Below are 57,671 nucleotides of genomic sequence, written 5' to 3'. Positions count from 1 at the left end.
GTGGTATGAATGAATTTGTCGGCAAACCATTTTCTGTTGATGAGTTATTAGAAAAAATGAGTAAAATAATCGTAAGATCATAAACGTTTAACAATGGATAATTATAAAAGAATTAATCTGGAATTCCTGGAAAGTTTTACTGAAAAAAATAATGCCAAAATGACGAAATATATTAATATGTTTCTCGCTTTGGCTCCTGTGAGTATTGATACCATGAAATCGCAGCACGAATGTGGGGACTGGAATAATTTGAAAACCACTGCCCACTCATTAAAACCACAACTGGCCTATATGGGTATCGAATCGTTGAAGGAGCCCATCCTGCGTATTGAGGAATATGCCGGTGAATCGAAGAATCCGGAGGCGATAGCCATGCTGATACAACTCGTGGAAGCGGGCTGTAATGAGGCTTTCGAGGAATTAAGAAGTGTAATTGAAAAAATAGCTTAATATTGCATATCAAAAACCCAATTCAATAACGTATGAACAAAGAAGTAGTTTTTATAGTTGATGACGAGCCAATGCATGCTCAAATGATGGAAGACCACCTCAGGTCGAAATATCCAAATTTTGAAATTTATAAATTCAGCACCGGTGAAGAGTGTAACGACAATATGGATAAACATCCAACTATTGTTGTGTTAGATTATCACTTAGATGCTGTAAATAAAAGTGCAAAAGTGGTCTCGAAACATTAATTCATTTAAAAAGAAATATGATCATGTTGATGTAATTATGATTTCCGGACAAGATAAAATTGATGTTGCTGTTGAGTGTGTTCGCGAAGGTGCTTTCGATTATGTAGTAAAGGTCCTTCAGCATTTGTGCACCGAACAGGCTTTCGAAAAATTATTCAAACATCGTCAGGTAATTCACGAATTAGCAAAATACAAAAATTAAACCGCACCCTAACCTGGAGCATCATCGGCATCATCGCCCTCGCCGCCATTTTCTGGGCCACCGGTTTCATCGGATAAATAAAATTAATTCCAAACCAAATCCGCTCTAATCCAGCGGATTTTTTTATGTGTATATTTTAGTAACACAAAAAACACAAAACAAAACCCACAAAAAAAAAGAAAAGAAACAAAGAAAAAAAAATAAAAAGCCCCCGGCACTCCAAATCCATCTCTACAAAAAAGTAATCAGTCCGCCGCTAGGCGTCCAACCGCCCACACATCCAAAAAAATCAGTTTACATCAGCAAAAATCCGCGACCCGCTTGCCGGGTTCAGCGTTCCCTTCTAAAATCCGTCCAATATCCGTTAGATCCGTTCAATCTGTGTTCCTTTTTAACATTCGTCCAACCCATTCGTAAATCCGGTATGTAAGGGCGGATTCAATTCGCCCCTACATACCGGCTTTACTCACATTTATCTTTAAATATGAACTATATCCCATCAAAATCATTACAAATTGCACCCTACAAAAATCAGCGTCCCACTGCGGGCATCTGCCAAACACATCCAATAAAAAATCAGTTTAAATCCGCCAAATCGGCGACCCGCTTGCAGGCAGCGCCTGCCTGCCCGTAGGCAGGTTCCCAAAAAATCCCTCCCTATCCGTTCAACCCGTCAATCCGTGTTCCTTTTCACCTCAACCCCAAAATCACAATTCCGTTATTTAACCACAGAGTCCACGGGCAACAGCCCACAGAGTGCTCGGAGAATTTTGATTAAAAATTAAAATTACAATCTAAATATTACATTTAAATCCTTACATCAAATAAGCCTCCCCACAGCGCACCAATCCCATATCTACCAAAAGTAATCAGTCCGCCGCTAGCATCCGTCCACACACACCCAAAAAAATCAGTTTAAATCCGCCGAAATCACCACCCGCTTGCCGACCGCGTTCCGCCGTCCAATCCGTGTTCGCGTTCCTCGCAATTCGTAATCCGGGCGCCTCCCCCCGCCCCTTCTCCTTTTCTTTAAATTGAACTACCCACCTCATTCCCAAAAATCGCGTCCCCGCTAACCCGTCCATCCGTGCCCTCGGCGCCCGCGCCGAGCGTTCCCAATTCCGCGTCTCCCCAAAAAGTCCTCCCCCGTCAACCTTCTCTGCCCCCCCCCCCCCTCCTCCTTATTCTTCCGCACATTATTCCAAATAAAATACCTCCCATTCATCGTAATATAAACCCCATGCGGCAACGTTTGAACAAACGATAGCGCACAGCCCATATTAAACAACCCATCCGACGACCCGAATTTATATGGAATCATCGCACCCGTCAAAATAATCGTTTTCGCTATCTGCGCATCCGCAATCGCCTTCGCCGTTTCCACCATCGTATCCGTTCCGTGCGTGATAATAATACGCGGATTTTCACAATTACTGCAATTATCTACAATCCGCTGACGATCCAATTCAGTCATGTGCAAACTATCAATCATCATCAAGGTTTCAATTTGCACATTCAGCGTGCAACGACCCAAACGCAAAATTTCCGGCAAATGTGTTTCATTAAAATACAACTGACCGCGAATTTCATCATATTCCTTATCAAATGTGCCGCCTGTAACAAATATTTTTATCGACATAAAACATTATTCATTTTTTAAAAAATTAGCTGCGCCCCGAATAAAACTAATCAGAATCAGCGACCCGAAAAAACAAAATACCAATGCCCCGAAGGCCGGTAAATTGCCACTGTATTCCGAAAAATCTTTTCCCATTAATAAATATAACATCAAAAATAAAATACCCAGGTTGAGCAGATAAACCAGTATCGTAGTTTTAATATATTTCCATAATTCAGGCACCAGCAGGCAACTAAATGCATTCAGCAACATATAAAGCAATAAATTCATACCCACCACCGACCACACATACGTATAAGCCGCACCCGAAATAAACACCAGCAACATTATTAAAATCGCGCCACCGCATAATGCAGTGCCCAAGTACCAGGGATACCATTTTTGCGCCGTCAGCTTCCTTACATTTATCTTATCCAGCATATCGTTAACTTATCATAATCAGTAAAATAGCCGCAATCGATAACATAATACCAACCAGATTAACCCGCGTGAGTCGCTCCTTAAAAATCACCATTGCAACCAGACACGAAGCTACAACAATCGCGATATTATTTACAGGAAAAACCGTCGAACTGCTCCATCCCGGTAAGCTTAACACCGCAATCAGAAAATACATGGTGCCATAATTTGGTATGCCCAACAGCAATCCGTGACCAATACTTTTTGCAGAAAATGTTTCACGTCGCGTAATATATTTGTAGATTAAAATCAGCCAACCAATTGTTGCAGCCGTGCCGAAAACACAAATTAAAAATAAATTAAATTCAGTGTCCGATAAATATTTTTCCTGATTCCATTTTGTAAATGTGTCAATTAATCCGCTGCCGATTACAACCAATAATGGAAAAAAATAATAATTAAAATTGTGTTTGTGATGTTCCGTATCCTGCTTGTAAGCCGCGAGCACAACGGCAAGCATGGCAATTAAAATACCAATTATTTTTAATGGTGTAAATACTTCATCATATAAAAAATACGCAGCCATTACGGGAATTATTAGCGATAATTTACTCGCAATAGAAGCAACCGCAACACCACTAAATTGCACCGTTAATGCCGTGATATAAAATACCGAAATAAATAAAGCGCCCAACATACACGCATTTGGAAACCATGGTGTATTCATAATATAATTAGCCGAAGGAAATTCTTTTTGCACCAACGCACCCTCAATAACACAAACCGTATAATTAATCACAATCGCCTGCAAAATATTGACATGATTTTTCGCAATCAGCTTGAATGCAACAAATATCATTGTCGAAGTAAGAATACTCAGCAGCAGGTAAATCATGACTTATATTAATTCAGCAGGCAAGTTAACAGTTAGTTTTGTGAAAATATAAAAACAGCCATTTTTGGGGGAGAAAGGTTCAAACTGAGTCGGGGCAATACTTCCTGCACTTATTCGACTGCCGTTGCGGTAGTTACTTATCCCCCTGGCATCCACGTAAACAGGTTTACATGATCAATACTGCTAGCTTCAAATTGTTGAGTAGCCAAGGGTGCAGCTATACCCGAGCCCAATTGTATTTCCGATTCAAAATAATAAATCGCATCACATAATCCGGCATTTAAAAATGTTTGAATCGTTTTTGTTCCGCCTTCAATTAAAACACTATTAATATTTAATTGATATAAATGCGCAAGCACTTGTTGCGGAATATTTTCGTTTTCAATTTTAATATAACGAATATTATTTTCTGTTTTATCCTGCACAAAATTAAATACGATAGTTGATGTCGATTGATCTAATACATATGCATCTTCAGGTAAATTATTTTTTGTATCCAGCACAATACGTATCGGATTTTTCCTTTCCATAAACGTGTGGTTAATTGCGGATTATCGGTAATAATTGTTTTTCCGCCGACTAAAATACCCATATGTTCCGCGCGCATTTTATGCACAAGAATATCACTTTCGTTATTGGTAAAATGAACAGGTGTCCCATCATCCGCAGCAATAAATCCGTCTGCACTCTGCGCCCATTTTATAGTAACGTACGGACGTTTTTTTTCATGATAACAAAAGAAAAATTTATTTAGCTCGCGACATGCATTTTCCAAAACACCAACCGTAACCTGCACTCCATTTGCTTTTAATCGCTCCACACCTTTTCCTGCAACCAGCGGGTTCGGGTCCAATGTACCGATTACCACATTTTTTATTCCAGAAGTAAGAATTTTTTCGGTGCAGGGAGGTGTTTTTCCGAAATGGTTACATGGTTCGAGGGTAACGAAGAGGGTTGCTTGCGGAAGCAGATGCAAATCCTCAGCTTTCACATCCTGCAACGCATTCACCTCAGCATGCGCCCCACCAAACTCCCGATGCCAACCTTCCCCAATAATCCTCCCCTCAGCCACCACCACCGCCCCCACCATCGGATTCGGTGACACGTAGCCAGCCCCTCTCGATGCCAGGCCCAAACAGTATTGCATGTACTTTTCCAATTCACAAAGATAAAGGAACACAGATTAAACAGATTTAACGGGTTTAAACGGATTAAATCTGTCCTAATCTGTTTGATCCGTTCAATCCGTGTTCCCCTAAAACACACCATCCTAAAAAAAATCAGTTAACATCAGCAAAAATCAGCGACCCGCCTGCGGGTTCAGCGTTCCTTTTACCTTTTGTGCAAACCACTCGTAAATCCGATATGTAAGGGCGGATTCAATTCGCCCCTACATATCGGATTTACTCACATTTTTCGAAATTATTTAACTGTATCTTAATCAAAGAAATCCGTTCAAAATCCGTTCAAACCGTTAAATCTGCGCCTGCCTGCCGATAGGTAGGTTCCTTTTAATCACACCATCCAAAATCAGCGAGTATCATCAAATACACCTAAAAACAGTTTACATCACAAATCCGCGACCCCTGCGGCAGCGTTCCAAAAAATCCGCCCCACCGTCCCCGCCCCATTTATCGAAATAAAATTGGCTTATCAAATTCTAAAACACAACCCCCAAAAAATCAGCGAGTATCCATCAAATACACCCTAAAAAATCGGTGACATCAGCAAAACAGCGACCCGCTGCGTCAGCGTTCCCAAAAACCCACCAACCGTTAAACTCTTTATCACACCATCCCAAAAATCAGCGAGTATCCATCAAATACACCCTATAAAAAAATCAGTTAACATCAGCAAAAATCAGCGACCCGCTTGCGGGTTCAGCGTTCCCAAAAAAATCCGTCCAATATCCGTTAAATCCGTTAAATCTGTGTTCCCTTAAATTTGCACTGAAATGCTACGCGACCAAATAAAATCCCTAACCCAAAACCTAACCCCCCTTTACGGCAATCGCGAAGCCGCAAACATCGCCCAATACCTCGCCGAAGAACACTTCGGTAAACCCTTCGTCCGCACCAACCCCACCCTCGATGCCACGCAACAGCTCTGGTGGGAAGCCGCTTCTAAGCGCCTCTTATCCAACGAACCGGTGCAATACGTCCTCGGCAAAGCTTGGTTTTACGGCCAACAATTCACTGTAAACCCCGCCGTCCTCATCCCCCGCCCGGAGACCGAAGAACTCGTAGAAACCATCATCAAATCCAATCCCGGCCCAGGCACCCGCATCCTCGATATCGGTACCGGCAGCGGCTGTATTGCCATTACCCTGAGCCTCGAGCTACCACAGATTGAAATATTTGCAATCGACAACTCCCCATCAGCCCTCGAAGTAGCCGCTCACAACGCAGCTAGCCTCGGAGCAAAAGTCAGCACCCTATATGCCGATATTTTGCATTTTGAGACGTTTGCAGACACTTTACCCCTGTTTCACGTCATTGTATCCAATCCGCCCTACATTGACCCTGCAGACCGCCAAACCATGCATCCCAACGTATTACAATACGAACCACAATCTGCACTTTTTGCAGACCATTCTGATCCATTAGTCTTCTACAGCCGAATTGGCGCATTTGGCATGCAAAAATTGCAATCCGGCGGCCACCTCTACTTCGAAATCCCCGAAACCCGCGCCTCCGAAATCCAAACCCGCCTAACCACCCTCGGCTACCAACACCTCACCCTCCTCCCCGACCTCCAGGGCAAACCCCGCATCCTCATCGCCCAAAAACCCTAAAAAATAAACCGCAAAAAATTATTAATTCACAACGCGCCCACACCCACAACCCAACCCCATCAAGCCTTGCCAACAATTTAATGATTTCACTATACATTATTTTCCAAAATATTTGCCCAAATTCCATTTAAACATTTTATATTTGCATCTCTTTTGAAAAATGAACTTGTTCAAAAGAGCATCAATACGGAGTGGTAGTTCAGTTGGTTAGAATGCCTGCCTGTCACGCAGGAGGTCGCGGGTTCGAGTCCCGTCCGCTCCGCTAAGAATTCAGAAAACCCTTGCAAGAGTATTTTGCAAGGGTTTTTTGTTTTTAGGTTAAACATGGGTAAAACAAATCCTATATTTTACTACAATGTACACATTTTGCTAGAACCTTTTTTCATAATGGCGGAACTTAAATTTTATTAAAAAGAAGCAGAAAATTGCGAAGGTTGGAATTAAATACAAAAACCTTTACATTTGTTATAGCTTTTTGAGAAATGATCCAAATTATTTTCAATTAATATCCTAAATTTAAAGACACTCAATTATTAATATTCTACACCTAAAAACACGAAAATGAGAAAAAATTAACATTTATAATTTGTTTGCTTTTAGTTTTTAAAATTTCAAGTTTTGGACAAGCTGGCGGAATTGATCCAACATTTGGCACCGATGGAATTGTAACCACTGGATTTAGTCCAAGTAACGATGATGGCATCTCCTCAATAATCCTTCAACCAGACGGTAAAATAATTGCTGTAGTACAACATCCTCTGACGTTGAGGATAATTTTGCTATAGCACGATATAATGTTGATGGTAGTTTAGATATCACATTTAGTGATGATGGCAAGGTAACCACAGATTTAGGTAGTTATTATGAAAGTTGCGCTGCAGTTGCTTTGCAGGATGATGGTAAAATCATTGCAGTCGGATCAAGTGAAAATAGTTTTGCTATAGCTCGTTACAATAGTAATGGAACTTTGGACAATACATTTGGGGTTAGTGGTAAAGTTATTACAAACTTTGATGGTGGTTCCAGAGCAACTTCTGTTGCAATTCAGGATGATGGAAAAATTGTTGTTGCAGGCTCCGCGGATTATTATTTTGATTTCGCATTAGCGAGATACAATACCAATGGAACTCTAGATAATACATTTGGTGTGGATGGTAAAATAATTACGGATTTTACAGGCTATTCCGATGACTGCTGGGCGCTGGCGATTCAAGATGATGGTAAAATCATTTTAGCTGGGAGTATTATGAGTACTATTCCTTATGAGGACTTTGGTTTAGCACGTTATAATACTGATGGGAGTTTAGATAATTCCTTCGATTTAGATGGAAAGGTTATTACAGATTTAGGAAGTGAATTTGAAGGTGCATCTTCAATAACAATACAATATGACGGCAAAATTATTATTGCTGGTACTTCAGATGACAATATTGCAGTTTTAAGATATAATATTAACGGAAGTTTAGATAACACTTTTGATGGCGACGGAAAAGTTACTACTGATTTTGGCACTGATTCTGATTGGGGAACCGCGGTTAGCCTACAAATTGACGGAAAAATTGTTGTAGTAGGGGAAGAGGGATACCCAAGCGCAGATTTTGCGTTAGTACGCTATAATTTTGATGGAACATTAGATAATACCTTTGGAATAGGTGGGAAAGTAACTACTGACATTGCAGGCAATGATAATGGAGCGAGTGCAATTTTAATTCAACCGGATGGCAAAATATTGGTAGCGGGATATGGATATGATATTTCTAAAGACTTTGCAATTATTAGATATAATGGTGATTGTGAATTTATTAATACCTCAATTTCTCAGACAGGAAACACATTAACTGCCACTGAAACTGATGCGGAATACCAATGGGTAGATTGTGATAATGACTACGCACCAATATCAGGTCAGATAGATCAAGACTTTACTCCGATTATTGATGGTAATTATGCTGCAATCCTCACTAAGGGATTCTGCTCTGACACTACTGATTGTTATAGTATTAGCATAGTGGGCATTTTTGGAAATTCAAATCAAAACATTAATTTATATCCAAATCCATCGTTTGGTATTATTAATATTTACAATATAAATCAAGGATCTGTCGAAATTTATAATTTACAAGGGCAACTAATAACCATTTTTACTGTATCAGGATCTCCATCTACACTTAATTTATTACGATATCCAAAAGGCACGTATTTATTGAAAGTAATTGACGAATTTAATTGTCATGTAAGTAAAATTATCTTGAAATAATTTATGCATTTTTTATAGCTTTAAAATGTAATTTAAAATGTAATATCCTCTAATAGGACGAAATTAATTTAATAAAAACCGGCCTAAATTAATAAACTATATTAGTTGAAATTAGTTAAGAAAATTTATACATAGTTAGTGAGTCTATTTATACAAAATAATGAACTTATTCCAGCTAAATATTCTGGCTATATTTTGAATATCTTCAAATACGTCTGAATTACGGTTTAATTTGAAAAAAATGGAACCACAAATCTTTTTAATAATCTTCAACGGACAGTTTTTAGCGATAATTATTATAGTGTCATTGGTCGTGCATTAACAATTGCCTCACGATATGAAAAACTCTGTCAATCCATGACAGCAATCTTAAAACTTAAAGCCGGAATAATTCCTTTAGATGATGACGATAGTTTGAAGAAGTTCTCTGATGAGATTTCACGAACTACACTAAACAACCATATTAAAGCATTTGCCTTTGATAACGATTTATATCATATTCTGAAAGCAGCAAAAGATGCTAGAAACGAAATAGCTCATGAAATTTCAGTTGGTTGCGACATGTTATTTGATTCAAAACCAGAAGATTATTTAAACCAATTCATTGAACAGATTAGAAAACTTATAATTAATATTGCTAAAGGAGATCGCATAATTTCTATGCTATTAAGTGTTGCTACTTACGAAGAGGTACCAGGAAGTATGTTGTTAGAAAATTATCCAGAATCTGTTGCAAATTGGGTTGTAAACATGGATGATTAATCGGACGTTTGGGGCATTGGGTAGGCTACAATTCTTGAAAATGGTATCCTATAATTATTTCTTAATATTTTCTTTTACCCATTCTTAAACGTGTATCTAAAAATACTTTCATCGGTGTAATTTCTTTAATTATTTGTGTTATTGTAGGTCATCTAATCTCTTTTATCGTTTCATCACCACTGATATTTCTGACTTTTATTCGTAATGGTTTTTTATCGCTTGTTATTTTCCCATCCCAAAAGTTTTTTGATTTTACTCCGTTTGTAATTACATATCCAAGTTTATCAATTTTTAATTCGGTTGTGCTGTGCCATTGTCCTTTGGTGTTTTCACAGTCGAGGGCAATAAGTTCTATTAATTCTAAACCCTCTTCACTAATGTTAATAGGATTGAATTTTTTGCCTTTGGCAATGGATTGTAAATTTCCTTTTTGGTTGAACTCACCTATTTTTTGAATTAAACGGTCGCTAATGAATGTGTTTATTTCTGTTTCGTAACCGTCTTTTATTTTGGTGGTTCTAATATCGATGATGTCCTCAATTACCACATCATGCAATAGATTTTTAAGGTCTTTCAGCTCAACTTCTATTTCGGTACCATTGTTGTCTTTTATGAATTTCTCCAATGCCTTTTGGTCGTCAATATCTATGTAATACACGATTACTCTTTTAGCGTTGACTTCTAAGTTTTGCAGTTCCTGATTAATGATGGTGTTTATGATTGGAATGTCCAATACTTTTTCCTGTGTGTTGAGTAAATTGGGAACGTAAACAGGGACAATACCTTCTTTGCTTTTGGTAATAGCACCAAACCAAAAATTACTGATGCCTTTTACTCCCTTTTGTAAGCCTGGAATAAGTGTTGCCAGTTTATCCATCGTCTGCTGAGGATTTCGGAACAAATTAACTCCATCTTTAATTTCTACAATTTGAAAATTGGCTTTGCTTTCTTTCAATCTATCTCTAACAGTTTGAATGCTATTGATACCAATATCATTATGAATAAATTTTCTTCCCAAGTCGTTTGCAACTTTCGCTGTAACGCCACTTCCTCCAAAAAAATCTGCTACAATCATTCCTTCTTCACTACTTGCTTTCATAATTCTTTGCAAAAGAGCTTCGGGTTTCTGCGTTGCGTAATCTAATCGTTCTTTCGCCATAGGATTGACAATAGGAATGTCGAGCCATAGGTTTTGAATTAGTTGACCTTGATAAGTATCTGCATAGATTTTGCGATAAATGCGACCTGTGCCATTAACAGGCATTACCAATTCGTTGTTATCAAATAATTCCTGCATTCTTTGTTTCTTATACAACCAGCCGTTCTCTGGTGGCTCAACTCCATTAAAAACATATTTCAAATTTTGGCGGTATAAGGAATTTACAAGTGGTGATTTCATATACTACATACCTCATCAAAAACCACCCTCCCCTCAAGATAATTTTGAGTATTTTCATCTTCTAAAGAATACTCTGCATTGAATACATATTCTTCGCCTTTGCAATACCAAAAAATAGTGTCGTTTGTAATTCCGAATTGCTTAGAAGCATAAGAAGTAGCTAATTTTCTTCTCCAAATAATTTCATTAACAAAATTATCATCCCCAAAAACTTCGTCCATTAATATTTTAGCATAATGTGAAATGTGCCAATCCAAGTGAAGGTATATACTGGCTTTTTCACTCATTATGCTTTTGATTGCCATTAGATTTTCATACATCCAATTCAAGTAATCTTCCTTCTGCCAAATATCTCCATACATTTTTTCCTCAAATGCTTTGAGTTCATCAATATCCATTTCTTGCTCGGCTGCTGCAATTTTTTCTGCAAGTTTTGGGTTTCTGCGTAAGTAAACTTTTTTAGCATAATCGGCACCACTTGCAAACGGTGGGTCAATGTAAACCAAGTCCACCTTAATTCCTTTCTCTTTCAGGTAGGCACAAGCCGAAATACATTCACCACGAATTACCATATTTTCAGAAGGTTCGCCTACAGTTTCCAATGGTTCTACTTCGTAATAAGGCATACCTCTTTTTAGACGGTCGTAAACCTTATCATTTTCACGGTAACGCAATACTCTTTGTGTCCGTGTAATGTTATCTAATATCGCTTGCCCTTCAACTGTTTTCGGGTAATATGGTATATATTTTATTGGCATATTTAGTTTTTGTTATTTAGTTGATTTTTATAATATTCAAAAAACCATTTGTATTTCATTAATTCTGATATTTTTGATGGACTTCCCCAAAAATCATTAATTGTTACTGGAAATTTATCTGAAATTGTAATTTCTGCAACAACCTCTAATATATCATCTTCGAGAACATCTCCAACTGATTCCTTTGTCTTCGCAAGTTCATACCATATCTTTCGAAAAACTATCAACAATTGATTAATTGATATACCAATGGTTTCCAAATCTTCAATATACTCACTAGAAAATACATTCCCTTCCGAATCATATAAGACCTTGTGAGTTATTTGATGGTCATAAAAAAAACAGTTAATAAAATTATTATCTCGATGATGGTTACAATGGGATTTGCTATTGCATGAAGCAAGCAAATTGTGATATGCAATATCATGAGGATAAATACCTGGAATTACCAAGATGACTCCTCTATTAAAAAGAGATCTATGAACCACATTTTGAACAATTACAGGTTGCGTATATTTATTAAACTCAACTGTACTACAATGATGAGGCGCAATATGTTCTAATGATGTTGTATGGTCATTAGTGAGTTGTTTCATACAATAACAACATAAATAATTTTGCTCATGCAAAAGTATTTGCCGTATTGGGGGTTTGGGAAAAGAGTCATATGTAGCACCAATATATTCAGCCCCATCCCAACACTGGTTTAGGAAATTGTCAACTATCGCGGTTGAAGGACTCGGGTTAGGTAATTTGTTAATATATTGCATTATTTACCATATGCTTTTTTCTTTTCGTCAATTTCCTCTTGTATTAACTCTGGTATGTTTCCGCCAATATACGCCTTAAGTTTTGAATACATTTGATTTGCTTCTTCTGCTTTTCCTTTGCCAAGCAAGAACAAATAGGCATTAATATATTTTTCAATCGTAGAGGGACGTGGTGCTACTTCCATCACTTCGGATAAGTTTGTAGAATAATCTATTCCATAAATATTTTCTACATTTTCATTTAAATATATATTACCTTCATGCTCAAGTTTAATAATTGTATTTGTCTCATTTGCTTTGAAATTTGAAATTATTATAGGAGAGTGAGTTGTAATTATAAATTGAACTTTGGGGAAAGCCTTTCTGAACCTTTGCAAGACGTCTTGTTGTAAAGTAGGGTGTAAGTGAAGTTCTATTTCATCAATTAAAACTACACCTTCGCTTTCTTTTAATTCGTTTAAAATAAAAGAGCGATAAGCAATATCTATTACAATAGAAAATATCCGTTTATATCCCATAGGCAGCATATCAAAAGTGATAATTCTACCATCTTTAAAGCTGAATTCCAAAATATAATTCTTTTTATCGGGTCTATTTACTGAAACCCTATACAACTCAAATTCCTTATTAATAAAACTATATTCCTCCGACAAGGGTTTAGTAAATTCTATAAGTTTATTTTCTATGTACAAACGTTCTTTGCTAAATGAATTAATTCTTTTATCACTATTTAAATATTTTAAACGTTCATTTAACTCCTTAATAGTACCTTGAATATGATTTAATTTTGAATCATCATTTTCCTCAGCATCTAAAACCTACCTCTATGTATTTCTAATTGGGATTCAATTGATTTTATATCATCGTTAAGATCCTTCTCAAAATTTGAAACTTTATAAAATCTATTTAGCCATAATTCAATACAATTTGTTCTATCATCCCAACCGTAATAAGCCAAATCTCTTGGGACAATATCCTGACTAACTATTTTTCTCACCCGTGAGCCAAAGTTGATTTTTAGGTGAGGAAAAGAATCTGAAATAACTGCCAATACAGGAAGTTCCACCAATAAATTTTCATTATAAGCATTTAATACAGCATGCAACGCCTCTTTATAATAGTTGGTTGTATATCCACCGCTTTCGGTATTTTTTAACATTGCCCAATTCAAAGTCGAACTTCTAAAGGAAGCGATAAATGAATTTTTAATAGGATAGTTGTAAATTCTATTTACTGTGTCATAATTTGCATCCTCTTTTAAATAAGATCTCACATTAGCGTTATTTGATATTGCTAAACTCTTTGAATATCTTTTAGATTTAGCAAACATAAAGCTCAGCCCCCTACGAATACCAGATAATATACTAGATTTACCAGTCCCATTCTTCCCTATTAAAACTGTAGTTTCGCCTCCATATTTTAAGGTGTAGCTTTTAAAGCAACGAAAGTTATTAAAAGTAGTTTCAATTAGCTTCATATATTAATCGTTAAAAAACAAGTTAATTTTATTATTTAATTTAATAATGTTTGCTTCAAAGTTTTTGCTGTCTTCCAAATATAGGAAGTCGAAACGTTTGTAGCCGAATTTTTCATGGTTTAGCTTTAAAAACTCGGTTTCTACGTATTCTTTCTTTTTCTGAAAAACCTTGTCTTCTGCATACAAAGCACCTTTGGTTTCAATGAGCAAGGCTTTGTGAATTTTGTCTTTGGTGGTTCGTTTCACAATTAAAAAATCGGTGGTGTATTTCCCAATGTTTTTCCAATACTTACCTTCTTTGGCAAAGCAATTAATTACAAATTCAGTTAAGCCACGTTCACCATTGTAGTATATTTCCAACTCTTTAGTTTTGAAATTAGATAATCGCAAAGTTTCTTGGAGTGCTTGTATTTCAAAACCACTGCTGCCACTACCAAAGTTGTATGGTAAATAATGAAAGGAATTATTTTTTGCCTTTACAACTGATGAATATTCTTTACCTGATTTAAAACTGTCGTAAGAGATAACCATACTTGCCATTCCTTGGGCTTCCAACGCTTCTTTCATAAGGTTATAAGCCTTTTCAACTTCGGCCATATCAACCTCAACACTTTCATTTGTTTTATCTAATTCAAGAATTTTATTTGTGTCGGCTTCTTTCGGATAGAGTTTAGGATTTTTCTCTACATCGGTCAAGCGTTCGGCAATCAATAATTCTGCTTGTTTTGGAATTACTTCTGTGTCGGTTTGTAAATCTCCTTTTGATGCTAAACGCAACACGAATTTTTGATTGTATCAAATGCAAATCATACAACTCATTGAAAAAACGGTTCCCGTCTTTTTCAAATGAAACGGTTTCAAATATTTCGTTTAGTTCTGTATCATATTGGTGCAATTGCGTTTCAGAAATCAAACCAAAACTTTGACGGCTTATTTCAAAAAGCCATTGGTTAAAATTGGCAAATGCAATTCCAGTTTCGTTAATGATGTCAATTGTTCCAGTATCAATGTTTGAAATTTCACTTGTGCTTATCAAAGCCGAAGCCTTGTAATCTGCCATCTTTTTTAAGATGGCTTTTAACTTGGCTTTTGTGTTTGCCGTTTCTTCCTCATCAATACTTTGATAGGTAACTTTCATTTGATAAAATTCAACTTTCGGCAATTGCAAGTATTCCATACGGCTGTGGCGTTCCACCATTTCGGCTTTACCTATTCGTTTGGCGCTGTTCAGCTCATCAATGCTGCTATTTTGCTCTTGCTTCAACTGTTTGTTTAGCGTATCAGCATTATCTTTATTCAGCCAAATTAAAGCCGTTTCTTCTTTTCCTTTGTCTACTTGGCGTAAACACCTGCAAGAAGTTTGCAACACCATATTTTGAGGACTGTCGCCTTTTTGAGAAAGGATTACACCTGTTAAACTTGGGCAGTCCCAACCTTCTTTACCAACTTGCACTAAAAGAATATATCGCTTTTTAGAAATTGCCAAATCCAATGAACGAAACTCTAATTCATTCTCTTTTGGCAAAGAATATTTTTTATTTCCTCCGTGAAATTTCAAAATCTCGACAGGATTTATTTTTAATTCGCTTGTCAGGAACGGGTAAACTTCTTCTTCCAAAACTTCAATGTTGCTGCAATACATAGCAATCTTCGCAATTGCTCCATTTTCATAAACCGTTTTATTGTATTGTGCATCAAAGTCCTCAATTCCTTTTTTAATGATTTGAAAACGGTCAAGGTTTTGGCCGATTTTTACTGTTGGGGTTTTAAGGAATTTTTTAATCGCTGTAACCAATGGATAATAATAAACCGTGTTGGTTATTTGCGAAAATTTAAAAGCGTAATCACCTGCTTTGATGGTTTCAGCACCTTGTAAATAAGGTGTTCCCGAGAAACCTAAAACCGTTGTGATATTTCCTTTGCTGTGCCAATAATTTACGGCTTGCCGTAATTTAATATCATCGGTTGCAGCGTGGTGAACTTCATCTATTAGAATTGTAAGATTTGGAATTTGTCCGAATAATCTTTTTAAATCGTTGCTTGTGTCTTCTTCTTCTTCCAGTTCCAATTCAGTTTGTGCATTGAACTTGAAACTTTCCAAAATAACTTTCTCAGCATTTACTACAAACACTTGTCCGAACGGATTAGGCAAACAGGCGTTTACTTTTTGTGCATTTGGGTTTCTTGCTTTGTTACTTTTCTTGGCTGATTTCTGCTCGTCTAAAACATCAAACTTCAATAACTTTTTCAGTTTGCTTGCCGATGGTTCGGGCAACACCCAAGAAGGGTCGTAATTTTCAATTGTCTTTAAACTCGGAACGATAGAGGATTTTAAGCCAGAAGGAATAAGCACTAAAAAATTATGTGCAAATGCTTTGTTCTCTGGTTCGTTGTCGGCAAAATACAAGTCTAAATAAATGAAAGCCGCCATCAAAAAAGTTTTACCTGCACCCATAGGCAAACTCATTAAATAGTCGGCATAACTTACATTGTAGAAAATGCTTTTTATAATTGTGTCGTAATCTAATTCGGTTGGTTTGTCAACGATTAGTTTTTCCAGTTCAGGAAGTAAAGAGACGTTTCCGTTTTTGTTCTTGCAAAGTCATACAATGCAAAAGCGTCTTTGTTGGCGGTTAAAAAATCTCTTGCGGTTTGATTAATATTAAGTTTTGATAAGTCTGTTCCGTTGGTAAAAAGCCTTCTGAAAATAATTGCCAAAGTGGTTTATTCTGTCCTTGTATTTTCAAAAACAAATAAGTTTCAATCGCTTCAATTTGCGTATCACGCAACTGTCCTTTGTCGCGAATATACTTTATCAAATCACTAATGGCGCAGTCATCAGAATGCAACCATTTGTTTTTCTTTTCCTGTATGATATAATGAAGCATTACTTTTTCTTATATTTAATTTTTTGTTCAGCAATAACTAACGCTTTTAATGCAAGGTCATTATCCCCTATTTCCTTTACAAATTTTTCACTCCAATAGAGGAGTAATAATTTTTCGTAATCACAATTATAAACATTGGAAAGGCTAGCTAACAAGGGTCTGTTGAAATTCCTCTCCCCTCTTTCCATTTTACTTAGCAATCCAATATCAACTTTTGCTAATGCGGATACCTCACTTAATGAAAGATTAAGATTTTCACGAATTGAACGGAGTGTTTCTCCCAAATTAAGAGGATAGAAATTAGGCTTTGACATAAAGTGTCAAATTTAGTTGTTTCTTCTAACTATAAAGTCCTAATAAACAGCATTTTGCACAGTCTATTAACATTCGGACAAGGTAGGTAAGATCAGTTTTTCCTGTAGAGAAGATCTAGCACATTCCAAACTCTGTATCTATTTGCTTCAAATTCAACCTTTTTGAAATAAAAAGGCTCCTAAGTCTAATGTTCAGCGGACTTTTCAGTTTCCACCTTACCTGCCTTACCTTCCAATGCCTGTCGAACTTTTTCAAGCTGACCCTTAGCTCTATTCCACAAACCCGAAATACTAGCCTTGCCATTATAAACCATCTTTACAAATTCAAGTGCTTTTGCTGGCACCTTATCTTTACCATAACATTTTGTAAGTATAATGAGGAAGGTTTTTTTAAATTCGGAATTTTTTACAATAAATCGTTTTTGATCTTCTATACTAAATGTAATTTTCAAAATAGAAGGATCGCTTATAAGCCAAAAACTTTTCATCATTGCTTCTTGTCCATCCTTCATTCCCATATTCATTAATACTTGAAGTGCCTCTGATTTACTAATTTCAAAATGCTTTTTAAAGGCTTCGGTCTTTCCAAATTTTTCTATAAGCCATAAAATTGCCGGAGTGGAATATAATTGTCTAAGGTCTTCAATAGTAACTTTTTCTTTAAGAAAGGACATCCTGTTTAAAACTTCTAAAAGATAATTTGGTACATCAAAGTTGAATTTAGATTGGTCTCTTTCGTATTGGTTAATTTTACTTTTAAGTTTTTTATGCATTACTTCTGAAACTTCCTTTGAAGTGGTTAGAATTTTTTCTTTTAGTCCAGTTAGATTTTCTTTAAGTAAGTCAGTCAAAAGTAAAATATTTTCATCCCTTATTAAGAGTAAATCATCGGTAATTGGAAAGTAGTTGTTATTTAAATCAATCTCAAATTGATCCAGTGTTCCTTTAAGAGAAAAATAAGTATCAATATCTATTCCTTTTAAGGTTTCAACATTTTCGTTAAAGGCTCGAAACAATTTTTCCTTTACATCTTTGTCAATATGAAGGTAGTCCTCAAGAAACCAAGGAAATAGTCTTATACTTCTACAATAAATATTATTGCTTATAAGGAAAAATATACATATGCGAATTTTCCCAGATTTCATAAAGGTTGATTAAACTTGCGTTTATTGCTTCTTGCCTTTTAGGTTCCACAGAAGGCGAAACTAACTAATAGGCATTAATTATTTGCATGTTGGCTGTCAAATCAGTTAAAAAGGCGGATTTTATAGGAATACTTTTAAGATATTAAACTTCATTCAAGGCAACTTCGTATATTTTACGGTTGTTCTTAGTCCCCTTCTTAAAGCGATATTTATGTAAAAGTTTTCCGATATGTAATTTGGATGCATTTGTAATGGAAATTTTTGTTGTCTCTGAAATGTATAATAAAATATCAGTAGCATTCTTATACAATATTTCATCTCCCTCTTCCGGAATCTTAAAGTATTTAAGCAAGAGTTCTTCTTCAAATTGTGTTACCGTAAATTGCTGGTTATGCTCGTCCAGTTTATGTATTTCTTCCAAATCGAACCAGTGTTTATAATTATTATCTATAAGGTCTAGGCATTGGGCAAATACCTTTTGCAAATCAATCTTGTGCAAATAATTTATGCTCAAGGCCTCAAAGCATAAGAACCTTCTATTGCCTGTTATATCTGTCAGAAATTGCCCATTATTTACTGAGCCGACAAAAGATGAACGTCTTACAAGCGAACTATTGTTTCTGGCATAAGGAAGTCGCTGTCTTATGGTTCCTTTGGTGATCAGTTCTTTAATTTCGCCAATTTCTGATTTATTAAGGGTTTCCAGCTCATCAAGATTAATTACCATACATTCAGACATATGTACCAGAGTATCTTTATTAGATACGCTTATAGTTCCGGAAAAACGGAATTTTCTTAATGGCTCCGGTACAAGGTTTAGAAGCCAAGTTGTTTTTCCTAAACCCTGCTCTCCTGTAAAGATGATTACAGTATGATTTATCTCTTTTTCTTCAAGTAGGCATTTTACCATTGCTACAAGCCATTTCTTAAAAGCTAAATGCCAAAACTCCTGATTTGATGTTATTACAGTATCAGCAAGTTGTTTTATATAATCTGTTTCACCATCCCATTCCGGAAGATTAAAAAAATATTCTTCAAATGGGTTATGATATTCACTGAATTTGCTATTTAAAATTGACCGCAACAATAAAAGATTGCAATTTATTCCGGCAGAGTTTAATTCCAGAAAGAGATTATTCTCGTCCGTATCTGAGATTTCCTTAAAGGAAGAGTTACTAATTTCTTTAAACTCAATTGTATTCGTTACTGCATTATTTCTAAAATTATAGTTTTGGGCTAAAAATTCCTTTATAGCATTTATTCTTTTGGCTGTTCCTTTAAGTTTTGTGTTGACAGAGTATTGATCAATATTTTTGTAAGCACTTCTGAGGGTACTTTCAACTTCGTTTTTATCATAATTATAGTCATTTACAATAAATTGTTTGCATAATTCAAAAGGAATCCCTGCACGATTACAATTGCAAGCCAAGAGGAAAATGAAATTATTTCGACTGCCTTTTTCAAATATGACCTTGTTATTTGTATAACGTTTACACTGAAAATATTGATTTTCAAATTCCTGAATTTGTGCTATTACTTCCGTTTTTACATCAACTTCCGGTGCAAACAATTTCGCATACATGTTTATAAACGTGTTTTCATCAAATGATACAAAACAAAGTCGGGAGACATCTTTTCCGGATCTGTCCACAGGATGATCTATAAGCTTTTCAAAATAATCAGCACACTGAGTAAAAGCGGTTTCGTGGTCTTCAATAGTATTGTTTGAGCGAACTAGTATTTTCAGTCCATTCCCGCTGGGACTTATAAAACAAGCAAATACGTATTCGTTTGCTGTTACCTTTGCTTTTAATTCTTCAATTGTTATACCTTTAACCTTGTCGATATCGAGAATTAGCAATCTATTATATGAAGATAACTTGTCTTTTTTTCTGCCATTTGCAAATAGTCCGCAAGGTGTAAAGGCCGGAAGATTTTTTTTGAAAACACTTGTTAATGCTTCATTGTTTTTAAGTATTAAGGCTCTTAACTGTAAGATATCCTCCTTGTATTTTCCTGTCTTAATCTCATTCAAGACGGTTAACAAATCTGATGTAACAGAGGCTTTTCTTATGTTCTCAAAGTAAGAAATTGGGATTACTGTTTCCATCATTTCGTTTTAAAAGATTTGTTATAATATTTTTTGAGCATTTCCTCAACGTCAGCAAGAGAGTAATAAATTTTGTTACCGACTTGAGAGAATGAAATTTTGCCCTCGTCACGCCATGCTTGTGCTGTTCGTTTAGAGATTTTCATGAGTTTCAGAAAGTCAACGTTATCAATGATCTCATCTGACGAACCCTTGTTTGGTTTATGCAGGGTAGTTTGAATTGCATCCAGACGCCTTATTAAATCGTCGTATGCTTCCTTGGTAATTACTACTACATCCATATAGGTGAATTTTAAAGTAAAAAAATAGATTCGGATGTAAAGATTTAGGAATAAATAGGCGAGTAACACCTCCTATAGGGGTTACTTTCTTTCAAATTCAAGCTGGAGAGCTATTTCAGATCGGATTTAATTTTCTTGAGTAACCCTTCAATCTGATTTTTAACACGTATTAGATTGTATTGTTTTTCTTCGTTACGAGTTTCACCTTTAATCGAATAAATATTTCCAAGACCTTTTGTTCTTAAATTCTGCTCTGAATGACCTGTAAGATGATGCAAGAGCTTCGCAAGGCTTTTATTGTCATATGGTAGAATTATTCCGCTTTCCTTTAGATACGCAAAAAGTATTGCAGTTTGGTACAAGTCTAAGGTCGAAATACTTTCCTGTGGACTCTTCAAATTTATGTTTGGGTTTAATTCTATTAGCTTCAATTTATCAATTGCCTCTTTCACCATTTCCATTATCCCATTATAAAATTCATTTTCGGCCTGCTCCTTGAAATAGGTCTTGTTTTTAAATAAAAGGTCTTCAAATTGGGAAAGCCATTTTCGAGGGTCAGTTTTAATATTAGTCTGATATTCAAGAAAAGAAGGCCATTTTCTTTTTTGTAGGTTATAGACTGTTAAGATCAAACTTCTGGAGTATAACTCATGCGAAAAATCTCCATCTATAATAAATGAAGAGAAAGAGGGTAAAAATTCGAGCGTAATTTCGTAAGGTGCCAATTCAGTTTTATTTCCAATACGAGGTTCCTCGAATACAACTTGTTTTATTTTGGATATATTATTGAGCATAATTTTGAATATAGGTGGTTCACTTGCAAATTTAGTAAATCTTCGGTCTAATTCAGATGACAGTTGGAAGCAAATTCAAAGCAATTTAAAATGAAAAATATGACGTATACAATTCAATATCATTTAGGTATACTCGTAATTTATATAAATTAATTTGAATAAATTTAAGTTAATGCATTATTATGCGTCACTTAGCACTAATTTATATTAACACGGATTTGATTTGTATTGTAATTTTGTAACTATGGAATTGATAGAAAAAACAGACCCGTTAACAGGAGAGTTATTTATCTCAACAAGATCAAATCAGGTTTTCGCAACAGATGAAAACAGGGTAAGATATAATAACAAAAAAGCAAAGGAACTGCGGTTAAAGAAATCATTCGTGGACAAACCATTGCTTAAAAACATTAAAGTCCTAGACGAGCTGTTAGAGGGCAAAACAGAAATCGAAGTTCACAAGCAATTTCTGTTGGGAAAGGGATATTCCTTAGCTGTTTTTACTCATTATGAAGAAATAACTGGTAACCGCTGCCATGCACTTTATAATTACGTACTCATTAACAAGGAAAACGAAATAATTAAAATAATTAAAAAAAATGATAGATATAACTACTGTAAATGATCCATTTACTCTGAGAGGAAATTCCATCGGCTATGCCTAAGAGGTGAATAAATCTTACCTATGTATAATTGTGATCCTATTATTTTTAGCAGGAATAATAATCTTCTTTTATGTGAAGAATAAAGAAGAAACTGAAGATCGAAGAGGCTAAATCGATTTTCATTTTTCAATTTTATAGGCCGAGTATGGGCTAATTTCCGTATCATTGAAAATTGCAAAAGCTAATCAAGGGCTTATTTAATTTAAATTTTTATAACTTTAACATTACCGATAAACTCATTTTCAGAATATAGATTAATAATATATAAGCCTTTACTCAACGACTCTAATTCAAGCACTTCAATTTTGTCTTTTAGCAAAGTGTTTATTAATTGTTCTCCACATATGCTAAAGATTTTAACTTCGCAATTGAAACAATTTTCATATGATTTTAATTGTCACATTATCTGAAGTTATGGAAGGCATAATAATAAACTGAGTTTCGATAATTTCATTTATTAAATTAACCCCCTCATCAATAATATCATTGCAGTTATCATCTATTCCATTGTAAACTTCAATTTCATCAGAATTTATATCTGGATCCAAATCATTACAATCCGTAGAATCTGAAACATACCCATCTATCTCAGAGAAACAACTTAAAGTGTCAATTTCATAATTACCAAAGCCATCACTGTCTCCATCTATATATAATTTATAAACCATTAGATCTTCGTCAGCTAACCCATTGCAATTATCATCTAAATTATTACACTCTTCAGTATTAAATACAGAGTCTTTGCTTAGTCCTAGGATCCAATAATCTGAATAATATATGACATCACCTCCCATCGAGTTTTCATTTTTCTCGCCTGAGAGATTAGAATTGGAGCTTCCAACCGTATAAATATTGCTTCCACCTTCAATCACATATTCAATTTGATCTGTATTTTCACCACCAATCGTTTTATCCCATATAACATTACCAAATTGATCAATTTTAACAATCCAATAATCAGAATACCCTCTGGATGAATCACTTTTTATTCCAGAAATTCCTGAGTAAGAAGTTCCACCTATTAAATATACCATCTATATTTTGTGAAATACTCCTGGGTATATCGCTTTGATTGCCACCAAAGGAATTTTGCCATAATAAATCTCCCTCAGTATCGAATTTTAAAACCCAATAATCGCTTCCCCCAAAGCTTGGTGTGGTTTTATCATATGAGATGCCACCTTGAGTAGAACTTACAAGAATAAATCCCCCATCACATGTTGCTTCTATGTCTCCAAATTTGTCATCTTCAACTGTCCCAATTGTTTTAGTCCATAGGACATTTCCAAATGAATCTAATTTCACTAGCCAAAGATCATAATATAACAATGCCCCATAATGTGAATCAACCTTATCATCTGATATCGGAGAATTGCTAATCCCGGCTATGAAAAAGCTGCCATCATTATTTAATATGGCGCCGCCAGGAATATCGCTAAAATCGCCTCCAATAGTATTTTGCCAAACTACATTACCAATAGAATCAATTTTAACAATCCAATAATCTGAAGTTGAAGGATCACCTAAATTAGGTTCAACTTTATCACCAGATGAGTTTGATGTTGAATACCCAGTCAATAAATATCCACTATCGTTATCTGGGCAAATATCAAAGAGCATATCACCTTCAGACCCTCCAATTGTGTTTTGCCACAATATTTCTCCATCTTCATTAAGCAGCATTACCCAAAAATCAATATAATAGGGATCAATAACGGGCGCCTCCTCTTTATCGCCAGAAATTACAGAGTTGGAGTACCCGCCAATTAAAAACCCAGAAGGCACTTTAACGCCGCATGTAATGTGATCTAGTTGGTTTCCACCTATTGTTTTATTCCACAAAACATTTAAATTCGAATCAACTCTTACTATCCAAAAATCATCACTTTCTTCGTAACACCCCAATGTTTTATCATAACCAGCAGCAGAGTTAGAATAACCGCAAATCAAGAACCCATAATCATCACATGATATTAAATGTTGGGTATAATCATTTAACCCGCCTCCTATTGTGTTTTGATAAAGGATAGTCGGCACTTGAGCCTGAGCAATATTTTTACCACAAATAATAATAATTACAAATGTTATTCTAAATATCGTCATACAAATAGTTGGTTTAAGATTTATTTATTAATATTACCCATCCAAAAAACAAAGAAAATATAACTGAGTATATAAACTTTTTTTAAAATTACTATCTTTTTTTCACCGTTTAACAATCCCATTCATTTAATGATTTAAAAAATATATTGATTTTAGGTTCTGGTTTTCTTTAAAATTAATTAAATATATCCATCGCTTTATCCAACTCCTCATTAACCACTTTCGCATAAATCTGAGTAGTCTTTAAATTAGAATGCCCCATTATTTTTGAAGCATACTCCATCCTCATTCCCTTTCTCAATGCTCTAGTTGCAAATGTATGCCTTGAAGTGTGAAAATGCAACCTTTTTGTGATTTTGGCTTTAATTGCAATTTCTTTCAAATCTTTATTTGTATAAGCGGTTGCTGAGGAAATTGCTTTAAATAAATAATGTGGATCAGTATAATTAAGATCATTCCTAAAAATCGGAAAAATAAAATCGTCCGGTTTGGTTTCAGTGGTTTTATATTTTTCAAGAACCTTTAATCCGGTTGTTGGAACCTTCACGCTTAAAGGACTGCCTGTTTTCTGTATCTGTATTATAATATGTATACCATTGAAATTTTTCCATTGAAGTTGTAAAATATCTGATATTCTTATACCACCTGTATAGGCAGCGAAAACATACATATCTCTGTGAATATCCATTTTAGTTCCGGCCAGCAAAACAACCTTTTCAATCTTCGTCAATTCTTCATCCGTTAAATATTCAATTGTAGTTTTCTCGGTTTTCATTTTATATCGCAGGAATGGATTTTTTTCGAAAGGCATTATTTCTTCACTTACGGCTTCATTGATCAACCGGCGGATAATTTTATAATTACCGTGAATAGTATTTGTCGTGTTACTTAAAGTAGTGCGGATACATTTCGTAATTCTTAAGCCAAATTACCGTTATTTCCTCAAATAGTAGGTCATTGGTTCCAAGGTAGGTCTTGAGTTTTCCAATGACTGCCTTTGCTTTATCCAATGTTCCAGTTTTGGCTTTGTGGCGCAATTCTTCAATATACTTGTCAGCATATTTAAAAAGCTCTGTGAAACCTGCCCGATAACTGCTTTTTTTATTGATTTCGAATTGATCCCTTTTTCCTTGCCTTCCAGTTCCAAAGCATGGCCTTGCGCCTCTGCCAGTTTTTGAGCTATGTAGTTGTTCATTCGCGCAGAGTTTGGATGTGATTTCTTGACTCTGGACTTCTCAAAATCCCAGTCTTCAAGCTTGATATGGTAACCAAGAGAAAGGTAGGTAGGCTTTCTATCCTTGATTAAACGCATATAAATTGGCGCTTCACCGTTTTTGTTCAACTTTAATTTGTTGGGAAATACTTTGAATGTAGGCATGATTTATTTAATTTTCGCACTAAAATAAGGCATTTCGAAGTAAAATAGGTTAAACATAGGTAAAACATTTTCCACATTTTCATGCATCAAAAGGTAAATTTCGCAATTGATAAATTTCATAACTAACTGACAATAAAGCATATAGTATAAAATTGATGTAAACGGGTGTAGTATTTCGAGTCCCGTCCGCTCCGCAGAAACCTCTCAGATTGAGAGGTTTTTTTTATGTACTTTATTTTCAATAAACAGGTTAGAGTCCAGTCCGCCGATCGTGCTGACAAAATGAAATTTTCGTCAGCATCCGCAGAAACCTCTCAAATTGAGAGGTTTTTTTATGTACTTTATTTTCAATTAAGCGGGTTCGAGCCTGCTCCTGACGAAGCGCTGCGCGATTGTCAGGATGCTGACAAACTTGCTTGCAAGTTTCGTCAGCACTGTCACGCACGAGGTCGCGGGTTCGAGCCTGCCTGCCGAAATGATACTCAAATTGAATTTTCTTGGAGTTAAATGTGATGTAACTAGTATTTTCAACGTTACGATAAATGGAGGCAGGTCCCGTCCGCCGTTGCCAGAAATTAAAACCTAACTTTAAGAAGTTTTTTATTGTTTATCCTAAAATCAAATTATGTATTTTGTTTACATCCTTTATTCTGAAAAGTTGGTTGCTTTCTACAAGGGTCAAACTGACAACATGGCCAACTACAGCAACATTTCTTTTAATTATACCCGTTGAGGTATAAAGTAGCCTCCAAGAATCATTTTTACACCCTTTCGGGTATAATTATAAAAAATTTCTTATATTTACACCCGAAAGGGTATAAAAATGGAGAATTCAACCAACTCAATAGCCGAATTTTTAAAGGAAAAGCGTAAGCATTTAGACCTTACTCAGCTCGAACTGGCAGAGAAAGCAGGTGTTGGCTTACGCTTTATCCGAGAACTGGAACAAGGAAAATCGACACTACGTATGGATAAGGTCAATCAAGTACTGAAACTTTTTGGTTGTGAATTAGGTGCTATTCCAATAGACAGAAACAAACTACTCAATGAGAAAAGCTGAAATAAAAATGCACAACCTCACGGCAGGTTTTCTCACTCAAACTGAGGACGGATTTTCTTTTATCTACTCCGAAGATTACCTGAACGATAAAGCAGCAGAGGCTGTGAGCTTAACACTCCCATTGCAAAAGGAAGCATTCAGCGACAAAGTAATGTTCCCTTTTTTCGATGGGCTTATTCCTGAAGGTTGGCTGCTTGAAATTGCTGAAAAGAATTGGAAACTCAATTCTCGTGATAGAATGGGATTGTTGCTTGCCTGTTGCAAAGATTGCATCGGAGCCGTAAGCGTAATTGAAATAAAAGAATAACTGCAATGAGCAAAACAAGATGTTTATACTGCTACCAATTTTTGGAGAAAGTAGAAAAAGATTTTCATCCACTTTGCAGCAAGAAAATATTCGGAAGACCAGAACCACCTGAATTGCCTTATACCGAAATGCAAATGTTCGAACTGGCAGAAAAAGTTGTAAGCAACAGAATAACTTTAACAGGCGTTCAACCCAAATTATCACTTGACATTGAACCTGCGGACAAAGCAGCACAACCAAGACGATTTACTATGGTTGGATTATGGGGTGGCTACATCCTTAAACCACCAACAAAAAATTACCGGCATTTACCTGAGGTAGAAGACCTCACTATGCACCTTGCGGCATTGAGCAAAATAAAAACAGTTCCGCATTCACTCATTCGCTTGCAAAGCGGAAGTCTTGCTTACATCACTAAAAGAATTGACAGGTATAAGGAAGAAAAAATTCACATGGAAGATATGTGTCAATTAACCGAACGGTTAACTGAACACAAATATGATGGTTCGTATGAACAAATCGCTAAAGCAATTTTAAAATTCTCCGTGAACCCCGTTTTAGATGTAGTGAATTTTTATGAACAGGTTTTATTTTCGTTTCTCACAGGAAATGCGGATATGCATTTGAAAAACTTTTTCACTTATAAATCATCCTAAATTTGGCTATTCGCTTGCTCCCGCTTATGATATGGTTGCCTCTACATTGGTGAATTCCGGTGACAATGAAGATTTGGCACTTAATCTTAACGGTAAGAAAAGAAAATAAAACTTTCAGATTTTTTAGCAGCATTTAAGCGGGCAAATCTAGATGAAAAAGTAATGGCAAGTATCTTTAAAAGTTTGAAAAATCATTTGCTGATTGGAAGAAATTTATTGACATCAGTTTTCTTCCTACAGAAATGAAAGTAGAATATAAATCCATAATAGACACCAAATTTATACAGCTAAAGTTAAATATTAAATAACGCATTTAAAAATGTCTGAAAATAAAATATTTTTACCACTCACAGTTTTCACCATCAGTAATATATCAATAGTTTAAAAGTCTAAATAATCGTATAAATATTTTCCAATCGGCCCGACGATACAATATGCGCTACTTCGCAGCGCAAAACTCACACGATTTATAGAACAGCCTTATTTACAAATAAATAATAACTTGGTGGAGAAATAAAAAATCAACCCTCCTAATTGTTTCTAAAACATTAATTATTACTATCTTTCAATTTTCTGAATGCCTCTCCAAATCGCATCGCTCAACTCAGGTTCCAATGCCAATTGCTATTATGTAGGAAATGGTGAGGAAGGGATATTGATTGATGCGGACTCAGCTGCAGGAAACATTAAAAGGATGCAGGAATTAGGGCTGGATACAAAAGAAATTACGCGCCATATTTATTTCCACGAACATACTGCTCATATTTATGGATTGGCGCAATTGCACAAAAAATTAAATTGCGCTGTTTTTATTTCGCAGAAAACATTGCGGAACACTGCAATAAAACTGAAGGAAGAAGCAGTGCAACACTTTGAGGCTGATGCTGCCATTAAAATTGGCGCTCTTACAATTTTACCATTTTCAAAACATCACGATGCTGCTGATGCGCATAGTTTTATGGTAAGCGGTGCCGGCGTTCAAATTGGAGTAATTACTGATATCGGGTATGCTTGCAGTGAGGTAATTAATTGTTTCAGGCAATGTGATGCTGTTTTTCTTGAAGCTAACTATTGCGAAGAAATGCTCAGCAACGGTACTTATCCAGTTGCATTAAAAAAACGAATCAGTGGTAATAAAGGACATTTAAGCACCAAACAGGCGTTCGAATTATTTCTAAAACACCGCACTAAAAATCTGCAATTATTGCTGCTTTCACATCTCTCACAAAATAATAATACACCGGAAAAAGCGTTGGCCCTTTTTAAAAATCATGCTCAACAGGTTCAAATTGTTGTTGCTAGTAGGGACAAGGCGACTGAAGTATACGAAATAAAATCACGTAACAATGAATTGTCGAATGGAGTGATTGTTTCTAAAAAACCAATTCAACTCCGCCTGTTTTCGTGAAAGTTTCCACCTTCCATTAACCGGTTGAATTTTTTATTATTAAATAATCTACAGAATAAAATGGCAATATTTCAAGGCCTAATTCAAAATATTATTGAAAATGCTAACGGGATTTTTCACCACCTCCCCTTCTTCCGCACACCCGTCTTCTTCCCTTTTGCCAATTCCTTCTGCAATTTTTCATACCCTCCCTTCAAATAAAACTGACAAACTTCATTCATCAAACATTCCGGGCATAAAGGTTTTGGTCGACAAATTTCTCGGCCCAGGAACGACATGGCCATTCCTGCTTCACTCCAATCTTTTTCGTCGATTTTTTTCATACAATCCTGCTCAATTTTTTTGGGGTCCTCACTTTTAGAAATGCCCAATCGCGCTGCAACACGAGTTGTATGCAAATCCACAACAATACCTTCAGCTTCCACACCCGCTTCGCGCATAATAACATTTGCCGATTTTCTTCCAATGCCGGGTAAGGCAACTAAAGCTTCCATGGTGACAGGAATGTTTTTACCACTTTTTAATTGCCTGGCAATTTCCAAAGGTATTTTATTTTTAGCATGCCCAACTACACCTTTAACAAATGGATAAATATCTTCATCCCTTGCTTTGGCCATTGCACTTAGATTCGGAAATTCATCAAACAGTGCTGGTGCAATTTTATTAATATAATCATCACTACTCTGTGCCGACAAAACAACCATTACCAGACATTCATATAAATTATGATGCTGCAATGGATGCGGCTTTTTTTTATACTTTTTTAAGAGGGGTTTGATTGCAATTTCCCAATTTATTTTTGCAGGCATTATTAGCGGTTAATTTGAAATTATTTATTGTGAAAAAGTAATTAAAAATACTTTTTTGGATGGTAGTTGCCCAGGATAAATTAATTACTTTTTATTATTTTACTTTCAAACCCCAATAAATGCGCTATTTCATCACTCTGCTCTACCTGCTAATCCCCTTACTCCTCTCCGCGCAGGATGACGAATTCGATGCCTACTACCAGGAAAATCAGCTTTACAGTAAACTTGGAGTTAAAAAACTGAGCAAAACCACACCCTATGATTCTAATACAAAATATTTTGAGACAACAACATGTGATAAGCTAGGCAGAATTACGTCAACTAAATCCGGTAATGATACCCCAACAACCTACTTTGTATATGAAAAACGTAACGACACCCTGATAAAAATAAGTTATCGCGGGTCAACCGATAAAGACCCTGCTGATACTTTTAAGATAGAGTTATTTATATACAATAAAAACGGTGCAATAACCAATTATTATCACTTTAGTGATATGCGCCATATTGAATACAAAACAGGTACGAATTGTCTGAACGGCTTTGAATTATCCAATTTGAGCTCCACCTTTTATAACGAAAATTTCATATATAATGAAAAAGGAAAATGCATTTACAAACACTACTCTATAAACAAATGGATAGATGTGCCCTTTAAAGTTACCACTTCCCTACCCTATGAAACACTTTTATTTACAAACACCTATGAATACCAATATAACAACAGCGGCGACATAATCACAAAAACAGCAATCGCATGAAGATATTGCCGTATTGTTGATACTTTCTTTTACCAAAACAAACAACTTTTTCCTGAAACACCCTCACAAAAAGACTGCACCTATGTCAAACATCATTTAATAATAACGACCTATACAAAACCATCGAGGCAAAATCTATCTGTAACTACAATTGAAGAGAAGTTGCCACAAATAACAATTTATACTTCTACCCGTATAAGATAGAACCAAATACTACTAAATACAGGTATTTTTATAACGCTCAAGGACTGCTCGTTCGGGTTGAAAAAAGTGGTAATGGATCTAATTATGTGGAGGAGTATGAGTATTTGTTTTATTAAAGGTTTTAACTTGTATGCGTGTGTAACTTTTAAAAGTAGGTGCGGATTCAAAACAGTTAAAAAGTGCTATGTGTATTAGTTTTTGGTTAGCTAAGTATTTGACATTCAATATTTTAACTCTGTTTCATTAATTTCTAAAAATTGTCTAAAATCTAATTTAGAACTCAGATTATGGGTAAAATCACCGGAAAAATGTCTACATTTGAATTAGGCTTAAGATTATTCTCTACATAGTTTAGCTTGGCCAAAACATTTTTCTATAAAACCCAATTTTTATGAGAATTACACACCTTGCATTCATCTCAGTATTATTCATAGCCCAAAGCTGTAAAAAACTTGACCAAACCAATCCTGAAGCCGTATTGACCAAATACATGGAATTGAAATTGAGCAGGATTTTAAAGCTGCATATGACCTGATTTCGACAGATTCTAAAAAATCTGCCACTTTAGACGAATACACTAAATTTTTTGAAACTCCCGATAGTGTAAAGCCACAAGGCAGAATAATTAGCATCCATTTTGCCAGTGGATGAAAACATAAGCTCACCCTCTTACAAAAGATTTAAAGTGAACGATACTGATTTCACACGAAGGAGATTCAATAAATTACTTAACTTACTTTACATTAAAGAATGAGGATGGCAATTGGCGGATTGTTTGGAATAGTATTATTACTCAAATGGCTAATCAGAGTTACAAAAAGGTGATTACGACGGATCCCTAAAACTATTAGAAAATGCTACAACGCTCGACCCTTTTGATGCAACTGCTTACGAAAAAATTGGTTGGTGCTATTCAAGAGATGATACAAAATCTGATGAAATTAGAAAAGATGAAATAATGAAAAACTTTAAATATGCAATTTCATTAGAACCTGACAATCCAGACCATTATAACGCAATGGCAGGATATTATGGGTTAATAAATATGCCTGACCTTGAAATAGAAACTTACAATAAAGGAATTGAGTTAGCACTAAATAAAGGCGATAAATACACACTTTATGCAAACTTGGCTCAGTGTTATGTTAATAAATATCAACCTGGAACAGCAATAACCTATCTTGACAAAGCTATTGAATGCCTTGCTAATGATGCATTTGTGTATTATAAATATGGTGTTATTCTTTACGACGAAGGGAAATATGAAGAGGCGAAAGCAAAATATCAAAAAGCTTTAAGCTTACCATCTATGGAAAATGGCTTGCAAAGCGGTTTATATTATGCTTATTCCAAATTATGCTTGAAACAATTTGAATATCAAAAAGCTAAAGAATACATATTGAAGGCAATCGAAATGGATCCGAATAATGAAAATTATCATGATCTTTATAAACGAATAAATAACCATTCGGCGGATTTAAATTGGTAATTTTCCATCCTTCTTCAATATTTTTTTAGTTTAAATCAGCGCGGGGTGGTCAATTTGACCTGCGTTTGCAAGAAATACCAATAAAACCAAAAAAATTGAGCTGAAAGGCTGATTATTCTTAAAAAGTTACTTTGACCAATGTAGTGCAATAGTACTTTTTAATTGTGCAGATACATTGTTTTATCCTAAAGTTTACTAATTATTTCAAATAAACATTTTAAGCTAACAACTATGAATCACACACCTAAATTCACTAATAGAAATATTAGGAAATTCCTTAAAAAAATCCTATACTTTATTATTAGTTTCATTTATCCTTTTAGCTCAAACTATTGCTCTGCGCAAAGTTTCTTAAAGATGTCCTGGTATTGATAGCCTCGCAATTATTCAATATCAAAATGGAATTACTCTCAAGCTGCAAAATTATACACCAATGCAATTAACATTCTTGAAAAATATTATACCGATAGCTTAGAAAATTCTGATTACCTTATTACAATAATTGCTGATTTTGAGAATTACTTGCGGGCGTTTATTAAAAGGGCGCTCTGTCGTTCCAACAGGCGATCTAAATGGGTTGCAATAGACTGTGAAAAAGCAGAAAAATATACAATAGTTAATTATATTCCATTTTGTATAAAAAATGCTTGTCAAGAATACAAGATGGGCAAGATATTGGAATAACTTGTCAAGAATTAACACTATGCATACAATCTCGGGGTCTATGAAGCCTACGAACTAAAGAAGCAGGTATGCAATCTTGACAGTGAGCTCAAATCTTGAAACACCTGGATATGAGAATTACTCGCCACAAAAAAAGCAATTATTCAAAACAAAGTTTACAGGAAGCGCTCAATCTTAAAGAATGGGACAATAATTTACTAATGAAAATTTAATAAAACAAGGTATAATAATGCAAGTTTTGTATAATAATATCGGCTGGGCCTACCTACTTAAAGTAAACCCTGCAAAAGCTGAAGAATACCTTTTGCAAGGATTAGTATAATACTCCCCAAAACCTAGACCATGGGTTTAGTTAAAAAAACAATCATAAATTTACTAAACCTTATGACAAAAACAAGCAAACGCACCTTCAGTGCGGACTTCAAGGCCAAGGTTGCTTTGGAGGCCATTAAGAATCAAAAACAATGGCTCAATTAAGCCAACAGCATTAGGTAAATGCAGTAACAATAGCCAAGTGGAAGTCAGAAGCATTAGAAAATCTTTCCTGTATTTAAGGGAAAACAAGATCCTGATCAAACAGAGTCCTCAGTTGAGATAGAGAAGCTGTATGCGCAGATTGGCCATTTGAAGGTCGAGAATGACTTTTTAAAAAAAAGTGCACGGAAATTGGGGATTCCGGACAGCGAATTGAAATGGTAGATCAACATCACAAGCAGTTGTCCATTCGAAATCAATGTGAGTTGCTTTCAGTGCCAAGAAGTTCGCTTTATTATGCAACTTGGAGGGAAAAACCAGAAAATATACAGATGATGAACCTAATGGACAATCATCTTATACAACATCCAACAGAAGGGGTATTGTCCATGGTATATTGGCTCAAGGAAAAAGGTTTTCCGTTGGTCCCAAGCGCATCAGACGGTTATTCAGGCTAATGGGATGTGAAGCCATCTACCGAAAAAATCTCACCAAAGGAGCTCTAAAAGAATTTGTGAAGCCCTATTTGCTCCGCGGAATTGAAATCACGCGAGCCAACCAGGTTTGGTGCACAGATATTACTTACATCCCAATGGCAAAGGGTTTATGTATATGACAGCATTTATTGATGTTTATAGCCGGAAAATCATGGGATGGGGAATTAGTAATACGATGTCGAAAAATGGTGCCTGGATGTGCTGAAGGATGCAATATTAGAAAATGGCAAGCCGAAATCATCAACTCCGACCAAGGGTCCCAATACACTAGCCATGCATGGACAACTTATCTTGAAACAGAAAACATAAAAATCTCCATGGATGGGAAAGGTCGAGCAACAGACAATATCTGGATAGAACGTTTTTGGAAAAATATTAAATATAATTACATCTATTTAAATCCTTCCGATACAGGCCTTGAGCTCTTTAAAGGATTACAAGATTATATCGCATACTATCATCAAAAACGCACCAGTCAATCAATATATCACCCAATAAAATGTTTGAACAATCTATGAAAAAAAAGGCAGCATGATAAAATTATTTATTACCTTAGCAAACGAACCCACTGGTCCAATGAGTGGGGAGTATTATATAGAATACGACAAATCCAACTTATATATATGGTGTAATTTAGCCCATGCGTATCTTTTACAATTAAAAATAAACGAAGCCTATAACATTTACATGAAATTTAATTCACTTTCATTGGCCAATAAAACCACATGGACTTCTATGGTTATTGACGATTTCAACGTATTAACGAGTGCTGGAATATACATACCCTACATGCGAACTATTTTAAATGAGATCAAATAATCTAAGAACCGATAGGAATTTAGTAAAGGTATAGAAAAAACTATCTAGGTGATAAAACTGTTAAGTTGATTGTTTTGAATAACTTCAAACGAAGCAATAAACTTGATTCAATTACTTTATCAGACGCCTATTGATTTAGAGTCAATAATTATTTTGACTATGGTAATAACGAAGAAGTAATTTGTGATATATCAATTTCTATTAGTTATGACCCTAAAAATGAATTAGCCCTTTTTAACACAGCCGGCATTTACAAATCCAAAGGAGCAAATGATTTGGCTAGTGAGGAATATAGAAAATGTGCTGATTTAGGGTACGTCACCGACAATAAAATTAATGAAGGATATTGCAGAAATTAGTAATTTGCATTTTAAGTGCCTTAGCTGACTAACTAATGCCGATTTCTCCTTATATAACTTTTTAATACAAAACTAGACTTGATCATGAAGGATTATATCATTGGCTAAACCCTAACTAATTTATAATTTCGTCCTGCATAATTAAATAAATATGGGAAAGTTAAAAAAAATATCAAATACTTCTTGGAGACAATTCTTTAATGGAAACAAAAAAAACTATTCTGCTATTAAATCTCAGAATGAGGTTGCAACTTTTGCGGATTAAGGATAAAAGCATAAAAGAAAATTGAACATTAAATTTGGAGATAAATTCAACATTAATGTGACAGATATTTTTACCATTACAAGCGGGCTTGAAATATTATTGCCTAAAGCATTTCGAGATAAAATTGGAAATATCATTTTGAATAATCCGGATTCCTTTTTTACGGTTACTGTCCTTGATCTTGTCCAAAAACCATTGTTATCAGCAGATGAAAAAGAACAGGAAGTAATTCAAAAATATTTACGAAAAAAATCTAAAGCGGAAATCATCAAGGAACTTTTAAACTTAAAAGATACCGCCCCCGAAGAATATACAATAAATCACAAAACCTATAAACGGGACAATTATACTATAACGCTAATTAAGAAAATCCGTGGTTATAAATGTCAAATTTGCGGAAATTCAGATAACATCCTACCAAAATTTACATCTCATAGGAAATATATTATAACAGGCTATATTGCTGAAGGATATGGCCTAATAAGCCTTGACGATCGACACGAATTTAGTAATTATACCTCTGCAAACAATTTCTTAGGATCAAGAGTTAAAAGCGTTGTTACTCGCTAATTAGGAACAAATAATTGCACAAGTATAATTTTGTTCCTAGGAACAATTCTAAGCATGCTACAGATTTTTGTTCTTAAGCATATTATAGAAAATAAAAGTTGAAATTATTGCACTTTAAATTCTTTTAAAACTAGTTTGCTTACCTCAACTTTGTAAATAATAATTGTTCTGGGCTAATTTGAATAAAAAAAAATAAGAATTATTTGTAATGATTTCAATTAAAAAGCTCTTATACGTTACAAAGTTAGTATGAAATCCACCATTTGTTGAAAACTCTTTTGGCACTTATGACTACCTTTACAAAACACAAAGGGGAATTGCTTCCCCTAATGTTAGAGCATCGCCAAGGACTGGATATTACAGTGAAAACGAGTAACTGTTTCAGGGTTCGAATCCCTGGGGCGAAAGCGCGGTAAAAGGGGCTTACATCCCCTTTTACCTTTTTACAAAGGTAAATGAAAAATTTATTATTCAAAACATGTTAAAATGAGTTGAATATTTTGGTCATACTACGCCACCGATTCCCGACTAATTTGATTCACTGATTTTGGAGCAAAGTGATCCACTTTTTGTATTGTGTGTCAGCTACTATTCCGGAGCATAGTGAGCCATCCATAAAGGTAATTATAAATGACATTCCGTCACATTGTGAGTCACTTGATTAATGTCAATCCGGCGCATAGTGACGTACTTTAATTATGGATTTTATGTAAATACTAGTGATTTCTTTAAAAAACGAAGTCTATGGCAGGTAAACCCTTATAAGTGTATAAAATTGCAAGAAACTTTTAATTTACCAATGGAAAACATTATTTATCAAATTTCATTTTTATTCACTCATCGAATTTATTCTTTATTTAGTAGGTCCGAAGGTATTAACTCGTACAATTTGGTAATTTTTTTAGACAAACGGTCTTTTGTTTTGAATAAATCTTGGTAATATACATAAATGGGCTCCAAGATTCTATCAACTAAATTTTCCAATTTTATTTTTTCAGCTTGCTGATCAAATATTGAAGTTTCAAACGGAATATTATTAAAATAATCTCGATAGGTATAAACTATACCGTGGATTTCCACAAACGTTTTACTAATAAATAGGTCCAAAATTCAACTCTGAGTGTTTTGCTATGGAGCCATATTTATTTAATTCGTCTATTAGAGGTTTAATTTGCATTTCATAAGTGAATAAAAATATTAATGTCGAGTATTCTGAATCAATCATACTTTTTCGTTGTAGTATAAGAATTTTATCAACTATAAGTTCAGATGTTCGAATTATTGAGTAAATTTTTGAGTCAGTTATGCTATATGCTAAATTATATTGTTCATAATTAATATTTGAAGCCTGTTCACTATAATCTGAAATCCAATCTTTAAAGCGGTTTTTCATTCCCTCCATACCCTTAGTTGCGACATTGCCTTTTTGAGCGGTGTAGCTAAAATATTCTATATTATTTTCTAATATTGTAATTAATTTATGTATTATATCCCTGTCATTTTTAACTTCTTCGCTGGCAGTTTGGGTTTTATTAAATTGAGTCTGAGCTTGAAAACTTTTGTAAAGAAGTATGGCGGTCAAAAGTGAAATTAGCGGCGTAACAAGCCCATTTATGGAATTCGCTGTAACATCAACTCCACTTTGATTCAAACGAAATACATATATTATCAAGGAAAATATTAAAAGAACGAGTGTGCTAAAAATTGCAGTTTTCATTGTTGGGGATTTTTTGATTCATCAGGCTAACGTTGTTTTTTTCAATAAATTGAAATTTCAGCTGAAATTAGATTATCTAGTATAATTTTAGTCGCTGTCGCCCCTAACGTAATTAAAATTTTATTTCTTTCATATTGGTCTACAGCTAATTCCATTTTTTACCGTGAAAGAGATTATTTCTAATTTGACGTATGATTACTAATAAAGCTTCAAACGGAGACTTATTCCATTTATCCGTTTCCTCAATTTCAGCAGCTACAGGATCAACTTCAATATTTTTATATAAATTGCATTTATATTTTAAAAAGTAAGTAGCTTGTATAATGTTTTGACTAGGAATATTGTTTTTTATAGAATTACCAACTGCATTTAAACTAGAAAACTGCCTTGCGATTTCCCTTAACACATCAAATTCCCAATAAAAGGCACTGTAGGTATCGCAGAATTTTTCAAATGGATTTTTATCAAACTTTTCACTAAAATAGGCTTCCAACCATTAATATTGTTCATGAAAAGCCTTTCTGCTTGTATCATAGGCCACGTCCTCTGCGCGCCTCCTTCTAAATTCCTGTATTTCTATAGCCCCCATATTATATTTTTAAATATAAATTAATTCTTTCAATAATAATTACTAACGTAATTTTTATATCTTTTTATTGCTGATCAATAATTGATACGAAATATCTTCTTCCTCCCAAATTGCAATCCCGAAAAACTCATCAATATTTTTGTAAAGACGAATATTAATTCCGCCCCAATGCTCTTTACCCCTTAAAACCTCGCCTATAAAAATAAACCCATTTTTACTAGTCGCTTTAACAGAATACAGCACTATACCTTCATGTTCATCAAAAGTAAAAGTAAAGGAAATTGAATTCTCATTTATTTCGAAATTACTTGTTGTTGTATGCCAAACATTCATTGGCTTTTTAATCCACAATTTTCCAAAATATTTACTTTCTACTGCTTGCAAATACATAACGTCATTTTTATTTTTTTCATTTTTATATATTTAGTGTTAATTTAAATAAAAAATTACTAATTTATCTAGGTCTAAGAAGTTTTAAAAGTTCCTTAACCGAATAGTTTCACTATCTATTTGTTCAAAAAGGTAAAGATACCGCGCATTGGATTTCTTTTCTCGAAGCATAACCTGAATTTCAAGTGAAACATTACCTATGCGTTCAGGGAACAAATTTCGCATAGTGATAAATTCAACAATTTGACTAAACGTTAAAATTCTTTTTTTATCACTTAATAATACTACTACTATAACTTCGTGTAATTTTAATAAGTTTTTCATAAAAACATTTAATTAAATTTTGATTTTAATGTGTTCCCTCTAACCCCCTAAATAACTGGAACGATATTCAAATTTCAAAAGAGGGTGTAAATTTGAGATATCATGGGAAAACAACCAAGAAAAAGTACGCAAGAAAAGCTACAGATTTTAGAAGAGAGTAAACATTTAGGTTTGGTGGCTACCGCCAGGAAACACGCAATCAGTTATCAAACGCTCAAGAACTGGCAAGACAAAGTCTCTGTTTGGGGATATGATGGCCTTAAAACCGGAGAGGGGTTAATGACTCCGGAGTTAAAACGCTTACAACTTGAAAACCAACGATTAAAGGAGATTGTTGCCGAAAAAGAACTTGAATTAAAAATTAAGGAAGAGTTGTTAAAAAAAACAACATTACGCAAATAGATCGGCGAATGGTGGCAACAATTTTTATTGACCAACAATATCCAGTAGGAAAAGTGTTAAAGTATGTTGGATTGAGTCCAAGCAGTTATTACAAGCAACATAAGGATGTCGCTTGTAAAAAACGTGGATTATCACCAAGTGAATATACAAAGAAGCAGAACGGTACAAATGTTAACAATGCAATTGTTGTTGAGCAAATTAAATCATTGCTATCTACTGAATTTGTTGATTATGGATATTTAAAAGTAACGCATTATTTACGAGATACATTTCACTATATTATCAATCACAAAAAAGTATACCGTTTGATGCGGGTCAATAACCTTTTATATCAACCCACCAGCATTAAGGTTGGCAATAAGCAATGGGTGTCAAAGCTAGTCCCTGAGCCATTAGCAGCTTTTACCTATTGGGAGTTCGATATAAAATTTATGTATATACATGGCACGGGTAAGTTAATTCCATTATTGACTGTAATTGATGTGTATAGTCGTTGGATATTAGGATATATGTTTAAGAGTAGTATAAAAAAAGAAGACGTAAAGCTATTCTTTGAACACATTACATCTGTATATTATCAACCAGATAAAATCTATGTTAGGTGCGATAACGGTTCGCAATTTGAAAGTACACTTGTAAGAGATTATTTTAAGAAATTAAAAATAGAACAAGAGTTTACCAAACCTGCAACACCTGAACAAAACGCGCATATAGAATCTTATCACAGCATTATTGACAAGGTGATTTGTCGTGGGTACGAATTTGAAACAAGCAACGATATGGCTGATGTTTTAAAGCGATGGGGATTATTTTATAATTACAAAAGAATACATTCCGGTGCAAATTACAAAAGTCCATATGTGAATTTACTACAACAAGGAATAGATATACATGACATTTTTAATTTGCGAAGTTCATTGCCAGAATATATCTTTATACCACTAAATAAAACGGAAACGAGCGCTGCTGAGGAGCAACTCGTCAGGGATAGTTTAGTCGAAGGAAATAGCACAATGCGAGCAAAATAGTTTTACTAAAAGTATTTTGTTCGCTTATACCTAAAAAAACCTAAATTAAATTTAAAAACCGTTCCCGTTTATAGGGGGTTAACCCATGTTTCAAACGAATTCCATTGGGTTTTTAATTCGCACGCAATAATATTTCCATTAGTGCTCGCTTAAAGCTGTCGGGTTTCTGGTATTATTTGGATTTGCCATTTTTCACGTATTAAAGGCTGGATTTGTTCACGGTATGGATGAAATTCCAAATCTTTTTTTCGTTTCATGAATAAACCTTTTTTATCTTGTTCTGCTCTTGCCATAAGGTAAACCAAACTTGCTTGAAAATGGTCCTTACCAATAAAATGATTGCGTAACCTGTTTAGGATTTTACGAGAAATGCCTGCATATTTTGCCGCACCCTCTTCATAGAAAATATACAACCCCTGTATCTCTTTGTAGGTTTTTTCGTTTTGGGGTTTAAAGTGTTATATATCCCCAATTGATCAAATAATTGAAAATTTGTTTCGTAATACCCATTTTCTCCGTGAAAAGTTGGTTAAAATAATATTTGTCGTTTTGCAAACCTGAGTTAACTGTAGCTATGCTTCTTGATAAAGTGTGTTTGTGTCTGGGATCATTTCTTCATTAAAATTTAATAACATAATTTGTGTGTTTTTATTTTATATAAAATGGAATAGAATCATTCAACCAAAACCCATATCCTTTTTAATAATAACCTTTTTTTCATTTCTTCACTAAATTTATCGTAATGTTAGTAAATCTCATTTATTATATCTGTGGAACTCCATAGACGTATATTAAAATATTTGCTCCGGGCTTCTCGTTTCAATGATTCTGAAAAGCCGCTCCATGATACCAAGATTCCATAAAGTGCGTTATAACTGTTCATTACCCCCAACAACTCCCGTAAAACACCTGCGGCAACCCTGTCTTTAGAAGATTTTACCTGGACACAAATTTTAGGCTCTTCAAATCCCAAAGGGCCGTTGGATGCTAAAATATCTGCTCCGCCATCCTCACCCTTCCTTGATTTTCCTTCCAAACCACCAACTTCTCGAGGCTGTGAAGTTGTATATCCATGAGCGATTAAAATCTCACGAATTAAATCTTCCATGGCATAATCTTTAAATTGAGATTGAATAAGGCTTTCAATTTGAGTAAATGCAAGATTACCGGTTCTGCATTTTCAAGTGTGTCATCTCCAGTTTCGTTATCCTCATCGGCCTGACTGGCAAATTGGATTTGCTTTCCGGTAACCAGCGCTTTAACTCGCTCTAAGGCATTGTTTCTTTTTATATTGCTTAGTGTAAGCAAGGAACCAAAAGAATACAACAAATCTTCATCAAATTGTGACCTGGGTATCGTTTTATGCCATTTGACCGGTATCCAGTGCAATACATCACTCTCCTGACCCTTGTAGTGATACTCTCCAGTAACTTCTCCTATATGAATTTCAGGATTAAATTTTGAAGGTAAGACAACCCAATCACCTTTATGTACCCGATTTGCAAATCTAAAAACCTGACCAATCTTCAAGCCCTCTGAAACTGGTGTTGCTTCTTTATAATGCTTTTTATAAATTTCTCCAACTTCTTCGCGGGTTCTAAATTTACTTAAGTCAGGAAGTTCATTCCAACTAATGGTTACAAAACCATTTCTGAGAGCAGCATCCTCCTGTTCACCAGCGCTGCCGGCCCGTATCATCCAAAGTTTTGAGTCATAATCAATAATTTTTTTTATTATTCTATAATTAAAATATTCTACAATTAATTATTTTTAGATTGATTTAATGTTGAAAAATAAAGTGCTCCCAATTAAGTAATCAAAAAATATTCTTAATATGGTTCATCTTATTTTATAATTATTTAACTTAATAAATTCTACCACTTTCTTAGTTAAATTTTGGGCATCTTTAGACATATTATGCCAGCTAATATCTTCCTTTAATAAGTTTGCTAACTTAATCTTATAGTAAGTTTTTAAAGTTCCTGATTCAAGAAATAAATGCTCTGGAGTCAATTTTTTAAGCTTCTTTTTTAAGTATTTACCAATATATTCATCTTGATATTCATTTTCATGTATTTCAATTTGGGACCAATCAATAGAAGCCATCTTGGCATGAAGTTTTGGGAAAAACATCTTTATCTGTTGGGCTGAAAGTAGATTTTCAATCTCTCTACAAGTTAATACTTCATATTTAAAATATTTACTTTCTTGGTTTTTAAAGCCAGATGCTTTTTCTCCTTTCTAGAATCATCTTTGTCTGCGATTAATAATATTTTACTGCTAAGGAACCTTGCTGTAATTTGCTCAATTTCCTTATCTATACCCACTTCATTCTCTTCAAACAAGTAATGACTCACATTAGAGCCACTATATTCAAAATAAGTGTAATGTAAATCTTCTTTATAAGAATAATCTTCATGAAAATGTTCAAAATATGCCTTTAAAAAAGCCCTTAGATATAGTGTATCACTATGTCCTTCAACCCAAACACTGCAATTGGCAATAAAAACAGAACTAGAACTAACACCAAGTAATTCCAATGAATCAATATCTGAATTATTAATATTAGAAACAATCTTGGAAATACCTTGCTGATTGACAATTTCTCTAAAAGTAAAAATTGAGACATTTGAATTATCTGTTAATGACAAATCCAAAAGGTGATTAGAATGTGTGGTGAAAAAATATTTTAATTTTTTTGCTTTTATATAACCATTATTTAACAATGTATCTAGAAACAACCTTTGAAAACCAGGATGTAAATTTAATTCTGGCTCCTCTATAAAGATCCAGGTTTCCTCCTGAGCAGTAAAAATCGGATACAAAAGCAAAATTAACGCCTGAACACCATCGCCAAACTGATGTATATCGTTTTCAGTTCCGCCCAAATACAACGAAATATGCATATCCTTGCTAACTTTAGATGGTTTTGCAATCAAATCAACTTCAACTCCGTTGAAAAACGTTTTCGAAAGAAATAGCTCAAATTCTTCAAAGTTATTTCTAATTTTTTTTTCATTATTACGAACCTCAAGAATATGCTCATAAAAATCTAAACCGGTAAATATTTTAATATTTTCTTTAAGTGAGCCCTTAAAATAATTTTTTTTTACCGAAGTTTCAAATATGTTTGAAAGAATTTTATCACTCACATTACCATTTCTGTCATTATCAAATAGACTTGATAATGTCCTAAGAATCGGAACGTACCGCTTCTCAAAAGGAGTAATAACTTGCAAAGGACTTTCATTATACTTTTCAAGGAGAGAGGATAGTGAGTCGAAAATTGGCTTAAGTTTATATGAATGCAATTCTTTCAACCTAAAGTAGTTTGAGTGGGTAAAATTTAAATAGTATAGTCGCTTATTGGTATCTTCAACCTCCAAAGCAACCATAATCATTGCATGCAACTTTTGAAAATTTGAATTTATTTCATCAATCACCTTTTCAATATTAGTGTTATCAAATTTTAAAATCAAATCAGCAAAGTAACTTCTATTAATTAGAATATTATTATTCGGATATTTATCAAGAAAGAATTCAAATGCTACTAATGCATTATTGCTTAATTCAAAATAGTTTAGTTTTGGAGTGATATCAGAGATTGTGAAAGCAGCATTATCAATAACGGATTCAGATTGATGCCTTAATACAGTTTCAATTTCCCTAAGATATGATAAAGATTTCTCTGAACCAACTACCTTATATTTATCCTGAATTAAAAGGTTTCTCAAAAATGAACTTTTCCCCATATTATTTCCGCCAACAAAAAAATTAATATCACTCAATCGTCCAAGTAGATACTCATTATTATCAACAATGTCTGATGTGAAATTTTGATATTTCACAGTAGCGTTAAAAGTTTTATCTAAAACGATAAACATAGTTTTGAATATTAAATTGAAATTTATGAAACCATTAATAAATTAATTTTAAAAAAAATCATCCTTAATGAAATAAAAAATCTAAAAACAATCACGTATAACTATTTTGAGAGATTATTTATTATCGCTCTAAAACTCTCCAACCCTGCCTCCAAATTCTCAACAATCTCCGCAGCCAAAATATCCGGATCGGGCAAATTATCTAAATCCGTAAGGGAGCTATCTTTAAGCCAGGAAATATCTAATGAAGTTTTATCTCTTGCTATGATTTCATCATAGGTAAATTTGCGCCAGCGACCTTCAGGATTTGTTCCTGCGTTATAGGTTTCCTTGCGTTTGCTTCGGTTTTCAGATTTGTAGCAGACTATGAATTCTTTTAACACTTCAATATTTAATGGATTTTTCTTTAATGTGTGATGTATGTTTGTGCGATAGTCATACACCCAAATTTCTTTTGTCCATGGGTTTTTGTTGGCTGGTTTGTTATCAAAGAAAACAACATTTGCTTTTACACCCTGTGCATAAAATATCCCTGTAGGAAGGCGCAAAATTGTATGCAAATCTGTTGTTTCAAGTAATTTTTTTCGAACTGTTTCACCCGCACCACCTTCAAACAAAACATTGTCAGGCAACACTACTGCTGCTATTCCAGTTGTTTTCAGCATAGAACGAATATGCTGAACAAAATTCAATTGCTTATTACTTGTTGTAGCCCAAAAATCTTGACGGTTATAGGTCAAATCATCTTTCTCCTGCTCCCCTTCTTCATTAGTGAAAGTTTGTGAACTCTTTTTCCCAAAAGGAGGATTTGCTAATACATAATCATACGTAATTGGTGAAGCTGCAATTAAAGCATCCGCAGGTGAAATAAAATTATCACTTTCAATATCCCCAATATTATGGAGAAACAAATTCATTAAAGCCAAACGCCGTGTTCCTGCAACAATTTCATTGCCAAAAAAAGTTTCTAATTTTAAAAACTTGTTTTGAGCTTTGTCTAATTTGTTATTTGCTACAATATAATCATAAGCAGCCAAAAAGAATCCACCAGTTCCGCAAGCGGGGTCTGCAATTGTTTTGCCGGGTTGTGGCTGTATACATTCTACCATTGCGCGGATTAAAGGCCTTGGTGTAAAGTATTGACCTGCACCACTTTTCACGTCTTGTGCATTTTGCTCTAAGAGTTTTTCATAAATATCTCCTTTCACATCTGCTCCCATAACCAACCATTGTTCGCTGTCAATCATATCAATGATTTTAGCAAGCATTGCAGGATCCTGAATTTTATTCTGGCTCTTTGTAAATATTTGACCTAAGATACCCTTGGCAGTACTTAATTCACGCAGTAACGTAGCATAGTGTAATTCCAGTTCAACACCTTTTTTATTGGTTAAACTTTCCCAGTTGTAATCCTTTGGAATAGGTAGTTTTCGGTTATGCGGTGGCTTGCTATATTCATCAGCCATTTTTAAGAAAAGCAAGTAGGTAAGTTGCTCTAAATAATCCCCATATCCGACACCTACATCACGGAGGGGATTACAGAAACTCCATACTTTGCTTACTATACTTGATGTGTTGTTGCTCATATTTTTTTATTAAAAAATGTCCATTTATATTTTAACTATCGGACTATTCATTTTATTAAATTTAAATGGTTGGCAAATGAGGAAACTTGCACCTAACACAATATGCAAACTTAGCCGTATCTTTAGCGGAAGAATTGAAAAGTTGTTTGGCTGCTATCACCGATTCAACCAAATCGGCAGGAAAAATTTTCAAATCGGTTTGCGGCTCTGGCAATTTCTGTAGCATTTGTTTCATCAATATTTACTAATGTCAATGCTATTTTTATAGCTTTCAAATTTTCAAGACGTGAATTATTTAACCTCTCCAAACCATATACTTTGATTGAAGTTAATCCTTTCAAACTACTATTAACCGGAACAGGAACTTCTTCTTTGAAAGTAAAAAAATTGCTTGGGTCTTCGGTGTTTGGGTTTATCAGTAAAGTGTCTTCATGAGATAAATCATTTGCATGATTATGAAATGGTTTTCGTGTAGTTTCGTCATACAACGGAAAATCATTTTTCTTATGTTTCCTGTTGCATTTCTCACATGAATACATTAAATTATTCCAATTATAAGCTAACCAATAATAACCGGGATAATTATTAGCATTAGCTCCTACTTTCTTGTATGCCCCTTTTGGTCGGTAGTGTTCAACATCACCAAAACTATTATCAGAAAATTTGCTTTCGCAAAAACAACACTTATCGTGTTGGTCGGCTACTAACCGTGTTTTCACCGTTTCATCTCCATAAATTTTATTGTCAAATTTAAATTTGACAATGCTCTTTACGGGAACTCCTGTTCGGCTTTTGTATTGATTTGGATTTGCAGTGAAAGCATTAATTAATGTTGTTGTTTCTGTTGCACCATCTGTTGTTAGAATATTTGGAACAGCAGCAGTTTTATGAATTCTAATCATACTATTTTCTTTTTTTCGCTGCCTCAAGTTTTTTTGCAAAATCTTTTAAAATATCCATTGCATCAATTTCTGATTTTGTTTCCCCTATGGGCATAGCATCAATTTCTGCATTTAGTTTTTCTAATTCAGTTTTCTGTTTGTCAGTTAAAATTTCCTTTTTCAAGAGTGTTCTTCTTCGCTGAATTTTTTTTTCCATTTCTCTTGTTCTTGACTCTTTCAAGCCAAACAAATCACTTGTCAACACTTGGTCTATTCTCCAACTCCTGATTACATCGGGAGTATTCTCAACTTTTACATGGTCGCCTGTTCGCTTCAATAAAACTAAATTTGAACTTAATGCTGCCTGCGCAATCAATGGACTATGTGCAGTTACTATAAACTGTGTCTTAGAAAAAATTTGACTAAGGTTCTCAATGATTTCTCTTTGCCATGTAGGGTGCATATGCAAATCAATTTCATCCAAAATTAAAATAGCTGGTTCATCAAATGGGGTTTCGCTTTTCTCGTAGTAGCTCAACATCTTTCGGCAAATCCATCAACCACGCAATAGTTGTTTTGTGCCCTAAACTCATTTCATTTAAGTTTACCCAACCAAATGGTGTTAGAACTTACCTCTCTTTGTAAGCGTATTTCCCCTTTCTAACTCTTATGTCTTTTTTATTCCATCTGGTAAAACTTGAAGCAATAAATCTTTTATTCTATCTCTTTCTGAAATACCTTTTTTAGTTTTTGTTTTTGCAGTTTCATAATCTACACGCAGAAAATACTCTGATGAGTTTTGAAGCATGGCATTGTCTAAAAAAAGGGTAGCACTTGAGTTATTAAAGCTCTCGCCTGACAATGATTTTTCAGCCATTTTACGATTTGCTCCGTAAGCAAAACAGAATACTGGGGAAAGAATACCAGTATTGTAGTTTTTGGAGACAACAGATTCTTTAGTTTTATGATTAATAGAATACTCCAAGTCTAATTCTATTACTCCATCAACTCCAAATGGTTTTCCACTCTCAACAACAATAAGTTTCATTTTTGATTCCTTACCACCTTCTTTATGCCTCAAATCCCATGCATTGCGCCAACTGTTGTCAATACTTAAATCATATTCCGTATCAAGATGGCTTCTTTTTCCTATAAAACTTTGAGGAGAAGGCAACAAAGAAACTATACTGCGAAGGATAGACGTTTTACCAGTTCCATTGTCACCAAGTATAACTGTCCACTGTGAAATTTCCCCATCACTATCAGTAAAATCGATTTTCTGCTTATTGCCAAAGCATCTCACATTTTCTATTTCTAATCTCTTTAAATAAAGCATATTATTAAGTATTAAATTGTCGTTGCAAAGTTAGATGTTTCATGGTATTTTAATGAACTTATTATCGTATCAGTTTTTAGTATAAATTATTCTATTGGTATCAGCCTCCCCTCAAATGCCATTTTCAAAATACTCTGCTTTAATGTTTCCCCTTGTTCCAAATTTTGGCTAATCGTTTCTTCTAATTTATCGCATACCTTGAGTTTGCTTTCTAATTCATATATTATGAGTTGCTGTTCTTTTAAAGAAGGAATTGGAAACGGTATTGTCTTAATTATTCCTAAGTTCAAAACGTCCATTGTCGTTCCTTGGGCTTTTGCACTGTAAAAGTTTTTCACATATGAACTTTCAAAGTAATATTTGAAAAATTTATGCAAATAGATTTCTTTGTTAAGGGTTATCTTAATTAATCGTGGATTAATTACGCCTTCTTGAGCATTTTCAGGTAAGATTAGTACTTTACCAACTGTTCCGACCAAACCAATCAGAATATCATACGGCTTAACTCTGCAAGATTTTAATTCTAAATATTTTTCTTCATTTATATAATAGTCTCCAAAAGAAGCATCGTCAATTATCACTTGTTCTTGCCCATAAATTTTATAACCCTTTTGAACATAAAATTCTTTTTTCAATGAAGAACCAAATGGACCAGCCTTTAAGGAATGCATACTTTTTTCAACAATATCAATTACACTAACTCTTTTCCAACCCTGCGGCAATTCACCATCTTTTACATTCTTATTCGTGAGTTTCCCTTCAAAAGCCCATTTCAACAAACTTTGCCTGTACACTTTTAATTGTTGCTGTGCGGTGAGCAATTGTTGTTTGCCGTTTTCTAATTCGCTGAATAGTTCTTCAATTTTGGCTACTATGGCTTGTTGTTCGGCTATTGGGGGTAGGGGAACTACATAATCGGTAAAATTCGCCATCCTGATATAGTTTGTTGCAGAACCAAATTGTTTATCTTGGTTTCTTCTTTTCCAATTACCAAGCAAATGGTAATAAAGATATTTAGGGACTGTTTTGATTTTATTTAAAACATAAGTTCTTTGATATGCATCAAATTCTCCATTATAGTAAAAAACTTCGCCAACATTTGCACCATTGCCAGGCAATATCAAACTTTCTCCTTTAAATCTATTTGTATCACAATATACCGATTCGAAAGCACAGGTGTAAAATCTATACTTGCCACTTGGTTTAGCGTGGTTTGCATCATACTTGCCAGTTTGTATGTCACATACTTCCCCTAAAGTTTTAATTTCCCAATGATTCGGTATATCTTTTTTCTCACTCATTATGCCGCTAATGCTTCATTTAATTCATTAATAATTTCTTCCGTCTTGTCGCCAAACAATTGCCACATTTTACCTAATCCGCCTTGTGCATTAAACGGATTCAAATCAAAATCATCTTTGTCAATATGAAAACTGTTAATCACATAATCTTTTATCATGCGCAGCCATTGCATTTGTTCTTCATTAAACTTGGTGGCGCCTGCCTGTTTTTTAAATACCCAATCTTGAAAATTTTTGTCAACTATTTTATCATAAGCAGTAAGCGTTGTGTCTAGTCCGCTTATTTTACGAATGAGAGAAACAATTGCAGTTAGCTCATTTCGTGGCGAACCGTTGCATTGTCCCAGTGCTTCATAAGCCCGCCAAACATTCATAGGAGCAAGTGTTGGTTTGTCGTTTTGAAGTTTCTCCAACACTTCTTTAATCATTGAATAAGTCAATTCTCGTCTGCGAAATGGTTGGTTGTAAAAAATCTGCAAAGCCATTAATTCATCTTTATGCAATTGCATCCATTCTAAAAAATTGGCAATTAATTCTTTCGCTTTGTTTAAATTATCCTTGTCCCAGCCCACCTTTATTACTTCATCAGGATTAGCCAAATCAATTTTTTGTTCATGTGCCTTGCGCACATTTTCAATGTATTCATTCAGTTCTCCCGTAAATACTTTGGCTGCTTCGTTTTGTATTGTTTCAGTTTTAGCTTTTATGGCTGCTTCAATTTCACAGATGCTGCCCCAACCATTTCGGTTCTTACTTTGCTTTCAATCTCTTCAAGCACATCTGGATTAAAAGCATTCAATAATTCTTTAACTACTTGTGAAACGCTTTTCCCATTAGCTTTTTCGGCAAATTGCTTCTTTTCTTTTTCGGTAATTTGTTTATCTAAACGGGTCAATCGGTTGGCTAATGAAGTAAATAATTCTTCTTCTCTTGCACCCACTGCAACCGCCTGCAGCAAATCTTTCAAAGGCACACCTGGCTTTTTCTCTAACGGGCGGCTATCCGTCTTTAAACTTTTGGTTACGCCAATGGCATCCACAATTACAAAATGGTCTTTGGTAAATTTTGCGGTGGGCGTAACTTTTCGCAAACTATCCAAATCAATAGTTCGTGTGCCTCTGCCTTTCATTTGCTCAAAATAATTGATGCTTTTTACATCTCTCATAAATAGCAAACATTCTAGTGGTTTAATGTCTGTGCCAGTTGCAACCATATCAACGGTTACTGCAATTCGTGGGTGATAGTCATTTCTGAATTGCGATAAAACCGATTTAGGATCTTCGTCAGTTTTATAAGTAATTTTTTTGCAGAATTTATTTTCTTCGGCAAATTCTTCTCTTACAATGTCTATTATATCATTGGCGTGACTATCTGTTTTTGCAAAAATTAAAGTTTTAGGAACTTCAAAATTTCCGTTTTTATCGTAACGTTCTTTAAAAATACTTGGCAAATGTTCTTTGAATGTTCGGATGATAGTTCTTATCTGATTAGGATTTACGACATCTTTATCCAATTGCTGTTTTGAATAATTTTCATCTTCATCCTGCAACTCCATTCGTTTCTTTCTGCTCAATCGTTCGCGGTGTTCAATGTATTCGCCTTTCCAAAGTGTTGCACCTTGTTGGGTTACTTTTGTTTCAATGATAAATACTTCGTAACCAACATTCACACCATCTGCAACCGCCATTTCGTGTGAATATTCACTTACCAAATTCTGGTCGAAATAACCAATCGTTCTTTTATCTGGAGTAGCGGTTAATCCAATTTCAAAAGCATCATAATATTCTAATACTTGTTTCCAAAGGTTGTAAATGCTTCGGTGACATTCATCAATTACAATAAAATCAAAAAACTCAATTGGCATTTTTCCATCGTATTCTATCGGTGGAATTTCTTTTGGTTGCCATCGGCTTTCATTCGGATTTTCTTCTTCTGCACTTTCTTCAAGATCAGTTCCTTTTAAAATGGAATACAAACGCTGAATGGTGCTAATACAAACCTGACTGTCGGTTGCGATATAGCTTGATTTCAGTCGTTGAACGCTGTATAACTCCGTAAACTTTCTGTTGTCATCATTTGGAACGAATGACATAAATTCTTGCTCCGCTTGTTCACCAAGATTTTTAGTATCTACCAAAAACAATACACGTTTAGCTTTTGCATATTTCAACAAACGATAAATTGCAGTTATTGCGGTAAATGTTTTTCCAGATCCGGTTGCCATTTGTATTAAAGCTCGCGGGCGGTTCTCTTTAAATGAAGTTTCTAATTTCGTTATGGCGTTGATTTGACAATCACGCAACCCTTCGGTTTGCAAAGAAGGCAAATCGAATAATCTTTTGCGGAGTGATTTATCACGTTTTAACCAATCTATTAAAGTTTCTGGCCGATGAAAACTAAATACCTCTCTTGCTCGTGGTTTTGGGTCTGTAAAGTCAGTGAATCTTGTTACTTCACCCGTGCTGATATAGACAAAAGGTAAGGGTTCGTTTTTAAGATGTTTGAGCTTTGCATTTGCGTATTCTTCACTTTGCCCCTCGTGGACATTCATCCGATGACCTTCTTCTTCCCGTTTTGCTTCAATAATTCCACAGGGCAGAGGATTAAGCTTCTAGGTAATGTGTGTGCCGTTCCCCAAACATACATTACAAACAGTTTCGAACAAAATAAACTGGCAAATTCACGGAAAACCGTTAATTACATAAATGTCACAATTAATCATAAAAAATAATATTCAAACCTATTTCCAAAAGGATTACACAAATTAATTAACAATAAAACAAAAGTTTGCCATGTCACATTTAGTACTTTTTTATAACATAAAATTATCCAATTCCAAAATAATACATTTCCATATTTATAAAAACAATTACGGTAAGAATACGCAACTAACTAACAAAAAAATAGATTTTTGAGCAAAGCAGTTTACAATTAAGCTCGTAAAAAAGGAGCAATCTTTTACTGGCTTTTTTAGTAAAATTTTTGTTTCCTTTAAAATTTGGAATTATAAAAAACATTCTTAAAATTTGTAAAAGATTGAGTGACATGTGGGTTAATCTGTTAGGATAATCTTAATTTAGTTGCCTTAAGTATTACTTTGATTTATATAATGAATAGATGTTACCTTTTTACCATAAATTAAATTTAACACCCGATACAAACACATACTTTGCACTAATATTTAAAACACATTTTTATGAAAACCATCAAATTACTAATTACATTATTGCTATTCCCTGTAGCTATTAACGCGCAAGCACATCTTGGATTAACAGAAACCGAAATCAAAGCACTATATCCTTATAATACATGGGTGTCAGACTATGCAACTGATGGCACAAAATACATAAGTTCTGATATGTTATATGGAAATTTTGTATATTATTTTGATTCAAATGGACTCTCCGAATATTGTTTACAAATTCCCTCAAGTATGGTAAATTTAAACACTCAGGTTCAAATCTATAACCAGAAATATGTAATAACCTCAACTTCGTCATGGACTGCATATTTAGAAGGAGGCAATATAATGTATATTAGATTAAAGTATGACAGTCAATATGAACTTTATAGTTTTCAATATTCTGCCACACCTTTTGTAAATTAGAAAAGGTTAATTACTAATTTCACTTGTATACTTTTGAGAATCTAACTTAAAATGAAATTATCAGAAAAATTGAGTGATATTGAGAGTGTAAATTAAACTGTGTCAAAATTCAAAAATTATTATGAATTTTGAAAACCAGTTTAAAAATGGAAAAACAGAAACCAGACTTCGACTACGAAGCACTTAAGAAAAAGACCATCGAGCAATTTCGCTCTGGCAAAAGCCTATTTGGCAAGGATGGCGCGTTTGCGCCTTTATTAAAACAGTTTTTAGAAGCGGCCTTAGAGTCGGAACTTGATGCTCATTTGGATGAAGACCAGCGGGATCAGGGCAATCGCAAGAATGGCCGAACTACAAAAAAGTTAAAAACGGCCGAAGGCACTATTGAGATATCAACGCCCCGTGATCGTGATAGCGAATTTGAACCCCAAATTGTTCGTAAACGAGAAACGATTTTAGCAGAGAGTTTGGAACAAAAAATCATTGGTTTATATGGGTTAGGAATGAGCTTTAGAGACATCTCAGCACATATAAAAGAGATGTATGATACAGATATCTCTGCGGCTACATTGTCGAGCATTACAGATAAAGTAATACCGATGGTAACCGAATGGCAAAGTCGTCCATTAGAGTCGTTGTATTGCATTATTTGGATGGATGCCATGTATTATAAAGTGAAGCAAGATCACAAAATGGTTACTCGCTGTGTATATAATATTTTAGGCGTTACAACAGAAGGAAAAAAGGATGTATTAGGCTGTTACGTGAATGAAGCAGAAGGAGCCAACTTTTGGTTAAGCGTATTAACTGATTTACAAAATAGAGGTGTAAATGATATTTTAATCGCCTGCACTGATAACCTAAAAGGCTTTACAGAAGCCATTTCTACGGTGTTTGCGCAAACAGATGTGCAGAGCTGCGTAGTTCATCAAATACGCAACTCATTAAAATATGTAGCGAGCAAGGACCAAAAGGAATTTATGCAAAACTTAAAGCCGGTATACCAGGCAGTAAATATTGAAGCGGCAGAAATGGAGCTTGAAAAACTAGCAGAAAAATGGAGTAAAAAATATCCGGTGGTAATAGAATCTTGGCAACGAAATTGGAGCAAATTAAGCACCTACTTTAAATATCCGGCTGCCATTCGAAAATTAATTTATACAACAAATACCATCGAAGGTTACCACCGTCAGATAAGAAAAGTAACCAAAACCAAAGGCGCTTTTACGAGTGATATGGCCTTATTAAAATTAATTTATTTAGCTACACAAAACATACAAAAAAAATGGACTGCGCCATTGCATAACTGGGGAATAACAGTCTCCCAACTTAGCATCATTTTTGGCAAACGATTAAGCTTAAATATTTAATTGTGCTTATATTAATGATAAACATTAATTTTATGTCACCCAAGAACGAAGCGACGGTGAAACTTTATACCGATGGTTCAAAAATATTAGGGGCTTCGAGCCCCAAATATTTTTACCCAAGAACTTCGCTCCGGTTGACATTACCCGATGCGAATACATTATTGACACAGTTTATTTTACACTACCGTGATATTTAATTTTGGAATAAATCAGTATATCGATAAATTATTTTATTGAGTTTTTAATAGATCGTTTAAGTGCTGATTTCCAACTGATTTAATATTACCCTGCCCCATACAATTTCGCAGTCGACTAAGTTGCCATAGCCCCGATCGCAGCGGAAACCCCCTTTGTCCGCCTCGGAAAAGGGGTTGCAGCGGAGAGCGGGAAGGGATTGTGTTCGTGTGAGAAATGTTCATGCTTCAAATTTTTAAAAGGGTTTATTTTGAAAAGGAACACAGACTGAACTGGTCAAACTGATAAAGGACGAATTTTTTGGATGGTGCTTGAAAAAGGAACGCTGACCCCGCTGGCGGGGCGCTGATTTGGATGGATGGAAACTGATTTTTTATACTATGTAACTTGAATGATACCCGCTAGCGGGACGCTGATTTTTTTAAATGGTGTAAAAAGGAACCCACAGATTGAACGGATTGAACGGATAAAAACGGATTTAATGGATAAGATACAGTTAAAAAATTTCGAAAAATGCGAGTAAATCCGGTATGTAGGGGCGAATTGAATCCGCCCTTACATAACGGATTTACGGGTTGTAGGAGAGAATTAAACACGTTACCCTTAGCGTTACTTCGTTTCCTTTGTTCCTTTGTGGTAAAATTTCGGAAATGTGCTTTTGGGGTGATGTTGAAAAGGAATCTGCAACGACAGACGGGCACACATGGAATGGGTTCAACGGATAAATAACTGATTTTTTAAAAAGGGAACGCTGAACCCGGCAAGCGGGTCGCTGATTTGGGCGGATTTAAACTGATTTTTTTGGTGGATGTGTTTGATTGATTCCCGCTAGCGGGACGCGGATTAATTTTGAGGTGGGATGGGATTTGGGGTGAGGAGGGGGATTTTTTTGGGATTAGTAGGTATTTCTGACATTTGCGTTTGGTTTTGGTGTGTTTTAGTTTAATTATTCGATAAATTTGCGACATGGTATTTCTTGACTTCGAAAAGCCCATTGCTGACCTGTATGAGGAACTGGAAAAGCTGAAGCAGATGGGCGAAAAGCAAAAAATTGACATTACCGCTCCTGCTGCGGAACTGCAGGAACGGATAGCAAACCTGAAAAAGGACATTTATGAGAACCTGAACGGCTGGCAGAAAGTGCAGTTGAGTCGCCACCCCGACAGGCCTTACTCGCTGTTTTATATCGAACATATGGCCGAAAACTTCGTGGAACTACACGGCGACCGCAATGTGAAGGATGATAAGGCGATAATTGGCGGTTTCGCTACGCTGGAGGGCCAAACGGTGATGTTTATCGGTCACCAGAAGGGCATCAACACCAAAATGCGTCAATACCGCAATTTTGGTATGGCAAACCCTGAAGGCTATCGTAAAGCCCTGAGGCTCATGAAGTTAGCTGAAAAATTTGATATTCCTGTCGTTACTTTGATTGATACACCGGGTGCTTATCCGGGCCTGGAAGCCGAGGAACGTGGTCAGGCTGAGGCCATTGCCCGCAACCTGTATGAGATGACACTCCTGAAAGTGCCCGTAATTTGCGTTATAATCGGCGAAGGGGCATCGGGAGGTGCTTTGGGCATTGGTATTGGCGACAGGGTGTTTATGCTGGAGAATACGTGGTATTCGGTGATTTCGCCGGAATCGTGCTCGAGTATCCTGTGGAGAAGCTGGGATTTTAAAGAAACTGCTGCCGAAGCCCTGAAACTGACTGCTGCGGATAATTTTAAAAATAAAATCATCGACGGCATCGTTAAGGAACCCCTCGGTGGTGCACACAGCGACCCGGAAGAAATGGCGAAGCTTTTGAAAAAACATTTGAAAAAACACCTGAAAGAACTGGAAGCCATTGATCCTGAAGAACGTATCAAACAACGTATCGATAAATTTGATGAAATGGGTGTTTATGATGAACTTACAGTGGCAACCACAAAACCCTAATTATAGCTATTGATAAAAAGCATAAAAAATATTTTATTCGGGAGGTTTATTCGCTCCAAACCGTATACTGATACGCATGAACGAAAAACGCTCGAATACGACAAAATCAAAACCATGGCTTTTCTGGTTGATGGTTCTGACCCGATTGCTTTACGTCAGCTAATTAATCATTTACATAAATACGCTGAGGAAGGAAAAAAAATCAGCTTTATCGGTTATGTAAAAAAATTGCCGCCGTTTGAGGATGAAGAAATTATCTGGATTACCAAAAAAGATATGAACTGGATTGGTATTCCGAAAATGCAGAAAATAAAACATTTTATTGAAAAAGATTTTGATGTTTTAATTAATACGAGCCTAAAAGTTAATCGCCCGTTAGAATATATTTCCACCTACAGCAAAGCTGCATTGCGCATCGGAAAATTTGATGCTAAAAAAACATATTGTTACGATTTTATGATGCGCATTGAACATGAAAATGTGTTTGATTATCTGGAGCAGGTGGAGCGGTATTTAAAAATGGTGAAATCGGTTTAACGATTTTCTACGGTTAAAAATATTTTAATTAAAAGTCTACTCGCCTATTATTAAATTATCCAACTTTGTATTTTCATTTTAAGTCAACAAATGATGCATAATTATTCAGTAAATATTACCAACAAATTCAGAGGAACGGGTGTTGCATTAGTTACACCTTTTAACGACGACGATAGTATCGATTTCACGGGATTAAATAAATTAATTAATCATGTAATTGATGGTGGTGTGGAATATTTGGTGTCGATGGGCACCACAGGTGAAAGTGCAACCTTGAGTGAAGCGGAACGTTTTTCGATTATCGATTTTACCATTGCAGCGGCTAATGGTCGCGTGCCGGTTGTTGGCGGATTTGGGGGAAATAATACAGCGGAAATAATTCGGAGTATTCAGGCTTACAAAAAACATTGTGCAGATAAAAATTATGTAGATGCGATTTTAATTGCTTCGCCTTATTATAATAAACCATCTCAAGAGGGAATTTATCAGCACT

Annotated in this window: 58 protein-coding genes, 1 tRNA gene and 5 pseudogenes (1 of these 64 running past the window's edge); 26 read left to right on the top strand and 38 right to left on the bottom strand. The window is 34.8% G+C overall.

The annotated features are described in order from the left end of the window. The 4 genes in view from IPI65_17060 to IPI65_17045 are tightly spaced (at most 32 nt apart) and all read left to right on the top strand, a layout consistent with a single transcriptional unit that may run on beyond the window. Positions 1-83, top strand: partial view of a response regulator gene (locus tag IPI65_17060; protein MBK7443151.1) — the end only. Its footprint begins 1,279 nt before the window's first position; the window shows 83 of its 1,362 coding nt (coding positions 1,280-1,362); the start codon falls outside the window, past its left edge; its stop codon occupies positions 81-83. 10 nt (positions 84-93) lie between these two features. Beyond that, positions 94-450, top strand: a complete 357-nt coding sequence (locus IPI65_17055; protein MBK7443150.1) for an Hpt domain-containing protein — start codon at positions 94-96, stop codon at positions 448-450. Positions 451-482: 32 nt separating this feature from the next. Then, positions 483-698 (top strand): hypothetical protein, encoded by a 216-nt coding sequence (locus tag IPI65_17050; protein MBK7443149.1) that lies wholly within the window; start codon positions 483-485, stop codon positions 696-698. Further along, positions 673-900, top strand: coding sequence for a hypothetical protein (locus IPI65_17045; GenBank protein MBK7443148.1), 228 nt, complete (start codon positions 673-675; stop codon positions 898-900). Before IPI65_17050 ends, IPI65_17045 begins: the two co-directional genes overlap by 26 nt. A 1,072-nt stretch (positions 901-1,972) precedes the next feature. Here IPI65_17045 and IPI65_17040 read toward each other — a convergent pair. The 5 genes from IPI65_17040 to ribD form a co-directional block, all read right to left on the bottom strand. After that, positions 1,973-2,539 carry an asparaginase gene (locus IPI65_17040; GenBank protein ID MBK7443147.1) on the bottom strand — a complete coding sequence of 189 codons (567 nt, stop codon included), beginning with the start codon at positions 2,537-2,539 and terminating at the stop codon, positions 1,973-1,975. 6 nt (positions 2,540-2,545) lie between these two features. After that, the gene (locus IPI65_17035; GenBank protein MBK7443146.1) at positions 2,546-2,959 is read right to left on the bottom strand and encodes a hypothetical protein; all 414 of its coding nucleotides are present in this window, start codon (positions 2,957-2,959) and stop codon (positions 2,546-2,548) included. Between the two features lie 4 nt (positions 2,960-2,963). Beyond that, on the bottom strand, positions 2,964-3,833 hold the full coding sequence (locus tag IPI65_17030; protein ID MBK7443145.1) for a DMT family transporter: 870 nt from the start codon (positions 3,831-3,833) through the stop codon (positions 2,964-2,966). A 137-nt stretch (positions 3,834-3,970) separates the two neighbouring features. After that, entirely contained in the window at positions 3,971-4,363 is a 393-nt protein-coding gene (locus tag IPI65_17025) for a dihydrofolate reductase family protein (protein ID MBK7443144.1), read from the bottom strand. After that, complete coding sequence (gene ribD, locus IPI65_17020) at positions 4,291-4,980, bottom strand: bifunctional diaminohydroxyphosphoribosylaminopyrimidine deaminase/5-amino-6-(5-phosphoribosylamino)uracil reductase RibD (protein MBK7443143.1); 690 nt, start codon at positions 4,978-4,980, stop codon at positions 4,291-4,293. The genes IPI65_17025 and ribD overlap by 73 nt, the downstream gene beginning before the upstream one ends. 807 nt (positions 4,981-5,787) lie before the next feature. Between ribD and prmC the strand changes: the two genes are divergently transcribed. The 5 genes and pseudogenes from prmC to IPI65_16995 all read left to right on the top strand — a co-directional run bounded on the left by prmC (position 5,788) and on the right by IPI65_16995 (position 9,646). Continuing rightward, positions 5,788-6,627, top strand: a complete 840-nt coding sequence (gene prmC / locus IPI65_17015) for a peptide chain release factor N(5)-glutamine methyltransferase (GenBank protein ID MBK7443142.1) — start codon at positions 5,788-5,790, stop codon at positions 6,625-6,627. Positions 6,628-6,815: 188 nt separating this feature from the next. Beyond that, positions 6,816-6,889, top strand: a tRNA-Asp gene (locus IPI65_17010). 519 nt (positions 6,890-7,408) lie between these two features. Further along, positions 7,409-7,483, top strand: a pseudogene (locus IPI65_17005) (hypothetical protein). Positions 7,484-7,513: 30 nt separating this feature from the next. Then, positions 7,514-8,884, top strand: a complete 1,371-nt coding sequence (locus IPI65_17000; protein MBK7443141.1) for a T9SS type A sorting domain-containing protein — start codon at positions 7,514-7,516, stop codon at positions 8,882-8,884. A gap of 357 nt (positions 8,885-9,241) precedes the next feature. Continuing rightward, on the top strand, positions 9,242-9,646 hold the full coding sequence (locus IPI65_16995) for a hypothetical protein (protein ID MBK7443140.1): 405 nt from the start codon (positions 9,242-9,244) through the stop codon (positions 9,644-9,646). A 148-nt stretch (positions 9,647-9,794) separates the two neighbouring features. Here IPI65_16995 and IPI65_16990 read toward each other — a convergent pair. The 12 genes and pseudogenes from IPI65_16990 to IPI65_16935 all read right to left on the bottom strand — a co-directional run bounded on the left by IPI65_16990 (position 9,795) and on the right by IPI65_16935 (position 21,582). After that, positions 9,795-11,803, bottom strand: a pseudogene (locus IPI65_16990) (site-specific DNA-methyltransferase). A gap of 2 nt (positions 11,804-11,805) precedes the next feature. Beyond that, a complete protein-coding gene (locus tag IPI65_16985) occupies positions 11,806-12,399 on the bottom strand; it encodes a hypothetical protein (GenBank protein ID MBK7443139.1) in 594 nt (197 codons plus the stop codon). A gap of 173 nt (positions 12,400-12,572) precedes the next feature. Then, positions 12,573-13,349: an AAA family ATPase gene (locus IPI65_16980; GenBank protein MBK7443138.1), complete on the bottom strand. Its 777-nt coding sequence runs from the start codon at positions 13,347-13,349 to the stop codon at positions 12,573-12,575. Positions 13,350-13,384: 35 nt separating this feature from the next. Then, the gene (locus tag IPI65_16975; GenBank protein ID MBK7443137.1) at positions 13,385-14,050 is read right to left on the bottom strand and encodes an AAA family ATPase; all 666 of its coding nucleotides are present in this window, start codon (positions 14,048-14,050) and stop codon (positions 13,385-13,387) included. A gap of 3 nt (positions 14,051-14,053) precedes the next feature. Further along, on the bottom strand, positions 14,054-14,827 hold the full coding sequence (locus IPI65_16970) for a hypothetical protein (protein MBK7443136.1): 774 nt from the start codon (positions 14,825-14,827) through the stop codon (positions 14,054-14,056). After that, complete coding sequence (locus tag IPI65_16965) at positions 14,721-16,505, bottom strand: DEAD/DEAH box helicase family protein (GenBank protein ID MBK7443135.1); 1,785 nt, start codon at positions 16,503-16,505, stop codon at positions 14,721-14,723. The genes IPI65_16970 and IPI65_16965 overlap by 107 nt, the downstream gene beginning before the upstream one ends. Before the next feature lie 178 nt (positions 16,506-16,683). Beyond that, positions 16,684-16,938: a hypothetical protein gene (locus IPI65_16960; GenBank protein MBK7443134.1), complete on the bottom strand. Its 255-nt coding sequence runs from the start codon at positions 16,936-16,938 to the stop codon at positions 16,684-16,686. After that, complete coding sequence (locus IPI65_16955; protein ID MBK7443133.1) at positions 16,938-17,252, bottom strand: helix-turn-helix transcriptional regulator; 315 nt, start codon at positions 17,250-17,252, stop codon at positions 16,938-16,940. The genes IPI65_16960 and IPI65_16955 overlap by 1 nt, the downstream gene beginning before the upstream one ends. A 185-nt stretch (positions 17,253-17,437) precedes the next feature. Further along, on the bottom strand, positions 17,438-18,397 hold the full coding sequence (locus IPI65_16950; GenBank protein ID MBK7443132.1) for a hypothetical protein: 960 nt from the start codon (positions 18,395-18,397) through the stop codon (positions 17,438-17,440). Positions 18,398-18,539: 142 nt separating this feature from the next. Next, entirely contained in the window at positions 18,540-20,510 is a 1,971-nt protein-coding gene (locus IPI65_16945) for a DUF3874 domain-containing protein (GenBank protein MBK7443131.1), read from the bottom strand. Then, the gene (locus IPI65_16940) at positions 20,507-20,788 is read right to left on the bottom strand and encodes a helix-turn-helix domain-containing protein (protein MBK7443130.1); all 282 of its coding nucleotides are present in this window, start codon (positions 20,786-20,788) and stop codon (positions 20,507-20,509) included. Before IPI65_16940 ends, IPI65_16945 begins: the two co-directional genes overlap by 4 nt. A gap of 110 nt (positions 20,789-20,898) precedes the next feature. Next, positions 20,899-21,582, bottom strand: a complete 684-nt coding sequence (locus tag IPI65_16935; GenBank protein ID MBK7443129.1) for a hypothetical protein — start codon at positions 21,580-21,582, stop codon at positions 20,899-20,901. A 244-nt stretch (positions 21,583-21,826) separates the two neighbouring features. Between IPI65_16935 and IPI65_16930 the strand changes: the two genes are divergently transcribed. Continuing rightward, the gene (locus IPI65_16930) at positions 21,827-22,207 is read left to right on the top strand and encodes a hypothetical protein (protein MBK7443128.1); all 381 of its coding nucleotides are present in this window, start codon (positions 21,827-21,829) and stop codon (positions 22,205-22,207) included. Between the two features lie 242 nt (positions 22,208-22,449). Here the strand turns inward: IPI65_16930 and IPI65_16925 are convergent, their stop codons facing one another. From IPI65_16925 to IPI65_16905, 5 genes are all read right to left on the bottom strand, one after another. Continuing rightward, the gene (locus IPI65_16925) at positions 22,450-22,602 is read right to left on the bottom strand and encodes a hypothetical protein (GenBank protein MBK7443127.1); all 153 of its coding nucleotides are present in this window, start codon (positions 22,600-22,602) and stop codon (positions 22,450-22,452) included. Positions 22,603-22,627: 25 nt separating this feature from the next. Then, positions 22,628-23,281, bottom strand: coding sequence for a putative metal-binding motif-containing protein (locus IPI65_16920; GenBank protein ID MBK7443126.1), 654 nt, complete (start codon positions 23,279-23,281; stop codon positions 22,628-22,630). After that, positions 23,226-24,350, bottom strand: coding sequence for a hypothetical protein (locus IPI65_16915; protein ID MBK7443125.1), 1,125 nt, complete (start codon positions 24,348-24,350; stop codon positions 23,226-23,228). Before IPI65_16915 ends, IPI65_16920 begins: the two co-directional genes overlap by 56 nt. A gap of 175 nt (positions 24,351-24,525) precedes the next feature. After that, positions 24,526-25,191, bottom strand: a complete 666-nt coding sequence (locus tag IPI65_16910) for an integrase catalytic domain-containing protein (protein ID MBK7443124.1) — start codon at positions 25,189-25,191, stop codon at positions 24,526-24,528. Between the two features lie 93 nt (positions 25,192-25,284). Beyond that, positions 25,285-25,728 (bottom strand): hypothetical protein, encoded by a 444-nt coding sequence (locus tag IPI65_16905; protein MBK7443123.1) that lies wholly within the window; start codon positions 25,726-25,728, stop codon positions 25,285-25,287. Between the two features lie 823 nt (positions 25,729-26,551). On the opposite strand from IPI65_16905, the gene IPI65_16900 reads away from it, so the two are divergent. The 4 genes and pseudogenes from IPI65_16900 (at position 26,552) to IPI65_16885 (ending at position 29,159) form a co-directional block, all read left to right on the top strand. Continuing rightward, positions 26,552-26,788, top strand: coding sequence for a helix-turn-helix transcriptional regulator (locus IPI65_16900; GenBank protein MBK7443122.1), 237 nt, complete (start codon positions 26,552-26,554; stop codon positions 26,786-26,788). After that, positions 26,775-27,095, top strand: a complete 321-nt coding sequence (locus IPI65_16895; protein ID MBK7443121.1) for a HipA N-terminal domain-containing protein — start codon at positions 26,775-26,777, stop codon at positions 27,093-27,095. Before IPI65_16900 ends, IPI65_16895 begins: the two co-directional genes overlap by 14 nt. A 5-nt stretch (positions 27,096-27,100) precedes the next feature. Beyond that, a pseudogene (locus IPI65_16890) lies at positions 27,101-28,059 on the top strand (HipA domain-containing protein). Between the two features lie 269 nt (positions 28,060-28,328). After that, positions 28,329-29,159, top strand: a complete 831-nt coding sequence (locus IPI65_16885) for an MBL fold metallo-hydrolase (protein MBK7443120.1) — start codon at positions 28,329-28,331, stop codon at positions 29,157-29,159. Between the two features lie 116 nt (positions 29,160-29,275). Here the strand turns inward: IPI65_16885 and IPI65_16880 are convergent, their stop codons facing one another. Beyond that, positions 29,276-29,968: an endonuclease III gene (locus IPI65_16880; protein MBK7443119.1), complete on the bottom strand. Its 693-nt coding sequence runs from the start codon at positions 29,966-29,968 to the stop codon at positions 29,276-29,278. Between the two features lie 119 nt (positions 29,969-30,087). Between IPI65_16880 and IPI65_16875 the strand changes: the two genes are divergently transcribed. The 5 genes and pseudogenes from IPI65_16875 to IPI65_16855 all read left to right on the top strand — a co-directional run bounded on the left by IPI65_16875 (position 30,088) and on the right by IPI65_16855 (position 36,090). After that, positions 30,088-30,729 (top strand): hypothetical protein, encoded by a 642-nt coding sequence (locus IPI65_16875; protein MBK7443118.1) that lies wholly within the window; start codon positions 30,088-30,090, stop codon positions 30,727-30,729. 1,015 nt (positions 30,730-31,744) lie between these two features. Further along, positions 31,745-31,852 (top strand): annotated as a pseudogene (locus IPI65_16870) (tetratricopeptide repeat protein). Between the two features lie 39 nt (positions 31,853-31,891). Beyond that, positions 31,892-32,422, top strand: coding sequence for a tetratricopeptide repeat protein (locus IPI65_16865; protein ID MBK7443117.1), 531 nt, complete (start codon positions 31,892-31,894; stop codon positions 32,420-32,422). 1,840 nt (positions 32,423-34,262) lie between these two features. Beyond that, positions 34,263-34,595 carry a transposase gene (locus IPI65_16860; protein ID MBK7443116.1) on the top strand — a complete coding sequence of 111 codons (333 nt, stop codon included), beginning with the start codon at positions 34,263-34,265 and terminating at the stop codon, positions 34,593-34,595. Positions 34,596-35,577: 982 nt separating this feature from the next. Beyond that, complete coding sequence (locus IPI65_16855; protein ID MBK7443115.1) at positions 35,578-36,090, top strand: hypothetical protein; 513 nt, start codon at positions 35,578-35,580, stop codon at positions 36,088-36,090. Positions 36,091-37,180: 1,090 nt separating this feature from the next. On the opposite strand, the gene IPI65_16850 is transcribed toward IPI65_16855, so the two are convergent. The 4 genes from IPI65_16850 to IPI65_16835 form a co-directional block, all read right to left on the bottom strand. Then, positions 37,181-37,807 (bottom strand): hypothetical protein, encoded by a 627-nt coding sequence (locus IPI65_16850; protein MBK7443114.1) that lies wholly within the window; start codon positions 37,805-37,807, stop codon positions 37,181-37,183. A 145-nt stretch (positions 37,808-37,952) separates the two neighbouring features. Next, a complete protein-coding gene (locus IPI65_16845) occupies positions 37,953-38,300 on the bottom strand; it encodes a hypothetical protein (protein ID MBK7443113.1) in 348 nt (115 codons plus the stop codon). Between the two features lie 150 nt (positions 38,301-38,450). Beyond that, the gene (locus IPI65_16840) at positions 38,451-38,786 is read right to left on the bottom strand and encodes a hypothetical protein (GenBank protein MBK7443112.1); all 336 of its coding nucleotides are present in this window, start codon (positions 38,784-38,786) and stop codon (positions 38,451-38,453) included. Positions 38,787-38,870: 84 nt separating this feature from the next. Next, positions 38,871-39,110: a hypothetical protein gene (locus IPI65_16835; protein ID MBK7443111.1), complete on the bottom strand. Its 240-nt coding sequence runs from the start codon at positions 39,108-39,110 to the stop codon at positions 38,871-38,873. 102 nt (positions 39,111-39,212) lie between these two features. Here IPI65_16835 and IPI65_16830 point away from each other — a divergent pair, with 102 nt between their 5' ends. After that, complete coding sequence (locus tag IPI65_16830; protein MBK7443110.1) at positions 39,213-39,512, top strand: transposase; 300 nt, start codon at positions 39,213-39,215, stop codon at positions 39,510-39,512. Between the two features lie 8 nt (positions 39,513-39,520). Then, positions 39,521-40,540, top strand: a complete 1,020-nt coding sequence (locus tag IPI65_16825) for a DDE-type integrase/transposase/recombinase (protein MBK7443109.1) — start codon at positions 39,521-39,523, stop codon at positions 40,538-40,540. 149 nt (positions 40,541-40,689) lie between these two features. On the opposite strand, the gene IPI65_16820 is transcribed toward IPI65_16825, so the two are convergent. From IPI65_16820 to IPI65_16770, 11 genes and pseudogenes are all read right to left on the bottom strand, one after another. Further along, positions 40,690-40,953, bottom strand: a complete 264-nt coding sequence (locus IPI65_16820) for a hypothetical protein (protein MBK7443108.1) — start codon at positions 40,951-40,953, stop codon at positions 40,690-40,692. 332 nt (positions 40,954-41,285) lie between these two features. Then, positions 41,286-41,648, bottom strand: coding sequence for a restriction endonuclease (locus tag IPI65_16815; GenBank protein ID MBK7443107.1), 363 nt, complete (start codon positions 41,646-41,648; stop codon positions 41,286-41,288). Then, positions 41,636-42,238, bottom strand: coding sequence for a hypothetical protein (locus IPI65_16810; GenBank protein MBK7443106.1), 603 nt, complete (start codon positions 42,236-42,238; stop codon positions 41,636-41,638). The genes IPI65_16815 and IPI65_16810 overlap by 13 nt, the downstream gene beginning before the upstream one ends. Before the next feature lie 141 nt (positions 42,239-42,379). Next, on the bottom strand, positions 42,380-42,646 hold the full coding sequence (locus tag IPI65_16805; GenBank protein MBK7443105.1) for a hypothetical protein: 267 nt from the start codon (positions 42,644-42,646) through the stop codon (positions 42,380-42,382). Between the two features lie 71 nt (positions 42,647-42,717). After that, positions 42,718-44,424, bottom strand: a complete 1,707-nt coding sequence (locus IPI65_16800; GenBank protein MBK7443104.1) for an AAA family ATPase — start codon at positions 44,422-44,424, stop codon at positions 42,718-42,720. A 101-nt stretch (positions 44,425-44,525) separates the two neighbouring features. Beyond that, the gene (locus IPI65_16795; protein MBK7443103.1) at positions 44,526-46,010 is read right to left on the bottom strand and encodes an SAM-dependent DNA methyltransferase; all 1,485 of its coding nucleotides are present in this window, start codon (positions 46,008-46,010) and stop codon (positions 44,526-44,528) included. Positions 46,011-46,174: 164 nt separating this feature from the next. Then, on the bottom strand, positions 46,175-46,912 hold the full coding sequence (locus tag IPI65_16790; GenBank protein MBK7443102.1) for a hypothetical protein: 738 nt from the start codon (positions 46,910-46,912) through the stop codon (positions 46,175-46,177). A gap of 1 nt (position 46,913) precedes the next feature. Beyond that, complete coding sequence (locus tag IPI65_16785; GenBank protein MBK7443101.1) at positions 46,914-47,432, bottom strand: AAA family ATPase; 519 nt, start codon at positions 47,430-47,432, stop codon at positions 46,914-46,916. 126 nt (positions 47,433-47,558) lie between these two features. Then, complete coding sequence (locus IPI65_16780; protein MBK7443100.1) at positions 47,559-48,227, bottom strand: AAA family ATPase; 669 nt, start codon at positions 48,225-48,227, stop codon at positions 47,559-47,561. Between the two features lie 86 nt (positions 48,228-48,313). Next, the gene (locus IPI65_16775) at positions 48,314-49,528 is read right to left on the bottom strand and encodes a restriction endonuclease subunit S (protein ID MBK7443099.1); all 1,215 of its coding nucleotides are present in this window, start codon (positions 49,526-49,528) and stop codon (positions 48,314-48,316) included. Beyond that, positions 49,528-52,079, bottom strand: a pseudogene (locus IPI65_16770) (DEAD/DEAH box helicase family protein). Before IPI65_16770 ends, IPI65_16775 begins: the two are co-directional and overlap by 1 nt. 645 nt (positions 52,080-52,724) lie before the next feature. On the opposite strand from IPI65_16770, the gene IPI65_16765 reads away from it, so the two are divergent. From IPI65_16765 to IPI65_16745, 5 genes are all read left to right on the top strand, one after another. Further along, positions 52,725-53,135, top strand: a complete 411-nt coding sequence (locus IPI65_16765) for a hypothetical protein (protein MBK7443098.1) — start codon at positions 52,725-52,727, stop codon at positions 53,133-53,135. A gap of 146 nt (positions 53,136-53,281) precedes the next feature. Continuing rightward, positions 53,282-54,505, top strand: a complete 1,224-nt coding sequence (locus IPI65_16760) for an IS256 family transposase (protein ID MBK7443097.1) — start codon at positions 53,282-53,284, stop codon at positions 54,503-54,505. Positions 54,506-55,666: 1,161 nt separating this feature from the next. After that, positions 55,667-56,641: an acetyl-CoA carboxylase carboxyltransferase subunit alpha gene (locus tag IPI65_16755; protein ID MBK7443096.1), complete on the top strand. Its 975-nt coding sequence runs from the start codon at positions 55,667-55,669 to the stop codon at positions 56,639-56,641. Between the two features lie 9 nt (positions 56,642-56,650). Continuing rightward, positions 56,651-57,178 (top strand): hypothetical protein, encoded by a 528-nt coding sequence (locus IPI65_16750; protein MBK7443095.1) that lies wholly within the window; start codon positions 56,651-56,653, stop codon positions 57,176-57,178. 93 nt (positions 57,179-57,271) lie between these two features. Further along, on the top strand, positions 57,272-57,671 hold a 400-nt coding region (locus IPI65_16745; protein ID MBK7443094.1), incomplete at its 3' end, for a dihydrodipicolinate synthase family protein.

Source organism: Bacteroidota bacterium, from assembly GCA_016706255.1.
Lineage (GTDB): Bacteria > Bacteroidota > Bacteroidia > Chitinophagales > BACL12 > UBA7236.
Note: the sequence above shows the minus strand (reverse complement) of the source record. Positions and strands in the feature narration are given on the sequence as shown.

Coding starts and splice junctions, on each gene's coding strand:
- IPI65_17055 (MBK7443150.1), top strand. CDS start 94: ATGGATAATTATAAAAGAATTAATCTGGAATTCCTGGAAAGTTTTACT.
- IPI65_17050 (MBK7443149.1), top strand. CDS start 483: ATGAACAAAGAAGTAGTTTTTATAGTTGATGACGAGCCAATGCATGCT.
- IPI65_17040 (MBK7443147.1), bottom strand. CDS start 2,539: ATGTCGATAAAAATATTTGTTACAGGCGGCACATTTGATAAGGAATAT.
- IPI65_17035 (MBK7443146.1), bottom strand. CDS start 2,959: ATGCTGGATAAGATAAATGTAAGGAAGCTGACGGCGCAAAAATGGTAT.
- IPI65_17030 (MBK7443145.1), bottom strand. CDS start 3,833: ATGATTTACCTGCTGCTGAGTATTCTTACTTCGACAATGATATTTGTT.
- IPI65_17025 (MBK7443144.1), bottom strand. CDS start 4,363: ATGGAAAGGAAAAATCCGATACGTATTGTGCTGGATACAAAAAATAAT.
- ribD (MBK7443143.1), bottom strand. CDS start 4,980: ATGCAATACTGTTTGGGCCTGGCATCGAGAGGGGCTGGCTACGTGTCA.
- prmC (MBK7443142.1), top strand. CDS start 5,788: ATGCTACGCGACCAAATAAAATCCCTAACCCAAAACCTAACCCCCCTT.
- IPI65_16995 (MBK7443140.1), top strand. CDS start 9,242: ATGACAGCAATCTTAAAACTTAAAGCCGGAATAATTCCTTTAGATGAT.
- IPI65_16985 (MBK7443139.1), bottom strand. CDS start 12,399: ATGAAACAACTCACTAATGACCATACAACATCATTAGAACATATTGCG.
- IPI65_16975 (MBK7443137.1), bottom strand. CDS start 14,050: ATGAAGCTAATTGAAACTACTTTTAATAACTTTCGTTGCTTTAAAAGC.
- IPI65_16965 (MBK7443135.1), bottom strand. CDS start 16,505: ATGGGTGCAGGTAAAACTTTTTTGATGGCGGCTTTCATTTATTTAGAC.
- IPI65_16960 (MBK7443134.1), bottom strand. CDS start 16,938: ATGCTTCATTATATCATACAGGAAAAGAAAAACAAATGGTTGCATTCT.
- IPI65_16955 (MBK7443133.1), bottom strand. CDS start 17,252: ATGTCAAAGCCTAATTTCTATCCTCTTAATTTGGGAGAAACACTCCGT.
- IPI65_16950 (MBK7443132.1), bottom strand. CDS start 18,397: ATGAAATCTGGGAAAATTCGCATATGTATATTTTTCCTTATAAGCAAT.
- IPI65_16945 (MBK7443131.1), bottom strand. CDS start 20,510: ATGATGGAAACAGTAATCCCAATTTCTTACTTTGAGAACATAAGAAAA.
- IPI65_16940 (MBK7443130.1), bottom strand. CDS start 20,788: ATGGATGTAGTAGTAATTACCAAGGAAGCATACGACGATTTAATAAGG.
- IPI65_16935 (MBK7443129.1), bottom strand. CDS start 21,582: ATGCTCAATAATATATCCAAAATAAAACAAGTTGTATTCGAGGAACCT.
- IPI65_16930 (MBK7443128.1), top strand. CDS start 21,827: ATGGAATTGATAGAAAAAACAGACCCGTTAACAGGAGAGTTATTTATC.
- IPI65_16920 (MBK7443126.1), bottom strand. CDS start 23,281: ATGGTATATTTAATAGGTGGAACTTCTTACTCAGGAATTTCTGGAATA.
- IPI65_16915 (MBK7443125.1), bottom strand. CDS start 24,350: ATGACGATATTTAGAATAACATTTGTAATTATTATTATTTGTGGTAAA.
- IPI65_16905 (MBK7443123.1), bottom strand. CDS start 25,728: ATGCCTACATTCAAAGTATTTCCCAACAAATTAAAGTTGAACAAAAAC.
- IPI65_16900 (MBK7443122.1), top strand. CDS start 26,552: ATGGAGAATTCAACCAACTCAATAGCCGAATTTTTAAAGGAAAAGCGT.
- IPI65_16895 (MBK7443121.1), top strand. CDS start 26,775: ATGAGAAAAGCTGAAATAAAAATGCACAACCTCACGGCAGGTTTTCTC.
- IPI65_16885 (MBK7443120.1), top strand. CDS start 28,329: ATGCCTCTCCAAATCGCATCGCTCAACTCAGGTTCCAATGCCAATTGC.
- IPI65_16880 (MBK7443119.1), bottom strand. CDS start 29,968: ATGCCTGCAAAAATAAATTGGGAAATTGCAATCAAACCCCTCTTAAAA.
- IPI65_16875 (MBK7443118.1), top strand. CDS start 30,088: ATGCGCTATTTCATCACTCTGCTCTACCTGCTAATCCCCTTACTCCTC.
- IPI65_16865 (MBK7443117.1), top strand. CDS start 31,892: ATGAAAAACTTTAAATATGCAATTTCATTAGAACCTGACAATCCAGAC.
- IPI65_16860 (MBK7443116.1), top strand. CDS start 34,263: ATGGTGCCTGGATGTGCTGAAGGATGCAATATTAGAAAATGGCAAGCC.
- IPI65_16850 (MBK7443114.1), bottom strand. CDS start 37,807: ATGAAAACTGCAATTTTTAGCACACTCGTTCTTTTAATATTTTCCTTG.
- IPI65_16840 (MBK7443112.1), bottom strand. CDS start 38,786: ATGTATTTGCAAGCAGTAGAAAGTAAATATTTTGGAAAATTGTGGATT.
- IPI65_16835 (MBK7443111.1), bottom strand. CDS start 39,110: ATGAAAAACTTATTAAAATTACACGAAGTTATAGTAGTAGTATTATTA.
- IPI65_16830 (MBK7443110.1), top strand. CDS start 39,213: ATGGGAAAACAACCAAGAAAAAGTACGCAAGAAAAGCTACAGATTTTA.
- IPI65_16825 (MBK7443109.1), top strand. CDS start 39,521: ATGGTGGCAACAATTTTTATTGACCAACAATATCCAGTAGGAAAAGTG.
- IPI65_16815 (MBK7443107.1), bottom strand. CDS start 41,648: ATGGAAGATTTAATTCGTGAGATTTTAATCGCTCATGGATATACAACT.
- IPI65_16810 (MBK7443106.1), bottom strand. CDS start 42,238: ATGATACGGGCCGGCAGCGCTGGTGAACAGGAGGATGCTGCTCTCAGA.
- IPI65_16805 (MBK7443105.1), bottom strand. CDS start 42,646: ATGGCTTCTATTGATTGGTCCCAAATTGAAATACATGAAAATGAATAT.
- IPI65_16800 (MBK7443104.1), bottom strand. CDS start 44,424: ATGTTTATCGTTTTAGATAAAACTTTTAACGCTACTGTGAAATATCAA.
- IPI65_16795 (MBK7443103.1), bottom strand. CDS start 46,010: ATGAGCAACAACACATCAAGTATAGTAAGCAAAGTATGGAGTTTCTGT.
- IPI65_16790 (MBK7443102.1), bottom strand. CDS start 46,912: ATGATTAGAATTCATAAAACTGCTGCTGTTCCAAATATTCTAACAACA.
- IPI65_16785 (MBK7443101.1), bottom strand. CDS start 47,432: ATGTTGAGCTACTACGAGAAAAGCGAAACCCCATTTGATGAACCAGCT.
- IPI65_16780 (MBK7443100.1), bottom strand. CDS start 48,227: ATGCTTTATTTAAAGAGATTAGAAATAGAAAATGTGAGATGCTTTGGC.
- IPI65_16775 (MBK7443099.1), bottom strand. CDS start 49,528: ATGAGTGAGAAAAAAGATATACCGAATCATTGGGAAATTAAAACTTTA.
- IPI65_16765 (MBK7443098.1), top strand. CDS start 52,725: ATGAAAACCATCAAATTACTAATTACATTATTGCTATTCCCTGTAGCT.
- IPI65_16760 (MBK7443097.1), top strand. CDS start 53,282: ATGGAAAAACAGAAACCAGACTTCGACTACGAAGCACTTAAGAAAAAG.
- IPI65_16755 (MBK7443096.1), top strand. CDS start 55,667: ATGGTATTTCTTGACTTCGAAAAGCCCATTGCTGACCTGTATGAGGAA.